This is a genomic window from Nesterenkonia suensis, from assembly GCF_054782935.1.
Genome location: NZ_BAAGRN010000001.1, coordinates 283,008 through 340,264 on the forward strand (window position 1 = coordinate 283,008; position 57,257 = coordinate 340,264).

A 57,257-nucleotide genomic window follows, 5' to 3' on the forward strand; every position below is an offset into this window, starting at 1 on the left:
CCAGGTGCACAACTTCGGCACCCCCGCCACCCTGGAGGCGGATCGCTTCATCGTCTGCGAAGTGCTCACCCCTGCGGGGAACTGGTCCTCCTACCCGCCGCACAAGCACGACGAGGAGGCCGAGGGGGAGACCGCCCTGGAGGAGATCTACTACTTCGAGATGCAGACCGCGAAGGACATGCCTGTCCCCGCACCGGAGGGAGGTGGTCCGGACGCCATGGGCTACCAGCGCGTCTACGCCTCCGATGCGCGCGAGATCGACGTGACCGCAGAGGTGCGCAGCGGCGACGTCGTCCTGGTGCCCTACGGCTGGCACGGCCCAGCCATGACCCCTCCCGGCCATGACATGTACTACCTCAACGTCATGGCCGGCCCCGGCCCGGTGCGCCAGTGGCTGATCAGCGACGACCCGCACCACGGCTGGATCCGCAAGACCTGGGAGGGTCAGGACATGGACCCCCGGCTGCCCTTCTCCGGCTGAGCCGATGCAGCAGATGCGAGAGCGGAGCGCCGGGTGAGGACCACTCTCGGGCTGATCGGCGTCGGACGCATCGGTCTCATGCACGCCCGGCACTTCCAGGCGCTCGCCGACGACGGCGTGGAGCTGCTGATCGCCGACAGCGACGCCGCCCGCGCCCGGCACGTCGCCGCGGACATCGGCTGCCGGGCGGTGTCCGACGTCGACACGCTCTTCCACGGGGTGCCTCCCGGCGACCCGCCCGACGGCGTCGTGATCGCCGTGGGCACTGCCGCCCATGCGCCGCTGATCCTGCGCGCCGCCGAGGCGGGGATCCCCGCCTTCTGCGAGAAGCCGCTGGCCGAGTCCACCCACGCGGCGCTGCCGGTGCTCGAAGCGGTGTCCCGGCTCGGCAGCACCGTGCAGATCGGCCACCAGCGTCGGCTCGACCCCGGCCACCTCGCCGCACGGGTGGCCCACCGCCGCGGCGACCTGGGCTGGCTGCACACCATCCGGGCGATCACCGCGGACATGACCCCGCCGCCGGTGGAGTTCCTGGCCACCTCCGGCGGGCTGTTCCGCGACTGCTCGGTGCACGACTTCGACAGCATCCAATGGCTCACCGGCCAGCGGATCGTGGAGGTCTATGCGCGGGGGTCAAACACCGGGGATCCGGCGATCGGGGCGGCGGGAGACGTCGACACCGCTGTGGCGCTCGCTGAGCTGGAGGATGGCACGGTCGCCACCGTCTCGGCCACCCGGTACAACGGGGCCGGTCACGACGTGCGCCTGGAGCTGCAGGGCTCCGCGGGGACCTTGCAGGTGGGGCTGGACGACTCCTACGCCGGACGGTCCGCCGAGCCCGGAGTGAGGTTCCCCGCCGGGACGCCGCATCGGAGCTTCCACGAGCGGTTCGCGGAGGCCTACCGCGCGGAGATGCGGGCCTTCGTGGAGCTGGTGCGTGGCCAGCGGGAGAACCCGTGCCCGCCGGAGGAGGCCGTGGATGCCTCCCGCGTGGCGGACGCGGCCCAGGAGTCCCTGGAGGCCGGGAGGTCCGTGCGCGTGCGGCGATGAGAGCCAGAAGCCTTCTCCCCGAACGGGCTGCAGGAGTAGGGTCCGGACCACGTGCACTTCACGACCTGTCACAGGAGGAACCTGATGCCTGACGTCCCAGAGCCGGTGGGAAGCCTCATCGCCGCGGTGAATCGTCATGACGAGGCGGCGTTCCTGGCCGCCTTCGGCGACGAGGGATTCGTGGACGATTTCGGGCGGATCTTCACCGGACCCGAGGAGATCAAGGCCTGGAGCGACGTGGAGTTCATCGGTGCCCGCGGCACGATGGAGCTCGAGTCGGTCCAGGAGGAGGGCGACACTGTCACCGTGATCGCCGACTGGCGCAGCAATCACGCCAATGGGCGTTCGGAGTTCACCTTCGACGTCGACGGTGAGAGGTTGCGCTCCATGCGCATCCGGGGAGCCCACTGAACACCGGCGGGAGGCCCGTGAGACCTTGACGTCGCCGGCACCGATCCCCGCGACGTGGGCCTGTCCCTCAGGCAGGCGGCTTCACCGGCCGACCATCCAGCTGAGACGAGTTGAGAGGGCGAGTTTCCGCCCTTATGGCCGCTATCAGGGGCCTCTTTCCGGCGGAAACTCACCCTCTCAACAGGGGTGTGGCAGGGCTGAGTCTCAGCGCATGCGCTTCGGACTCGGGACCACCGGCATACCGGCGGTGTTGCGGAAGGTCGACTCGATATCCTCCAACGACCGACCCTTGGTCTCCGGCACATGGCGCAGGGTAAAGAGCAGGGCGGTGAAGCAGATCACCGAGAACCCGGCGAAGAGCCAGCCGACGCCGACGGCCTCCAGCACCGGCGGGAATCCGAGCGCGACGACGCCGTTGGCGAACCACAGCGCCGTGGTGGCCAGGCCCATCGCCGCGGCACGCACGCCCAGCGGGAAGATCTCCCCGAGCATCACCCACACCATCGAGCCCCAGCTGGCCTGGAACATGAAGATGTAGACGGCCATGCAGGTCAGGGTGACGATGCCCACGACGCCGAAGCCGTCCGGCTCAGGCAGCAGAAGGTTGGTCAGGGCCAGGATCGCCAAACTGAGGCAGGTGCCGATGGCGCCGGCGATCAGCAGCGGCTTGCGTCCCCAGCGATCGGCGTAGGTCAGGGCCAGCCAGATGGCGAGCACGTTCATCACGCCGATGATCAGGTTGGCGGCGATGGCGGCCTGATCGGTGAAGCCGACGTTCTGCAGCGTGGTGGGTGCGTAGTAGATGATCGTGTTGATGCCCATGATCTGCTGCAGGATCGCCAGGCCCAGGCCGACGAAGAGGATCGGCTTGACCCAGGGCTGCAGCAGCGCCTTCAGGGTCTGTGCCCCGGCGGCCTTCTCCGCCTCGTTGATCACGTGGATCTCCTGCAGCTCCCGGTCGGCCTCGTCCGCGGTGCGGTCGTAGAGCAGCACTGTCAGCGCCTCCTCCTCGCGGCCCTTCTTGACCAGCCAGCGAGGTGTCTCCCAGATGAAGGCCAGACCCACGGCGAAGAGGATCGAAGGGACGATGGAGAGGCCGAGCATCCAGCGCCAGGACTCCATCGGGGCGAAGCCCAGTCCGATGATGAAGCCGACGAACTGACCGCTGACGATCGCCAGAGCGTAGAAGGCGGTGACCTTGCCGCGGATGCGGGCCGGGGCGATCTCCGAGAGGTACACCGGCAGAGTGACGGCGGCCAGGCCGGAGCCGAGACCGACTACGAAGCGGAAGATGAACAGCACTGCGGCGTCCGGTGCCAGGGCCATGCCGATCGGGGCCACGATGAACGTCACCGCGGTGACCATGAGGATCTTCCACCGGCCGTATGTGTCGGAGAGCCTGCCGCCGACCGCGGCACCGATGACGGCGCCGATGATCAGTCCGGTGACGATCCATCCTTCGGCCCAGCTGGTGAGCTCGAAGTCTCTGCGGAGGTAGACCAGCGCCGCGGAGATGACGCCGGTGTCATATCCCCAGTTGAGCCCGCCGAGAGCTCCGAAGAGGTAGATGAGGATGGCGCCCTTCTTCCGACCCGAGCCGACGACGCCGTCCGGGAGATTGGGTGTGCGTGGTGATTCCATGATCTGGCGATCCTGTCTGTGCCGGGTGAGGGTATGCCTGGGGCGCCGGGCGCAGTGCCGGGCGCCGGGAGCAGGCGGCGAGGAGGGGAGGGCCGGGTGCTGAGGCCGGTCAGCGCCGGGCGGCTTCCATGCGTTCGCGCATCTGGCGCCGTTGGTACGTCGAGACCTCATAGGCGTCCTCGTTCTCGCCGAAGACGCTGGTGACCATGACGGACTCGGCACGCTGGTCGAAGCCGTTGCGGGCGAGCTCGGAGAAGAACTGGTCCCAGTCGACGTCGCCGACGCCGATCTTGTTGTGCTGGTGCACGCGGGCCGCGCTGCCCGGGGGATTGGTGATGTAACGCAGCCCGTCGGAGCGGTGGTGATCATAGGTGTCAGCCACATGGACCACTCGGAGCCGATCCCCGACCTCGTCGAGGATGGCCGGCATCGGGTCCTCGTAGTGGAACGTGTGTGGGGCCACGTAGACGAAGCCGAGGTTCTTCGAGTTGGCGCCGCGGATGACCCGCCAGCCGGCCAGGCCCTGTTCGACGAAGTCATCGGGGTGCGGGTCGATCGCGACGTGGATGCCCTCCGACTCGATGCGCGGCAGCAGCTCCTCCAGGGAACGGTAGAAGGCGCGCTCCGACTCTTCCGCGAGCTCGGGTCGGCCGGAGAACTCCGTGTTCATCTGGTCCACGCCCAGGTCCACGGTGATCTGGATGGCGCGCTTCCAGTGCCGCACTGCGGCTTCGCGGGCATCCGGATCGGGGGAGGACCAGCGCAGCACCGGCAGCACGGAGGCCACGCCGACGCCGGTGTCGGTGCAGGCCTTGCGGAAACGGGCGACGAGGTCGTCGTCGGCCTTGGGATGGTTGAAGAACGGGATGAAGTCCGGGTGCGGGGTCAGCTGCAGCCACTGGAATCCCAGGTCCGCGGCGAGCCGCGGGAACTCCAGCAGTGAGTGGGTGCGGTGGAACGGGGTGGGGTCCAGGGCGTACTTCATGGAGGGGTCCTCGGGGCAGGTGGGGGCAGGGTCTGCGGGTCGTCGGGCTCAGGCCAGGGCGGGGGATCCTGTGGGGGCGATGTAGAAGCTGGGCTTGGGCGCCAGCTCCACCCGCTCGACCGTGCGGCTCTGCTGGGCGGCGACGCCGGCGGCGCAGCAGGCGGCGGTGGCGTATCCGTCCCAGGCGCTGGGTCCGGCGATCTCGCCGCGCAGGGTGGCGTCCACCCACTGCTGGACCTCGAGGTCGTAGGCGTCGCGGAAGCGGGTGACGAAGCCGGCGTCGACTGTGACGCCGGTGCGCCCGGCGGAGGTGATCTCGACCTCGGAGCCCTCACCGATCTTCATCAGCCCGTTCTCGAAGGTGGCCTGGGTGTGTACCTGGTAGCCGATCTGGGCGTTGACGAAGATCTCCACGGTGGCCAGCAGTCCGGACTCGGTCTGCACGGTCACCAGCTGGGGGTCCCGCACGCTGCCGGTCCGAGAAGTGGTGCGACCGATCCGCACGGAGACGTCGGTGATCTCCTCGCCGGTGAAGTAGCGCACGGCGTCGAACTCGTGGACCACGGAGTCGTGGATGATCATCTCGTCGGTGAACTCGGCCGGCGCCTCCGGGTTGCGGTGCTGGTGGTGCAGCATCAGCAGCTCGCCCAGCTCGCCGGAGGCGATCGTCTGCTTCAAACGGCGGTAGCCGGCGTCGAAGCGGCGCATGAAGCCCACCTGGATGAGCTGGCGGCCCGTGGCGACCTCGGCCTCGACCACGCGCAGGGAGGATTCGGGGTCCGGCGTCAGCGGCTTCTCGCACAGCACGGGGATCCTGGTGTCGAGGAGCTTCAGCAGCGCGTCCTCGTGGAGGAACCCCGGGGTGGCGAGGACGACGGCGTCAGCTGCCTCGGCGGTCAGCAGCTCGTCCACGCTGGAGAGCACCTGGGGGTCTCCGGCGGCGTCCCCGGCGGAGGCTGCGACGGCGGCGGCGCGCTCGCGGTCGACGTCGACGACGGCGCTGACCCGGGCGCGCAGGGTGTGGTGGGCGAGGCGTTCCACGTGGTCCGAGCCCATGCGCCCCGCGCCGATGACGGCGACGCGGAGTTCGGACTGCTGCGGTGTCGACATTGGTCTCAGTTCTCCTCGATCATGAGTTCTTCCGTGATGCCCCTCACTGTAGAACGCATCACATTGGTTTGTCCAGACATTCGGACGAATCAGGTTCTGGGGTGATGTTCCGCCACAGAGATCGTCCCTCCGTGAGAGATCGTCTGCAGATTCAGGGGCGATCTCTCACGGAGGGACGATCTTCGGGTGGTGAGCCGCGCGCCGGGTCTCAGCCGTTCGACGGGAAGTTCAGCGACGCGGTGGACTCGTCGTTCTGGTGCGGCCACCGCTGGGTGATGACCTTCCCGCGCGTGTAGAAGCGCACGCCGTCGGGGCCATAGATGTGGTGATCACCGAACAGCGAGTCCTTCCACCCGCCGAAGGAGTGCTGGGCCGCCGGCACCGGAATCGGTACGTTCACCCCGATCATCCCGACGGTGACCTGACGCTGGAACATGCGGGCCGCATGCCCGGAGCCGGTGAAGATCGCCGTGCCGTTGCCATACGGATTCGCGTTGATCACCCGGATCGCGTCCTCCAGAGTGTCCACGCGGACCACTGCCAACACCGGCCCGAAGATCTCCTGCTCATAGGCGGACATGTGCTCCTGGACGCGGTCCAGCACGGTCGGGCCCACGAAGAAGCCCTCTTCACGGCCCTCCACCACCAGGTCACGCCCGTCGACGACGACGGCGGCGCCGTCGGCCTCCGCCTCGCCGACCAGGCGCTGGACGCGCTCCTGGGAGGCCGGAGTGATCAGCGGCCCCATCTCCGAAGAGTCCTCCGTGCCGTCTCCGACCGTGATGGCCCGGGCGCGATCGCCCACCTTCTCCACGAGCGTGTCGGCGGCGTCGCCCACCGCCACGGCCACCGAGATCGCCATGCAGCGCTCGCCGGCGGAGCCGAAGGCCGCCGCCGAGAGGTGGTCCGCGGCCAGCTCCAGATCGGCGTCGGGCAGGACCACGGCGTGGTTCTTCGCCCCACCCAGGGCCTGGACCCGCTTGCCATGGCGGGTGCCGGTCTCATACACATGCTGCGCGATCGGGGTGGACCCCACGAAGGAGACCCCGTCGACCAGCTCATGGGTCAGCAGGCCCTCGACGATCTCCTTGTCACCGTGCAGCACCTGGAAGACACCGTCGGGCAGCCCGGCCTCCTTCCACAACTGAGCCAGCAGCAGAGAGGCCGACGGATCCCGCTCCGAGGGCTTGAGCACGAAGGCGTTGCCGGTGACGATCGCCACCGGAGCCATCCACAGCGGCACCATGACCGGGAAGTTGAACGGAGTGATGCCGGCGACCACGCCCAGCGGCTGCCGGAAGGAGAAGACGTCGATGCCGCCGGAGACCTGGTCCGAGTAGTCGCCCTTCAGCGTCTGCGGGGCCGCGCAGGCGAACTCCACCACCTCCAGGCCGCGGGCCACCTCTCCGGCCGCATCGGAGAGCACCTTGCCGTGCTCGGCGGTGACCAGCGCGGCGAGCTCCTGGGTGTGGGAGTGCACCAGCTCGCGGAAGCGGAACAGCACGGCCATGCGCTTGGACAGCGAGGTCTCGGCCCAGATGTCGGCGCCGCGGCGAGCAGCCTGCAGGGTCTTCTCCAGGTCGTCGCCGTCGCCCAGGTGCAGGGTGCCGGTCACCTGGCCGGTGGCGGGGTTGTAGACGTCCTGGCGACGCTCGCCGTGGCCGGCGTCGGCCGCACCGTCGATCCAGTGGGTGATCTCGGTGACGGTGTCCGCGGCCTGGGCGGGGGACGTGGTCTGTGTGGTGGTCATCAGGGGTTCCTCTCGTCGGTGTCGCGGCCGTCACCGAGCAGCTGCCGCTGCCGGGACTTGTGGCCGCGGTAGGTCTGGTAGGCGTTCTGCGTGGAGTCCAGCTCGGAGACGCCCGTGACCGGCACGTCCCACCAGGACTCGGAGTCGGGGGCGTCGAGGTAGAGGTCGGAGTCGATATGGATCAGCACCGGGCCCGAGTCCTCCGGGCGGGCCTTGGCCTCGGCGACCGCGGCGTTCAGCCGGTCGATCGCGTCCTCACCCGGTTCCACACGGATGACGTCGACGCCGAGCGACTCCGCGTTGGTGGCGATGTCGATGGGCAGCTCATGGGCGCCGTCGAACCGTCGCTGGTCCTCCAAGTACCGGTACTTCGTGCCGAAGCGCTGGGAGCCCAGGGATTCGGACAGCGAGCCGATCGAGGCGTAGCCGTGGTTCTGCAGCAGCACCACGATGAGCTTGATGCGTTCGGCCACCGCGGTGACCAGCTCGGTGTGCATCATCAGGTAGGAGCCGTCTCCCACCATGACGACGACGTCTCGGCCGTCCTCCGGGGCCTTCTCTTGGGCCTGGGCTGCGGGCTGGGCCTCGGCCAGGGCGGCGCGCTTGACCCCGAGGCCGCCGGCGATCTCGTAGCCCATGCAGGAGAAGGCGTACTCCACGTGGTAGCCGTAGGGGTCCTTGGCCCGCCAGAGCTTGTGCAGGTCTCCGGGCAGCGAGCCGGCCGCGCAGATGACGACGTCGCGCGCGTCCATGGCCTCGTTGACGGCCCCGATGATCTCCGTCTGCGCCGGCAGCGGCTGATTCCGCACGGTGAAGCACTCCTCCACGCTGGCGTCCCAGCGGGCCTTCTCGGCGCGCACCAGCTCGGCGACCTCTGCCGAGGTGTGATGGCCCACCGACTCCAGGCGCTCCCGCAGGAGGGGCAGCGTGGTGCCGGCGTCGGCGACGATCTGCACGCCGGCGCCCATCTTGTAGGCATCCAGGGAGGCGATGTTGATGTTGACGAATCGTACGCCCGGGTGTTGGAAGGCCGTCATGGAGGCGGTGGTGAAGTCCTCGTAGCGGGTGCCGATGCCGATGATGACGTCGGCGTCGCGCGCGTAGGTGTTGGAGGCAGTGGACCCGGTGGAGCCGATCGCCCCCAGGCAGAGCGGATGATCCCACTCCAGAGTGCCGACCCCGGCCTGGGTGTAGGAGACCGGGATGCCCGTCGATTCGGCGAGCCGGCGCAGCGCGTCGGTGGCGAAGGCGTAGTGCACACCCCCGCCGGCGATGATCAGCGGCTGCCGGGCTCCGCGGATGGCCTCCACGGCGGCGGCCAGGTCGACCTCCTCGGGCGCGGGACGGCGGATCCGCCACTCGCGACGGGCCAGGAACTCCTCGGGCACCAGGATGCGCTCGGCCTGCACGTCCTGCGGCAGCGAGATGGTCACCGCACCGGTCTCCGCCGGATCCATCAGCACCCGCATGCCGTGCAGCAGTGCAGAGAAGAGCTGCTCGGGGCGCTGCACACGGTCGAAGTAGCGACTGATCGGGCGGAACAGGTCCGCGCAGGTGACGTCATAGGCATGGGGGAGCTCCAGCTGCTGCAGCACCGGATCCGGGGCGCGGGTGGCGAACTCGTCAGAGGGCAGCAGCAGGGCCGGAAGGCGGTTGGTGGTGGCCAAGGCCGCCCCGGTGGCCATGTTGGTCGAGCCCGGGCCGATCGATGCGGTCACCGCGTAGGTCTGCCGGCGCCGTGTGTGGCGGGCGTAGCCGACCGCCTGGTGGACCAGGGCCTGCTCGTTGCGGCCCTGATGGTAGGGCATCAGCCCCGGTGCCAGGATCTGCGCCTGCTTCAGCGCCTGTCCGACGCCGGCGACGTTGCCGTGGCCGAAGATCCCGTGCATCCCGGGGATCGTACGGACTTCGGTGCGTTCGCCGTCGACGACGTCGACGGTCACCTGGCTGGCCAGGAATTCGACTGTGGCCTGGGCCACGGACATCTCACGGGTGGTCATCGATCCTCCTTCACGGCGCCGACAGGGGTGAGCCCGCTTCTCGGCGCAGAATCTGCGGTGCTCGGCGTGCTGTCCACCAGCAGCGAGGCGGCCTGGTCGACGGCGGCGGCGACATCGCCGTCGTCGGGGTAGAGCAGGGTGCGGCCCACGGTGAGTCCCTGGACGCCGGGCAGCGCCAGGGCGCGGTGCCAGGCCTCCAGGACCTCATCAGTGCGGCCGGAGGGGTCTCCGCCCAACAGCACCGTGGGAAGCGTGGTGGCGGCCATGACACGCTCCATGTCGTCGACCACCGGCAGCTTCATCCAGGTGCCGGCCGAGCTGGCGCCCAGCCCCTGGGCGATGGCTACCGACTGGACGACGGCGTCAGTGGAGAGGTCGTTGACCACCCGGCCGGCATCGGTCCGGGAGATGAACGGCTCCACCATGGCGATCAGTCCTTCGGCGTGCAGCTGGTCCACCGCCTGGGCGGTGTTCTCCAGCACCGAGGTGGTGGCGGCGTCGTCGAAGGCGATCCGGGTGAGCATCTTGCCGCCGTCGGCGCCGAGGGCCCGCAGGGCGGGCGCGGTGTGGCCGGTGAAGCGGTCGTCGATCTCGTTGACCAACCCGGGCAGGCCCGCCCGGTTCATCGAGCCGAAGATCAGTTTGCCGTCCAGGGCGCCCAGCAGCAGCAGATCGTCGAGCACATCCGGGGAGGCGAGTACGCCGTCGACCTTCGGGTGGGCCAGGGCGATGCGCAGTCGGTCCAGCAGCCGTCGGCGGTCCGCGATCGCCTGCGGATCCGACTTCACCGCCAGGGCGCCGCGGGCGGCGTGATCGGCGGCGATGATGAAGCTCTGCCGGCCGTGCACCGGACCCGGGTGACGGCGTCGGGACTGCGCGGCGGCGGCCACGGCCTCCGGATGTTCCAGGCGCACCCGGGTCAGCGGCTCATAGCGGCGCGGGTCCTCGTCGTCAGGCGACGTGCTCTGCGGCGGAGAGACTTCCGCGCGCAGCTGGTGGACCGGGGTCAGCGCCTCGGAGCGGCGGGACGGGTCAGGGCGACTCATGCTGAGACCTCCTGCGGGACGGTGCGTCCACGCTCGGCCAGCATGGCGGCGACCTTCTCCGGGGTGGGCATCGCCTCGGAGCAGGCGATCTCGGAGGCCACCAGGGCTCCGGCGGCGTTGGCGTAGTCGAGCACCTGTTCCAGCGGCCAGCCGGAGAGCAGGCCGTGGACCAGCGCCCCACCGAAGGAGTCGCCGGCGCCCAGGCCGTTGACGGTCTCCACCGGCAGCGGTTGGGAGATCACACGTTCCTCGGCGGTGGCGGCCATGACGCCGTCGGAGCCGCGTTTGACCACGGCGAGCTTCACCCCGGCCTCGAGCAGCCGGTCCGCCTGCTCATCGGGGGTGCCCTCGCCCACGGCGACGGCGCATTCTTCCGCGTTGCCCACGGCCACGGAGACCTGGGGCAGGATGCGAGAGACCTGTTCGCGGGCCTGCTCCATCGAGTCCCAGAACATGGGGCGATAGTCCAAGTCCAGGATGGTGTGCTGACCCTCGGTCAGCTGATCCCGCGGACGGGCCTGATGAGCGGCGATCTGCGCCTGGCGGGAGTGCTCACGGGCGAGCCCGGTGACCGTGGACCAGAAGATCGTGGCGGCGGCGACGGCGTCGGTGTCGAGTTCGTCGGCGTCGATCTCCCAGTCGGGGGCGCTGGGGGAGCGGCCGTAGAAGTAGAGCGGGAAGTCCTCCGGGGGCTGGATGGCGCAGAAGGTGACCGGTGTCTGCAGCTCCGGGACCGGGGTGACCCACTGGTCGTCGACGCCATAGCGGCGCAGCTCCTGGTGGAGGAACTCGCCGAAGGGGTCGTCTCCGGTGCGGGTGATCACCGCGGTACGCCGACCGTGCCGGGCGGCGGCGACGGCGACATTGGCCGGTGACCCGCCCAGATACTTGCCGAAGCTGGTGACATCGGCCAGGCCGACGCCGACGTCGTGGGGGTAGATGTCGACGCTGATGCGTCCCATCGTGATGAGCTCATGGGTCATCGGTGCTCCTTGGGGTGTGCGAGGAGTCCTCTGCGGTTCCTCGAGCGGTCGGGGACGGACGCGGAGTCCGTGCGGTCCAGGGGTCCTGCGAAGGGTGCTGCGGAAGCCTCAGCGGATGCGGGTGCGGGAGCCGCAGCCGCAGAGGTGCTTCCGGGTGCGGGTCGCGATCGGCAGGGGGTCGTCGAAGGATGCCACCGGGTACATGTCCTGCTCGACGATGCCGAAGAAGGAGCGTTCCAGGTGCTCCAGCTCGTCGATGACGACGGAGAGGTCCGGCAGCCCGGCGGGTGGTTCGACCATGACGCCGGCATTGTTGGCGGCAGCCCAGGTGAGATCGTCGCGTCGGACGATCTCCATGATCGCCGGGTCGATCTGCTTCAGGTGCAGGTAGCCGATGCGGTCCGGGTGGCGCCGGATGAGCTCGGCGGAGGAGGCGCCGCCGTACTCGGCGTGCCCGGTGTCCAGGCAGAGGCTCACCCGCTGCGGGTCGGTCTCCTCCAGGAAGCGGAGGATCTCGTCCATGGAGCACACATGGGAGTCCGCGTGGGAGTGGAACTGTTGGGACAGGCCGTACTGCTCGTCGAGCACCGCGCCCAGCTCGTCGTGGCCGGTGGCCAGGCGACGCCAGCCGTCGGCGTCGAGGGTCCCGGGCTCCACCGCCTCGCCGGTCACGTCGTCGCGCCACATCGCGGGGATGACCACGATGTGCTCCCCACCGACGGCGGAGGTGAGCTCGGCGACCCGGTGGATCTGGTCCCAGGTGGCCTGACGCTCCTCGGCCCCGGCGCGGTGGAAGGCGGTGAACACGGTGCCGGCGGAGACCTTCAGGTCCCGGGCGGAGAGCTCATCGGCCAGCCGCGAGGGGTCGGTGGGCAGGTAGCCGTAGGGGCCCAGTTCGATCCAGTGGTAGCCAGCCTCGGCCACCTCGTCGAGGAACCGCTCCCAGGGGGTCTGCTGCGGGTCGTCCGGGAACCACACTCCCCAGGAGTCCGGGGCCGTGCCGATGAGGATGGGCGAGCGCGTGCCGTCCTCGGCGGTGCTGGGGGTGCGGGCGGAAGTGGTGGTCACTGCGGCCTCCTCGACGTCGTCGGCTCCGGTGGGCCGACGGGCGGGTCATGACGTGGTGTGCACCACTCTGCTCTGTGGATGTTCTAATGTCAAGACATATGACCCGAAGGGGTGCGATGGAGGCGTGTTGAGCTGGTGAGTTTCCGCCGGAATGATCGCCCGCAGTGGGTCTTTCCGGCGGAAACTCACCAGCTCAGCGGGGAAGGAGGGGGGGGGCAGGGTTCAGCCGGCGAAGCCTGCGTGGGCCAGGGCCTGGCGCACCAGCTGCCCGCGGCCGCCGACGAACTCCGCCTGCACCGCCTCGCTGAGCACCTGCGCCGGTGACATCCAGGAGAGCTCGAGGGCGTCTTGGCGCGGCTGGCACTCTCCGGAGACCGGCACCACATAGGCCAGCGAGACCGCGTGCTGCCGGTCGTCCACCAGACCCGTCTCACTGGGGTAGGGGAAGTACTCCGCCACGGTGAACGGGGTCGGAGACGGCGGGATCTGCGGCAGGCACAGGGAGCCGAGGTCCTTCTCGATGTGACGGAGGAGTGCCGCACGAATGGTCTCTCGGTACATCACCCGGCCGGAGACCACAGTCCGGTAGAACTGGCCGTCGTCGTCGGCCGTGTAGAGCAGCCCGACCTCTGTGACATAGCCCAGGGAGTCCTGACGGACGGGGATCGCCTCCACGTAGACCATGGGGAGTCGGCGGCGAGCCTCATACAGGTCTGCCTCGTTCAGCCATCCCGGATTGGGATCGGGGGTGCGCACGCTCATAGTCCATTCATACCCCACCCCGAGGCTCAGTGCCTACGGACTCTCCCAGAGGAGGTGGACCGATCCTCGACGACGTCGTCGAGGATCGGTCGTCTCCGCTGCGATCCGCCGAGGCCGAAGCCGAGGCGGCGGGTCCTGGGCACCGGGAAGGGACGATGTTCAGATGATGTCGTCGACGGGACGTCCCATGGCTGCGCGTCGCTCGGCATGGTTGATCCTGTGCCGCCGGGACTCGGTGGCCAGGATGACGATGAACGCCCCCATCGCCGCACCGATGGCCACCCACAGCGAAGGGGTCTCGGAGAGCACCCGCGGGAAGATCAGCCAGAACATGCCCCACCCCAGGCCGAGAGCGATCGTCATCCGGCCCCGTTCGGTCATCGCATAGTACGCGCCGATCCAGATGCACACGACCAGGCCGATCAGGGCCCAGAGCAGTGCTGGGAAGCCAGGGATCCGCACACTCATGGCCGTCAGCAGCGCGGAGATCGAGGACATCGCCCCGACCAGGGCCCATCCGGCGAACAAGCCCACCACGGAGTCGGTCAGGCGCCGCTCCACCGCATTGCGTGCGGTATGGAGGGTGAACTGTCGGACCGCATCGACCAGAGCGAGTGCGGCGGCCAGCGCCGCCAACACGGCGACGGACAGGAGCCCGGCGTGCACCGCGGCGGTCCACACCAGCATGAGGACCGAGGCGAGGCCCACCAGCCACCCGGAGCGCCGTTGGCGTGGCGTGGAGATCTGCGTGGTGGTCCATTGGTGGACGGCATGGCCGAGCAGCCCCAGGACGATGAACGGCCACAGCCAATAGTGCCCGGCGTCGGGAGTCAGCAGTGCACGTCCTCCGGCGTACCAGCCGTCGACCAGATGGTCCAGGCCGTTGCCGCCCAGGATGGTCGGTCCGGTGAAGGCGCCCAGCATCCAGGCCGCGGAGGCGACGGCGGCCATGGCGGAGATGCTCACGAAGATCTGCCGAGCCAGGTCCAGCCCACGGGGCTCCGGATCCGGGTGTCGGGAGGGCAGGTTGTAGGGCGGGATGTAGGTGTAGAGGTCCTCTTCCTCATCGGCGAACTCATCCGGGTCGGGCTCGTCCCGGCCGGTGGCCGCCTCGATGGCCGAGGCCTTCTCCAGGATCACGGCGCGACGGCGTGCCGCGCTGGCGTCCTGCTGGCGAGCCTCCTCGGCCTGCTGCTCGCGGACCTCCCAGGGCAGTGACTGTCGAGGGTCCCGCGGCGGACCCGGAAGCGCGACGCGGCTGGTGCGGGGGTCGCCTGTCTGGGCGTCGACCGGGGGAAGCGAGATCATCGTCGATTCGGTGTCGGGCGAGATCTCCGGGGCCGGATGTGACGGCCGGGTCGCGGTCTCCTCCTGGTATGGGTCCTGGTGCGGGTCCTGGTAGGAGCTCGGATAGGAGTTCAGCTGGGAGGCGGACTCCTCGTCCGGCAGGTCGACGTCATCGGGGCTCTCGTCGTCGAGGCGGTCGGGGAGCTCCTCAGGGTCAGACGCCGCGGGCGCCTCCGCGGACGGACCCTCGTCGTCGGCCGACCCGTCCCAGGCGTCGACCTGGGGGTCGAACCGGGCGTCGACCTGGGGGTCGAACTCGGGGTCATCGGGTGCCACGCTCTCGGGCTCCGCGCTCTGGTCGGGGAAGAGCCGGTAGTCCACACGGGCGGAGATCTGCTCCCCGGGTTCTGGGCGGCGGAACGCGTCAGCGAGCCGACCGGTGGCCTCGGCGACGCGCGCGTCCAAGGTGTCGAAGAAGTCGCTGAGTGAGGTGTCCTTCTCCTCGGGGAGCGACTCCGGGGGCAGCGTCGGGGTGGGGCGGCTGAGCCGGATGCGCCCAGTGGGCGTGGGGCCCGGGTCACGCGGGGGCTCGTCGGCGGAGGGCTCGGGGCGCACATCGGATTCGGGCACAGGCTCGGTCGCCGAGTCGCCGGGGGTCTCGGGGGGCGCTTCGCCCTCCGGGGTGCCGCCGGGTGAACCCTCGCCCTGGGCCTCGCGCTCAGGCTCGCCCGCGAACTCTGCGTCCGGTTCGATCCCAGCCGCAGGCTCACTCTCTGCAGTCTCGTCCTCTGCGGCCTCGTCCCCTGCAGTCTCGTCCTCTGCGGCCTCGTCCTCCGCCGGCGTGTTCGCGTCGTGGGGCTCGTGGTGGGACTCCTGGTGAGAGTCCCCGGTCGGCGAGCTCAGGTTCTGCTGCTCATCAGCGGATTCAGCTGATTCGGTCGATTCAGTGGACTCGGCCGACTCGGCCGACTCAGTCGCGGCCTGGGGCTCGGGGGAGTCGACCTGGGGCTGTTCGTCTGCAGGGGAGGCGACCGACGTGGAGGACTCGGGGGGCCGGTCAGTCACTGGGTGTTCTCCCCTCATGCGGATTCGGGTGTGCTGTGCACCGGTGATCCAGGCGCACGGGTCTGCGGGTCAAGCAGTCCGGAGACCTCCGCCGGGGCTCAGGACGTGCTCACACGTGATCGCCGCCGTCGCGCGGAAGCCACGGCGATGATCAACCCCACCAGCGTACCTACTGCGACGGCGGCGATCGTGCTGGCCCACGGGGGAAGCCCCGTAGTTGTTCCCGTAATGTAACCTAGCCCGACCAGCCACAACGACCAGGTCACAGCTCCTGCCACGGCCAGGGGCACGAGGACCGGCCAGGTCAGGCGCATCATGCCGGCCGTCGCCATGGAGGCGCAGCGGCCTCCGGGGATCGCCCGGATCAGCAGCAGACCCACCCACGTGGACGTGTTGCCGGCCCGCAGCGACAGGCGCAGCAGCTTTCGATGGAGGAGCCGCCCCCACCTCCAGCGGTGCAGCAGCCGGATCAGCTGAAACCGGAAGAGCAGATACACCGCCACGTCGCCCACCAGACACCCGATAGTCGTGACCGTCAGGACCAGGCCCAGCGGCATCAGCCCGTCAGCGGCCATGGACCCGGAGGCGATGACCATGATCTCGGAGGGGAAGGGCGGCACGAGGGCGGTGAACGCCACGGCCACCAGCTGAACCGCGAAGTACCACCATCCCCATGCGTCCAGAAGCGCCGGATCGCCCAGACCCTGGGCCGCGCCCATCAGCTCGTCCATGAGGGCGCCTCCGGCGGGTTCGGGGCTTCGACCAGACGGCGGTCGGAGGTGAACACCCGGGCTGCGCCGCTGAGCGGATCGATGAAGCGCAGGGTGCGGGCCAGTAGCTGCAAGGGCTGGTCGAAGTCGTCCGGGGCGTCGTCGAGCAGCTCCGGGTAGAACCGATCATGCATGATGCCCAGCCCCAGCAGTGCCATGTGGATGCGCAGCTGGTGAGTCTTGCCGGTATGCGGGGTGAGCCGGAAACGCCCGACGTCGACCCCGCTCCGACCGGTGCCGGCCGTCAGCAGCTCGACCCGCGAGGAGGCGTTGGCGCCCGGGACGGGGGTGGTGCGGCGGCGTCCCTTCGCCGGTGCACGTCGGTCCTGGGGTCGACGTCCGGAGTCGGCGACCCCATAGGGCTGCAGCTCCGAGACGACGACCCCCTTGGTCTTGGTGATCCGATTGCGGATCGTCATGGGGAACCGGGCCGCCAGCTGTCCGCCGATGCGCGCTCCCTGCGGCACGGCCGCCGAGGGTTGCCCGGCGGGAAGAGCGCTGACGCACTCGTAGACCTTGCCCACCTGACGGTTCTCGAACAGCAGCTGATACGCCCCACGGGTGCGGGGGTCCTTCGAGAAGATCACCACACCGGCGGTGCCCCGATCCAGCCGGTGGATCGGGACCAGATCCGGCAGGTCGAGGCGACGGCGCAGACGGACCAGCAGAGACTCCTGCACATAGCGTCCCGCAGGGGTCGTCGGCAGGAAATGGGGTTTGTCCACGGCGAGGAGGTGCTCATCCTCGTGGAGGATCTCCTCGGTGACCGGCAGCGGCTGCTCGTCGTTCACCGACCGGTAGTACCAGAGGAACTGACACGCGCCCAGCGGTGTGGCGGTGCTCAGCGCACGGCCCTCGACGTCGACCACCTCGCCGGCCTCGAACCGTCGGGTGATCCCACCGTGGTCGACATGGCCGAACGTCTCCAGGACATAGTCGTGGATGGTGTCCCAGGGGCCGGTCAGCGGCAGCCGCAGTCGGGTGGCATTGACCCCGTCGCGCAGGGGAAGAGGAGACTTCTGGACCACCGGGTCAGCCTACCGTCTCCTCGCGGTCCGTCGATGCGGTGACCGCTGGATCGGGGTCACGAGCCCGGATGCGGTGCGTGGTCAGCCCCAGTCGGGAGCCTGCGCCTGGGCGATGTTCTCGTCCGGGGCGGTCAAAGGATGGTTGACCTGCCAGGACATGCCGAACCGGTCCTGGATCCAGGCGAAGTTCTTCGCGAACTCATAGTCGCCGGGCTCCATGAGGAAGCTTCCGCCCTGGCTGAGCTTCTCGACGACCTCGTCGAACTCAGCGGTGCTGTCCACCACCACGGCCACCGAGACCGAGGGAGTGAAGCTGAAGTCATGGGTGGCCAGGCTGTCCTGGATCATCAGCACCTGGCCGCCGACCAGGATCTGTGCCGTGGCCACCAGGCGCGGTGGGTCCGCCGGCTCCGGTTCGGCCTCCACGGTGGTGAGATCCGTGCCGGTGCGGGGCGCACGCTGTGCGTCGGTGATCAGGGCGTCGTCCGGACCGGCGCCATCCGAGGTGAGGTCCGCCTGCGCACCGGAGTCCGCACCTGGGGCCTCCGCGTCATCGTTCGGCTCCTCACCCGGGCCGTTGTCCGCCGCGTCGACCGGTACCTCATCCTCACCGGGCGCGCGGTCCTCACCGTCCGCCTCCGGCTCGCTGTCATCTCCGGCGTCAGGAGTGCGCTCCTCGGCCTCCTCCGTGAGCTCATCCTCGGGCGGCCCGGAGTCGAAGATCGCCGTCCCCTCAGGGTGGTGCTGGATCTCGATGAGCTCGGCGTCCTGGAACGTCTCCAGGTACAGGTCGATGGCCTCTTGGGCCTGACCCTGGAACATCAGGAACGGAAGGCAGAGAGTCATGCCATCAGCCTAACCGGAAAACCGCAGGCCTGACGGCGAAGAATGGAAACCTGCTCGATGCAGCGCCTGCCCGAGCCGGGTGGAGAGCACCGGAAAACCGTTCACCCGCTCCACCGCGATCCGCCCGGTGCGAGCCTGCCGCAGCCGCTCCACCAGGGCCCCGGCGGCGGCATCGATGAGCGGTTCCTGGTCGGTGAACAGCAGCATGGTGCGTCCGCCGCGTTCCATGTAGAGCACCAGCTCACCTCGGTGGAGCACGACGACGGCGCCGGCCTTGCGTCCCGGGCGGTGCCGGTTCTCCTCAAGTTCCGGCCAGTCCAGAGCCGCTCCATAGGCGTTGGCGGGGTCGGTGGCGGCGAGCACCAGCATCTCCGGGACGGACCCTTCACGTGTGGCCCGGTCCTCCAGCGCCTCCGAGGTGGCCCGCAGTGAATCGATGGTGCCCGAGGTGGTGAACTGGGCGGCCCCCAGCCGCTCCACGAAGTACCCGCGACGCACCTGTCCGGCCTCCTCGGCGGCAGCCAGCACCTTGTACACCGCGGCGAATCCTCCGGCCAGCGGCCCCTCCGCGGCGGCCGCGCTACGGGAGGTCTTCGCCCCGACAGTTGCCCCGGTCTGCTGCTCGGCGAGCACCGAACCCCGGGTGACCACCCCATATCGATCCAGCAGGATCTCGGCGCGGCCATAGGCCAGAGCCGTGCTGCTCTGCTGAGGATCCCCCGATGGGGGAGCCTCCCCGGTCCCCGGGGCGGAGGACCACCGGACTCCGGGAGGCCCGGATGCCGCGCCTCCCTGCCCGGACCGCCCCGAGACGTCGGACATCTGCCGGCGAGACTCCACGGCCCGGCGCAGCGCCATCCGCCGGGAGGTGTGCCGACTGCGGGTGGGTCGAGCCGTCGCCCGGTGCGCGGTGCGCCCACCGGTGAGCATGCCGCGAATCGCGGTGAAGCTGTCCGGGACGACCCTCCCGGTCCAGAACAGCTCCCACAGCGCCTCGGAGACCTTCTCCGCCGAGACCGCCTCGCCGACAGGCGGTTCCTGCCGGCGGGCCAGCTGATCCGTCAGGGCTTCGGCGAACCAGGCGCCGCCGTCGTCGAGGACCTGCAGCAGCTGCTCCTGCAGGGCGGTGGGCGTGTGGTCGCTGACCACCAGGAGCCCGGCCTCGGCGTCCTGGTGGGGATGCAGCGCGATCCACCCGTCATGCCCGGAGAGCGCGCCACGGCCGGCCACCACCACCTCCCCGGAGCTGACCAGCTCATCCAGCATCGCGGGCCGATAGTCCCGGATCCGGGCCGGCAGGATCAGGCTCTCCCAGGCGCTCGCCGGCGCAGCCGCTCCGGAGAGCTGAGCGATGACCTCCACCAGGGATCCCTGGCCCTCCGTCCGCGTCTGCGGGGTGACCGACTGCCACTCGGCCAGGAACTGGGCGAAGGCCTGCGGAGGCACCGGCTCCACCTGGGCGCGCAGAGCGGCCAGGGAGCGGCGGCGGATGCGGCGCAGCATCTCCACCTCACACCACTCGGACTCCCCGCGCGCGGTCGGCTCCACCTCGGGCCGGAACAGCCCGGGCACCAGGCGCGCCTCACCGGCCAGCCCCTCCAACACCTCGGCGACGACGGCGTTCCCCAGTCCCAGTGCAGACGCCGCCTCCGCCGTGGTGAAGGGACCGTGGGTGCGCGCGAACCGGGAGACCAGGTCCTGGAGCGGATCGTCCACCGGATCCAGGAAGACCTGCGGGATGCCCGGGGGCAGCGGTGTGCCGAGACCGTCGCGCAGCCGGGAGGCGTCCTCCACCGCGGCGTAGCGGTCCTCTCCGCGCCAGCGGACACGGAAGGCCCGCTGGGCGGCCACCAGGGACTCGGCGTGCTCGCGGGCGGTGCCGACGTCGAGAGCCGGAGGAGCGACGTCGTGGGCACCGGCGGAGGGATCAATGCTGTGATCGACGCTGTGATCGACGCTGTGATCGACGCCGTAATCGACGCCGTGATCGACGCTGGGGTCGGTGCTGTCCTCCGGGCGCGGACCGGCCAGCCGAGCCGCCAGCTCCTCGGCGCTGAGCGGCCCCAGCAGACGCAGCAGATCCGCGGCACCTTCAGCCCCGCGCAGCCGACGGGAGGGCGAGAGACGCTGAGCATGAGCCTCAGCGGAGGCGATGATGTCAGGGTCGAGGAAGTCCCGCAGCTCCACCCGGCCCAGCAGCTCGCCGAGCAGCTCCGGGTCCACCGAGAGCGCGGCCGCCCGGCGCTCCGCCAGCGGAGAGTCGCCCTCATAGAGGTACTGGGCGACATAACCGAAGAGGATCGACTGGGCGAAGGGAGAGGGGCGCTGCGTGGTGGCCTCCACCATCCGGATGCGGCGGCGCCCGATGCCCGCCATGACCTCCCGCAGCGCCGGCATGTCATAGACATCCTGCAGGACCTCCCGCATGGCCTCCATGATCATCGGGAAGTCCGGATGACCGGAGGCGACCTCCAGCAGCTGGGCGGAGCGCTGCCGCTGCTGCCACAACGGGGTGCGCTGGCCCGGGTTCTGCCGCGGCAGCAACAGCGCCCGAGCCGCGGCCTCCCGGAACCGGCCGGCGAAAAGGGCTGAGGAGCTGACCTGCTCGGTGACCAGCTCCTCGAGCTCGTCGGGTTCGAAACGGAACAGCTCCGCCCCGGGAGGGTCGGCGTCCATCATCGGCACCCGCAGCACGATGCCGTCGTCGGAGGCCATCGCCGAACCGTCCAACCCGTAGAGCTGATGCAGACGTTCGCCCACCGCCAGGGCCCACGGTGCGTGGACCGGCATCCCATAGGGGGAGTGCAGGACGATTCGCCAGTCGCCCAGCTCGTCCCGGGTCTGCTCGACCACCAGAGTGGTGTCCGTGGGCAGCGCGCCGGTGGCCTCCTGCTGTTCGGCGAGGTATCGGACCAGGTTCTCCCGCGCCCAGGTGTCCAGTCCCAGCGAGCTCAGACGGGCCGTGGCCACCCCGTCGTCCGCGGTGCGGATCTCCCGATGGAAACGTCCCAGCGCCTCGCCCAGCTCCGCGGGGCGGCCCAGCCCGTCACCGCGCCAGAACGGCAGAGAGGCGGGCTGCCCGAAGGCTGGGGTGACCAGCACCCGGTCGAAGGTGATCTCCTCGATCCTCCAGCTGGTCGCCCCCAGGGCGAAGACGTCTCCCACCCGGGATTCGTAGACCATCTCCTCGTCGAGCTCACCCACTCGGCGGCCCCCGGTGCGGGAGGAGCCGGACTCCTCACCGCCGGCCAGATAGACCCCGAAGAGCCCCCGGTCCGGGATGGTGCCGCCGGAGGTGACCGCCAGCCGTTGGGCGCCGGGGCGGCCGGTGATGGTGCCGGCGTCGCGGTCCCAGACGATCCGCGGACGCAGCTCCGCGAATCGGTCCGAGGGGTACTTGCCCGCCAGCAGGTCCAGAGTGGCCTCATAGGCCGAGCGCGGCAGGGAGGAGAAGGGAGCGCTGCGGCGCAGCGTCTCGAACCACTCCTCGACGTCGAGGGTGTCCAAGGCGACGGCGGCCACAGTCTGCTGGGCCAGGATGTCCAGCGGGCTGCGCGGGACGTGCAGCGCCTCGATCCGCCCGGCCAGCATGCGTTCCACCACGACGGCAATGGAGACCAGATCGCCACGGTGCTTGGGGAAGAACCAGCCCACCGAGACTTCGCCGACCTGGTGGCCGGCACGGCCGATGCGTTGCAGTCCCGAGGAGACGGCGAACGGGGCCTCCACCTGGATCACCAGATCCACCGCGCCCATGTCGATGCCCAGCTCCAACGAGGAGGTCGCCACCACGCACTGCAGCCGTCCGGACTTGAGGTCCTCCTCCACCAGCTTGCGCTGCTCCTTGGAGACTGAACCATGGTGGGAACGTGCCAGATCGGCTGAAGCCTCGGCGTCGCTGTCGGCGTCGCTGTCGTGAGGGGTCTGCCGCTCAGCCCAGATCTCGTTGAGCCGGCCGGTCAGCTTCTCCGCCAGCCGGCGGGAGTTGACGAAGATGATCGTGGAGCGCCGGGAGGCGACCAGGTCCACGATCCGGTGCTCCACATGAGGCCAGACTGAGGGCTGCAGAGGCTGGGAGCCCGGCACTGCGGCGAGCTCGGCGAGTCCGTCCGAGCCGCCCGCGCTGCCGTCGTCGAGGCTCGTGGGCTCGGGCTCCTGACCGGGCAGCGGGCCGTGCGGGTGGGCCAGATCCTCCACCGGCACGGAGACGGTGATGTCCCATTCCTTCTCCGCCGGCGGTGCGACGATCTCCACCGGCTGCCGGCCGCCCAGGAAGCGGGCCACCTCATCCCGCGGTTCCACGGTGGCGGAGAGCCCGATCCGTTGGGCTGGGGAGCCCAGCAGGTCGTCCAGCCGCTCCAGTGACACCGCCAGATGGGCGCCGCGCTTGGTGCCGGCCAGGGCGTGGACCTCGTCGACGATGACGGTGCTGACCCCCGTGAGGGTCTGCCGCGCCTGGGACGTCAGCATCAGGTACAGCGACTCCGGTGTGGTGATCAGGATGTGCGGCGGATTGCGGACCAGGTCACGGCGCTGCTTGGACGAGGAGTCCCCAGTGCGCACTCCGACGGTGATCTCCGTGGCCGGATGCCCCAGCCGACGAGCGGTGTGGCCGATGCCCACCAGCGGGCTGCGCAGGTTGCGCTCGATGTCCACCCCGAGGGCTTTCAACGGAGAGATGTAGAGGACCGTGGTGCCCTCGGCGGGCGCGGCGAAGAGCCGGTCCACTGACCAGAGGAACGCCGAGAGCGTCTTGCCTGAACCGGTAGGGGCCACCACCAGCGCATGGCGGTCCTGCGAGACGGCCTCCCAGGCGCCGGCCTGCGCGGCGGTCGGGGCGCCGAAGGAGGCGGAGAACCACTCGCGGGTGGGCGCGGTGAACGGCGCCAGGGACGGGTGGGGATCGCGGGAGGCATCCATGGACGCCACTGTAGCGAGGAGAGCTGACGTGTCCGCTGGGTCTCCCGGCCCCATGGCTCCGGACCGCGAGGAGCCGTCAGGCCTCGGGCGCATCCCAGACGAAGCCGTCCGGGTCCGTGAGCGGGCCGATGCCGCCGATGATCGCCATCCGAGGGGCCCCTGAGCTGGCAGGATCCACACCGGCGACCTTGGCCACGGTCTTCCGCCTCACCGCGGTCAGGGTCACCGCTCCGGTCTCGAACTCCACGTACCGCTTCCCATAGCTGGTCCCCACACTGAGCCCCTGTGCCGTGTAGAACGTCCGCGTCGCGGCCACGTCGTCGACGCCGAGCTGCAGGATCAGGTTCTCCAGCACGCCGGTGGTCGTGCCGGAGTCCTTCTTCGACGAGGACGCGAACGTGACGGACGTGCCGTCGACGCTGCGGACGGCACCCCCGTAGCCCCACAGGGATTTCGACGCCGGATCGGTCACCGTGGCGCCGGCGGCCTGGGCGGTCTCCATCAGGGCGTCGACGTCAGAGGGGCCGGGGGCCACCAGGGACACCGTGAAGCCCCGGAACCCGTCGGTCTCCGCGTCAGATTTCCGGACCTGGACCCGATCACTGATGCCCAGGGCCGTCCACAGGCGTTCTGAGGATGCGGGGTCCGCGGCTTCAAGGAGAAGGTGGGAGATGGTGCTCATGGACGCCGATGCTACTGCGGGAGGCAGTGGGAAGCAGAGGTCCGCGGGCCGGTCAGGACAACCGTGATGCGCCGTCGTCGCCGCCTCCGGGGTTGCATCGCCGTGGCTCCTGGAGCAGGATCGCCACATGACTGGTGCTGTGATCCAGGACGCCCCCTCACCTGCGTTGCCCGCTGATGTCCTCCGCCAGGTGCTGGCCGACAGTCTGCTGGGCAATGCTGCCGCTCTCCGCGCGCGGCTGACTCCCGTGGTGGGACTGAACACGGTGTTTCCCGCTCGGTGGAGCGCCCGGTGTCAGGAGGCGCTGACCGAGCTCGTCGACGATGTCCTGCCGTCGGACCAGCCTGGGGTTGGTCACGACATGGAGGACCAACTGTTCCTGGCCGTGCTCGCAGCTGGAGCGGCGGGTTCCTCAACCATCGTGGTCCAGGTGGTGGGCCAGGCAGATCGTACCCAGGTCAGCTGCCATGCCCTCGACGCCCCCGGTGCCAGAGAGGCGTTGCGGGAAGCCCTGGGCCGCATCGAGGCTGTCTTGAGGTGACGGCGGGCGCCGGCGCACCAACCTACGTGGGATCTGGGTGTGACTCCAGCGGCAGTCACACCCTCGCCCCGCAGCATCTCATCGGGCGTAGGGCAGCAGGTCCGCTCGGCGCACGGGCCGGTTGAACACTGGGCCGTCCGGCTCCAGCACCCGGCCGACGGCCAGCGGCCCCAGGGACACCGGGTCGAAGCCCATGGCGGAGATGAGCGCCATGACCAGGCCCCGGGCGGCGTCGTCGTCTCCGGCCACGCCGAGGGCGCGGCGCTGGTCGAGGGGCATGTCGCGTGCGGCGGCGTCGTCGAACTCGGTGTGAGCGACGTGGTTGAGCGCCTTGACCACCCGCGCGCCGGAGAAACGTCCGGCGATGGCCAGAGAGGTGGGCAGCTGCTCATCCACGGCGGCCTGCAGCCAAGGCGGCAGCAGCTCGTCGTGCCAGGTGTTGGTCGCGTCGATGAGCACGCAGCCGTCCACCAGTGTGGGGTCGAGCTCATCGAGCTCCTCCTGCGGCACTGCGAGGATGACGATGCCGCGCGGATGCTCCCGGGTACGGGTGGGCACCTCCTCGGCAGTGACGGCGGTGGCCCCGGGGGCGTAGATCTTCAGATGGTGGCGCAGGGCCTTCGGCGGTCGGGTGGAACAGATGTCCACCCCGAAGCCTGCGGCGAGAAGCGCCCGGGCGAAGGCAGTGCCCGCGCGTCCCGCGCCGAGGACGCCCACCACCGGAGGAAGCAGGGACTCGCCCTCGGGCCCGCGGTCGCCGTCGGGATCTCGGCGGTCGGCGGAGGAGCGTTCCGGGATGTGTTCTGGCGGGGTGGGGTCAGACATGGTGGTACGGCCTCCCTCCGGCGATCTCCTGGGCCCGGTAGACCTGCTCGGCGAGGATCATGCGGACCAGTTGGTGCGGGAACACCAGCTTGGAGAGCGACCAGACGAAGTCCGCGCGCGCATGCAGCTCATGGTCCACCCCGTAGGCTCCGCCGATCACCAGCACCACGGGATGACCGTGGTCGAACTGGCTCTGCAGGTGCTCCGCCAGGGCCGGCGAATCGATGTTCTTGCCCCGTTCGTCCAGCAGCACCACGTGGTCCTGCGGCTTGATGGCACCCAGAATGCGCGCCGACTCCTCGGTGCGTGCGGCGTCACCGTCGCGGGAGGAATGGGGGAGCAGCTTCCAGCTGAGATCGTAGGGCTTGCGCAACCTCTGGGTGTAGCGCTCGATGCCGTCTGTCGCCCATTTCTCGTGCTTCTTGCCGATCGCGACCACGCCGATGCCCATGGCCCATGAGCCTATGCGGGGTGCGGCAGGAGCGTCCAGGCGGGTCCGGCGACAGATCCGGACACAGAGAAGACCCCCGGGCTGGCCGACGCCGAGGGGGGACATCGCAGAAGGCCAACCCGGGGGTCCGGATCACTCGCACCTCCATGAGGCGTTCCCTACGCTACGACCTGTTCTTGAGCGCGAGCCTGAGCTGAGCTGGGGATCATCTGGACGTCGGGACTCATCCCGTGGTCCACGCGCCCGGGTGCGCCGCAGCGGGATCGAAGACACTGGGAGACTGGCTCAGGCTGGTCGACTCATCCCGCGGAAAGGTCACGAGAGCATGGACTTCGCTCCCCTGCCCCACGCCGCCCGGCGCGCAGAGATTCGTCTCATCGAACAGCCGGCCCTGTCCGGCGATGAGGTCGTCGTGGGGCTCGGGGCCGTGTGCGATCTGGAGCGGGTGCCATGTGTGGGCGATCCTGCGATCCGCTTCGACGTCGCTGAGTTCGTGGAGGTGGATGATGGTCGACGCGTGATGCTGCGGGACCTCGGATTCACGCTCTCATCCATCAGGTACACCGACGGAAGGGCGCCAGAGGAGGATCCGACGACGGGGCTGAGCCTCGAGGACGTGATCGACGAGGTCCGCGTCACCACAGGCCCCGAGGTGCGAACCGACGGGACGGTGTCCGCCGAGGAACACGACTGGGAAGAGCTGGCGCTGTTCGTCCGCGACATCGGACTGCCGGTTACGGCAGACAGCCTCAAGGCCGTCGGCTATGCGATCACCGTGACAGATCGCGTCCATGAGCTGCTGTCACGGCGAGACGACTGAAACCAGGCCGATTCCGGAGAGGCGTCCCATCGGTGTGGCCCGGAGCTGGAGCTCTCAATAGGCCTCGTTGGCACCGTGCTCGGACTGCTCGGGAGTGAATCCCTCGAACTCCAGCTGATCGATCAGGCCCTGCAGGGAGAACGACGTGTAGTCGAGATAGGACTCAGCAGACTTCACTGCCTGCTCGTACCAGTCGACGTCGACATTGTCGACGGCATATTCCGCGTCCTCAGTGCTGTAGTCCTCGAACTCCAGCTGCTCGATGAGGCCTTGGCGTGAGAACGCCGTGAAGTTCAAGTACGACTCTGCAGCCTGCCTCGCGTTGCGCTGGCTTGAGGTCTCGTCCGCCTCCGGCTCAGCATCGACGGTGTCCTCCTCGGCCTCGGCCTCGCGCTCGGCCTCGCGCTCGGCGTCGGCCGCTTCTTGCTCTTCGAGCTCGTGCTGTTCCTCGGCTTCGCGTTCAGCCTCTTCTGCCTCTTCTGCTTCTCGTTCGGCTTCCTGCTCGGCTTCCTCAGCTTCTTGCTGGGCCTCTTCGGGCAGGTGCTCTTCCTCCTCGGACGCGTCGTCCGCACCGTCGTCTGTGGTCTCCCGCTGATCTGTGCCGGCGTCGGAGGCAGCGTCCGTATCGTCGAGTTCTTCCAGATCTGCGCACGCGGTGAGCGAAATGCCGAGCAGTACGGCCATGGACAGGGTAGAGATCTTGCGATGCATGGTCCCTCATCTCATCGGAGCGAATGTCCCGGGCGGGGCATCCCCACTGCCATGGTTTCAGAAAATAGCAAACGAAAGACTCGCGATACAAACTTGTTATCAAGTTTCTATTTGGATTCAGCTATTGAAAATTATCTTCTGGTGTGTGTGGCTCGGTCTCCGCCCTACGCCCGATACACCCCTGAGTGAACCCACACCAGGCCCCTATGACGAAGGGCCTCCGAACCCGGGGGTTCGGAGGCCCTTCTGTCAATGATGCTGTGAGACATCTGTCAACGATGTCCCGATACATCACAGCGGCGGAGGCGGGGGGATTTGAACCCCCGGTCCGGGATTAACCGGACCCTTCATTAGCAGTGAAGTCCGTTCGGCCGCTCCGGCACGCCTCCTGTGCGCCTGGAACTCCACGGGGATCACCCACGGCTCGTCCAGACGCCCCACCAGAGTAGCGGGAATCCTCCTCGAAGCACAAAAGCGGCAGCGCGGCGTCCGGAGCGCGGCACAGTACCCTGGTCAGGAGAGAGCCCGAGAGTCCGTCAGTCCAGACAGGAGACCGCCGTCGATGAGCCAGGTCGAGACAGCGCAGACGGCGTCGGTGGGTCGTGAGCACGTCGTGGCCGTCGTCGGCGCCGGACCGCGGGGGACCTCCTTCCTGGAGCGGCTCCTGGCTCACCTGGACCATGTGCCGGACCCTGCCCCTCGGCTTCGGCTCGTCATCCTCGACCCTGCCTGCCACGGACCTGGGCGTGTCTGGGATCCGGGTCAGTCCCCGCTGTATCTCATGAACACCCCGGCCAGCTACCCCACAGCGGCTCCGGTGGGGGAGACTCGCCAGGAGCTGACTCCCTCGAGCGTCGCGCGGAGCTTCGCCCAGTGGCGCCGCACCCGGTGGGGAAAGCTCGACGACGCCGACTACCCGACCCGTGCGGTCTATGGGCGGTACCTCGCCGAGCTCCATGCGGAGACCCTCGCGCAGTTGACCGCCCGCGACAGGGTGCAGGTGGAGTCCCGTCGGGTGCAGGTCACACGCCTGCAGCGCCAGCCCCCCACAGATCAGCCCCTCGCCTCTGACGCGGCGCCGTTCCCCTATCGGCTCACCTGCGACGACGGCACCGTCCTCGGCGCCGACGCCGTCGTCCTCGCCCTCGGCCATGTGCCGGCTCGGCTCAGCGACTCCGGGCAGCACCTCGCCGAAGTGGCCGCCGATCTCGGGCTGCATCACTTCCCGCCGGCGATCCCCACGGATGTCGACGTGGAGCAGATCCCGGCCGGTGAGCCGGTCCTGATCCGTGGGATGGGGCTGAACTTCTTCGACCTGATGATCCAGGCCACCGCCGGCCGGGGCGGGCGGTTCCGCCATCTGCCGGAGAACCCCCCAGGCCGTCGTCTGCACTACCATCGCAGCGGGAACGAACCGCACCTGATCGCAGGGGCCCGGCGGGGAGCCCCCTACCGGGCCAAGACCACGGCCGCCGGGTTCGTCCCGGCCGGCATCCGACTCCTCCACTTCACCGATGAAGCAGTGTCGGCTGCCGAGCGCCGGCATGACGTGTTGGACTTCTCCGCGCATCTGTGGCCGCTCATCCACCGGGATGTGCTGCGCACCTACTACCGGACTCTGGCCGCCGTGTACCCGGAGCTGTTCCCTGCCGGGCCCGAGCGGTTCCTGAGCGAGTTCGATGCCCTGCTGGCCGACTCCGGCGTCGGCGAGCAGGTGCTGGCCGTCCATGGGCAGCACCTGCTCCATGAGCACGCCCCGGATGTGCTCTGGCTCGACATCCGGTCCCTGGGACGTCCTTTCGACGACGTGGTGTTCGACTCTGCGGAGCATCACCGGGAGCACATGCTCGCCTACCTGGAGGACGACGCCGCGAGTTCGGCAGCCGGCGCCGCGAGCCCGGTGAAGATGGCGATCGGCGCGCTGCACGCCGCCCGCATGGAGGTCAAGGCGCTGATCAGCGAGGGGAGGGTCTCCGCAGAGAGCCAGATCGGGGAGATCGAGGGCTGGTTCGAACCTCTGGTGGAGGGCCTGGCCAGCGGCCCGCCGCTGCAGCGTATCGAGGAGCTGGCCGCGCTGACCCGGGCCGGCGTGGTGGACTTCCTCGGCCCCGACCCTGTCTTCGACGTCGACCGGGAAGCGGGGGTCTTCACCGCCGAATCACCGTGGGTGGCCGCCGCACCGCATCAGGCCCGGTGGCTCATCGAAGCGATGATGCCCGCGAATCGGGTGCAGATGTCCCGCTCGCCGTTGGTGGCAGGTCTGTTGGCAGACGGTCTGGCCCGCCCGAAGGAGATCGTCGACGGCTCTGGGGCCGCACGGGCGGGCAAGGGCTTCGACGTCACCGAGGCTCCCCACCGCCTCATCGACGCCGACGGTGTGCCCCTGGAAGGCGTCTACGTCCTCGGACTGCAGCTGAGCTCGGTGCAGTGGGGCACCGCCATCGCCGCTGAGTCCGGAGGAGACCCCCGCTCCGGGGCCCGCACCCTCGCCGACGCCGACGCCGCGGCGGGCAGCATCCTGCAGACGGTGCTGGGGCGCTGAGTCCGCCCACGCGACGTTGCCTCCGCGGTGGGCCTTCCTCAGGCGTGATCTGGCTGATGACGGTCCAGATCACGGGGACGACCTGAGGCGTTGCTGTCACCCCAGCACGGTCGCCACACTCTCGGCGAGCCCGTCGAGGAGCAGCTGGGCCTCGTGGTCCTCGATGACCATCGGCGGCCGGATCTTCAGCACGTTGTCCTGCGGGCCGATGCGGCTGATCAGCAGGCGTCGGGACTTCATCTCCTCCACCAGGCGTGTCGTGGCCGGGGCGTCGGGGGAGCCGTCGTCGTCGACGATCTCCAGCCCGAAGAACAGTCCTGAGCCGCGGCGGGCGCTGATGCGGCCGGTGACGGCGGCGATCTCCTCCAGCTGGCGGTGGACCCGGCTCCCGAGTTCCGCCGCATGGGCCATGAGTCGCCGGTCCTCCATCTCGTCCAGGACGGCGAGCCCGGCCGCGGCCGAGACCGGGTTGCCGGCGAAGGTGTTGAAGTACATGTTCCGCCGGCCGAACTCATCGAGCAGCTCGGCAGTCGTGACGACACCGCCCAGGGGGTGGCCGTTGCCCATGGGCTTGCCCATCGTCACCAGGTCAGGTTCCAGCCCGACGGCCTGATGGCCCCACATCGCGCCGCCGAGGCGCCCAAACCCGGACTGCACCTCATCCGCGATGATCAGGCCGCCCGCGGCACGAACCTTTGTGGCGAGCATCTGTGTCCACCCGGCCGGAGGCTGGGGCATTCCCTCCGTGGAGAACAGCGGGTCCACCAGCAGGGCGGCGACGCCGTGGCCCTCCTCGTGGAGAGACGACAGCGCGTCATCGAGCTGGGCCGCGGAGCTCTCCAGGAGCAGGCGAGGATCGTCACCGGTGCTCGTGTCCGGGACGTGGAGGGTGCGCACGTGGTCGCCGAACGCCTCACCCACGGCGAGTCCTGTGGTCAGCTCTGCGAGGCTCCGGGTGTTCCCGTGGTAGCTGAAGTCGGTGACCAGCACGCCGCGGGCCCCGGTGTGCTGCGTCGCCAGACGCAGGGCGAGCTCATTGGACTCGGAGCCCGAGTTGGTGAGGAACAGACGATCCAGGTGTGCGTCGAACTCCGCCAGCATCCGCTCCGCGTACTCCACCACGCGGTCATGGAGGTAGCGGGTATGGATGTTCAGTCGTCCAGCCTGGTCGCTGATCGCCTGCTGCACCCGGGGGTTCGCGTGTCCCACATGGGGCACGTTGTTGTATCCGTCGAGGTATTGGGTGCCGTCGGCGGCGGTCAGCCACACGCCTGCACCGGAGACCAGGTGCAGCGGTTCCTGGTAGAACAGCGGGGAGTGCGGGCCCAGGGTCGAGTGTCGGCGGTGCAGCAGAGATGCTGTCGCCGCCGTCTGGCCGGCGGTCCCGTCGGCTGCGGCGGTGTCCGGGGTACTCATGGGCGGGTCCTTTCAGATGTGTGGCGTCCGGGGCGGGCCAGTCAGCGGTGTGTGGATCTGGCCACTGCCAGGTCTGTGAGCGGTCCTGAGACCTGGTCGACGATGAACTCGGCGTCCTCGTCCCCGCGACGAGCCGCGGCCCAGCCGAGGTACGTGCAGCCGCGGGCGAGGATGAGATCGTCGAGGAGCGCCAGCTGCTCCGGCGGGATCGTCCGGATCTGGGCATAGCCCTCCAGCAACGCTCGCCGCTGCCGGGCGGCGTCCGGGTGACGGTGGTGCCAGAACAGGATGGTCGCCAGATCGAAGAGATGCCAGCCGGTCGCGCAGTCGTCGAAATCGATCAGGGTCAGCCCCTCCGGGCCGGTGAGGATGTTCTCCGGAGTGAAGTCGGCATGGATCGGGCCGAACCAGTCATCACGCGGAGCCCGAGCCAGGCGCTGCTGCACCCCGGCCGTGGCCTCCGCCAGGCGTCCGGCCCCGGGATGATCGAGCGTCGCGGGGTCTCCCCAGACGGCGTCGTGCCCCCAGAAGCCTGCGGCGTCCCAGGTGGGTCGGTCATAGGCCGCCTGATCGATCTCGGCCGCGGCCAGGTGCGCGGACGCCGCGAGCCGCCCCACAGCGGTGAACATGGTCAGGTCCGGTGTGGGCCCGCCGGTCCACCCGGACTCCACGGAACCGACGGGTCGTGAGTCAGCCACCCATTCCATGATGACCACCTGGGTGAGCCCCTCCGGGGTCTCCACGGTGACCGGACCCAGCAGCGCCGACTCCGTCGCGGCCGAGCCCGTCGGGTCCGAGCGGTCCGGCACGCGGGGGATCGGGCGGACGGTCCGGACACCGTGGGTCTGCAGACGACGCGCGAAGTCCAGCTCGGCCCGGATCTGGGAGTCACGGCGGTGCCCCGGCCGGTGCAGCCGCACCGCGTAGGCGCCGTCGTGCGGGGTCTCGGCGCGGAAGACGGTGTTCTCACGGTGCTTGACGAACTGCAGCGTGCTCTCAGCGGGCAACCCATAGGCGGGCAGCGCTTGGCGGACGGCCTCCTCCGCCCAGGAGGGTGCCTGATCGTTCACAGGGGGTCTCCTTCTGCTCGGGTCGCCTCGGCTGATGTCGCCTGGGCTCATGACAGGGCGTCGAAAGCGAGCGTGGGGACGTCGACGATGTGGGCGCCGCCGTCGGCCACGAGCGTCGCGCCGGTGATGCAGGCGGACTCAGGGCCGGAGAGGAAGGCGATGGCCTGCGCGACCTCGGCGGCATCGGCGGGACGCCCCAAGGGCACATGGCGGCTGACGTGGGCATAGGCGGATTCCCGGTCCGGCAGCTCGGCGACGGCGTCGCACAGCTGGTCCATCTCCTCGTCGGCCATGGGCGTGCGAGTCCAGCCGGGGCAGATCGCGTTGACCCGGATGCCCTCTTTCCCATGGTCCCGGGCCAGCGCGCGGGTCAGCCCGATCACCGCATGCTTGCCCGTGGTGTAGCCGACCACTCCGGGCCCGGCGCGCAGACCTGCCAGTGAGGAGACCATGACGATGCTGCCTCGGCTGCGTCGGAGGTGACACAGCGCGGCCCGGGCCGTGTGGAACGCGGTGCCGACGTTGGCTCCCATGCTCGCCTCCCACGCCTCGGTGCTGGTCTCCTCGGCCGTGGCGAAACCATGACCGCCGGCGTTGGCGATCAGCGCGTCGAGGCCGCCGAGCCGCTCAGCAGCGGCATCCACGGCCGCCTGGGCAGACTCTGCCGCGGAGAGGTCGGCGGGGAACGCCACACCTCCGACCTCGTCGGCGACTTCCCGGAGAGGCTCCGGGCGGCGTCCGGTGACGGCCACCCGCCATCCGCGGTCGGCCAGCAGGCGGGCGGTGGCAGCACCGATGCCGGTGCCGCCGCCGGTGATGAGTGCGCGGCGGGTCGGGGTCGTCACGGTGGTCCTCCTCGTAGGCGTCAGGGTCGGCGGGCCGGTCCTCCGGGGGCGAGGCGAGCTCCCCGCACCGCAGCCGTGCGCGGACAGGCCGATGCCTGGATCGTGGCATGTCTCCGCCGTCCGGCTCTTGTCCACTGGTGCACAGGACTGCGCAACGCGTGCGGGGTCGACGCCGTCGGGTGATCCTGTCGCGGATCGCCAACTGCCCCGCACGCACGTGCAAGCCTCCTCCTGGCCCCGTCCGTAGGTTCACAGGCACGAGCACTGCCACGCCGTCGGCGGGACGGACCCGCCGGAATATGAGGAGGACATCGCGATGACACCACCAGCAGACACGCTGATCACAGCCGCCCGCATCGACGCCGACGCCAGCGGTGAGGTGGTCGCCGACCAGATGGCCCTGCGAAGGGGAAGGATCCTCGCGGTGGGCGAATCGGCGGCTGACCACACGGGACCGGGCACACAGGTGGTGGACATGGGCGGGCGGTGGCTCATGCCGGGGTTGGCGGATGTGCACAACCACCATGTGCTGGCCGGCCAGTCTGACCTCTTCGAGCTGACCGTCAGCCCGACGGCGGACCTCGACGAGCTGCTGAAGGCGGTGGCTGAGTACGCCGCGCAGCGGCGCCCCGCGGAGTGGATCGTGGGCGGCAGCTGGGGCAGCGTGCTGTTGGATCAGCTCAACACCTCGGAGACCCTGGCTCGCGTGGACGAGGCCTGCGGGGGACGTCCGGTGATGCTGCGGGACGACAGCAAACACAACCGGTGGGCGAGCTCGGCGGCGCTGCGGGCCGCGGGCATCACCGCTGACACCCCGGACCCCGACGGCGGACAGATCCTCCGGGACGCCACGGGCGAGCCCACCGGAGTGCTCATCGAAGCCGGAGGTCTGCTGGTGGAGGAGGCCCTGGCGGCCCAGCAGCCGATGAGCGTCGAGGCGACGGCCCAGGCGGCGGCGCGCGGTATCGAGATGCTCCACACCCACGGCATCACGGCGTTCCAGGACGCGGCGGCGTCGCTGCAGCTCATGGAGGCTCTGCATCACCTCGACGGTCAGGGCCGCCTCAAGGCCTGGACGGTGACCTCCATGCTGGCCAATGACTTCATCTTCGGCGCCGACCCGCTGGGGGAGGACATCATCCGCCACCGGGAACGGCTGCGCAGCACGCACCACCGGCCGGACTTCATCAAGATCTTCCTCGACGGCGTTCCGCCGACCCGGAGCGCCGCCTTTCTGGAGCCCTACCTGCCCGACGAGCTCCACGGCTGCGATCACCGGGGGCACACGACCATGCACCCTGCCGAGCTGCAGGGCTGGCTGCTGCGCACCGCAGAGCGGGGCATCTCCGCGAAGATCCACTGCACCGGCGACGCCTCGGTCCGCCTGGTCCTCGACGCCGTGGAGGAGGTGCGTCGGGCCGGACACGCTGGGCCTCGGTATCAGATCGCCCACGGCCAGTTCATCCACCCGGACGACGTGCCCCGGTTCGCGGAGCTTGACGTCATCGCCGACATCTCACCGGCCCTCTGGTTCCCCGGAGTGATCGTCGACGCCGTCTCCTCCGTGCTGCCCGAGGGCCGAGTGGACCGTATGCAGCCCAATCGTGAGCTTCTGGACGCTGGTGTGCTGATTGCTGGCGGCTCCGACTGGCCGGTGGCGGAGTCGCCCGACCCGTGGGCGGCGATCTACGGGCTGGTGACGCGCCAGGATCCGGCCCGCCGGGCACCCGGCACGCTGTGCCCGGACCAGGCGATCACTCTGCGTGAGGCGATGGCGGTGCACACCACGGCGGCCGTGGAAGCGATGGGGCTGAGTGCGGAGACCGGCCGCCTGAGCCCCGGGCTCTCCGCGGATTTCATCGTCCTCGACCGGAGCCCCTATGAGGTCGACGTCGAGGAGCTCCCCGAGTTCGCCGCCGCCGAGACCTGGTTCGCGGGCGAACAGGTCCACGCCCGCTGAGGATGACGCCGAGGTCTGGTCCCCATCCCCGCACAGAAAGGTCTGATCATGTCCACCACCACGCGTGGCGCCACGTCATCGCTCCGGGTCCCCTCAGCGAGTGACGGCGGTGCCCTGGTCTTCATCGCCGCCTATTCGGCGGTGCTCAACGCTCTGATGCTCATCGCCCCGGTGATCTCCGGCAAGCTTGCCGAGGACTTCGGACTGGGACCCGCGCAGACCGGGGCGATCTTCTCCGTGGAGCTGGGCTGTTTCAGCCTGGCGACGATCCCGGCCTACTTGTGGCTGCGCCGGCTGAACCTGCGCGTGGTGACGTTCTTCTGCACTGTGGTCGTGATCGTCGGAAACATCGTCTCCGGCATCGTGGACACCTATTCCGCGCTGCTGCTCGCGCGACTGGTGACTTCGCTGGCGGCGGGTTCGATCGTGGTGATCCTGCTGTCGCGTTCCGGTAAGGCTCAGAACCCGAGCAGGGCCTTCGGCGTCTTCGTGGTCTCCCAGCTGGTGATGGGTGCGCTGATCCTCGCGATCTTCCCCTCCATCTTCGCCGGCGTCGGGTCCTCAGCCGTGTACTGGAGTCTGGCGGGTCTGGCGTTGCTGTGCCTGCCGACCGCGGCGCTGTTGGACGGCGACTTCCTGCGCCGCGATCGGCAGCAGGATGCCGCGGCCGCGGGGGAACGGGCTGGCGGCCGGTCCGTGCTGCCCTTCGTGCTCGGTCTGGGAGCGGTGCTGCTGTTCTACGTCGCGCTCTCCGGGGTATGGACGTTCATGGCTGCCGTCGCCGGCGTCGCCGGGACCTCTCCGGACGCGGTGAGCCACACCCTGTCGGTGGCGACCCTGGCGGGGATCGCCTCGGCGCTGTTCGCCTCGCTGCGCGGGGACACTCCGCGCCGGCGGCTCTATCTGACCGTCGGATACCTGGGCATGGCCGTTTCGGTGCTGATGCTGGTGGGGTCCCCGGGACTGTGGCGGTTCGCCGTCGCCGCCGTGGTGTTCAAGTTCGTGTGGACGCTGATCCTTCCCTACCTGCTCGCCACACTGGCGGATCTCGGATCCGGGGGCCAGGTGATGAACACGACGAACCTGATGATCGGCTCCGGGCTGGCCCTGGGCCCGCTGATCAGCGGCTTCCTCATCGAGTCCACCGGGGGATTCGGCGCGATGCTGCTGGTGTCAGCGGCCGGGGTCTTCGTCTCCGGGCTGCTGGTGATGGTGGTGCATCCGCGGCGCGCTGAGCCCTAGGGCTGGCGCCGGACACACAGTTGCCTCCGGGGTTCGGGCCCTTATGACGACGCGAATCGCGTCATAAGGGGCCGAACCCCGGAGGCAACGTCATGCCGACACCTCAGGCGTGCTGGCTCACCGGAGACTCCTTGCGCGCCGCCGCATCCAGGATGCTCTGCCCGAAGAACTCCGCCAGCCCCACGGTGTCCGTCAGCGGCAGCACCTGGGCCACGTACTGGTCGGGACGGACCACGACGACGGCGCCGTCCCGGGAGATGCCACGCGCCTCGAAGATGTCCTCACCGTCCAGCACGGAGAAGACCTTCTCGTACTGCAGCAGCCGGTACGGGCCGACCTCCGGCAGAAAGATCCGTGGGGCGTCGGTGACCTCGAACTCGGTGTGCCGCTGCTGGTAGACGCCCTTCACGTCGAACAGCGCATCCAGGTCCGCCCCCTCCGGGGTGCCGCGCACCACTGGGGAGTCCGGCGACTCGGCCAGCCACTGGGCCCAGTCGGTCAGTGCGGAGGGCTGCCCAGCGGCGGGCCGGTCGGCGAAGGCGTAGATCCGCCACCGGCCGTCCGCCTCGGCCTGGTGGCCCAGGTGCAGCGGGTTGGTGTCGCAGACCCGCACCACACGCGCGGACTTGAACCGCTTGCCCACGGGGAAGCCCTCTGCCAGGTGCTGGTGCTGATCCGCGCCGACGATCATCGAGGGCTCATACTGTGTCATGAACCCGGCCGGGAACTCGGCGGTCTTGACGTAAAAGTCCTCGAGCTCGGAAGGGTCGTCGAACTCTTCGGGCTTCTTGGCCATCATCGTGGACCACTCGCGGTCGAAGTCGATGAGGTTCTGCGCGATGACCTGGCGCTCCGCGGAGTAGGTGCTCAGCAGCTGCTCCGGGCTGCGCCCGGTGAGCACGTGCCCCAGCTTCCAGCCGATGTTGAACCCGTCCTGCATGGAGACGTTCATGCCCTGGCCGGCCTTCGCCGAATGCGTGTGGCAGGCGTCGCCGGCGATGAACACCCGCGGGCTGCGGGAGTCGTCGTCGACGTCGTCGAACTTCTCGGTGAGCCGGTGGCCGACCTCGTAGACGCTGTGCCAGGCCACGTGCCGGACCTCGAGCGTGTAGGGGTGCAGGATCTCGTTGGCCTTCTGCTCGATCTCCTCCACCGTGGTCTCCCGGACGCGGGCCTTGCGCTCCGGGGTGACCTCTCCGAGGTCCACGTACATGCGGAACAGGTGCCCGCCCTCGCGGGGGATCAGCAGGATGCTGCCCCCGGAGTGGGACTGGATCGCGCATTTGAGGCGGATGTCGGGGAAGTCGGTGCGGGCCAGCACGTCCATCACGCCCCAGGCGTGGTTCGCCTGGTCGCCGTCGAGACTGCGGCCGATGGCCGCGCGCACCCGGCTGCGGGCGCCGTCGGCGCCGAGCACGTACTTGGCGCGCACCACCCGCTCCTCACCTGCGCGGGGGCCGGCGGTGTGCCGGACCCGCACCGCCACCGGGTGGGTCCCGGCGTCCTCCACGGTGAGGTCCAGGAACTCGATCCCGTAGTCGGGCCGCATCCGGGAGGGGGAGCGCTCCATGAACTCGGCGAAGCGGTCTAGGATGCGCGCCTGGTTGACGATCAGGTGCGGGAACTCGCTGACGTCCTGGGGGTCGTCCACCGGCTGGGCGGTGCGCACGATGTGCTCCGGGGTCGCGGTGTCCGGCTTCCAGAACGCCATCTCGGTGATGTGGTAGGCCTCGCAGGAGAGCTCCTCGGCGAAGCCGAAGGCCTGGAAGGTCTCCACGCTGCGGGCCTGGATGCCGTCGGCCTGGCCGACCTCCAGTCGTTGGGGGCGGCGTTCGATGATCCGAGTATGGACGTCGGGGAACCGGGAGAGCTGGGCGGCGGCGATCATGCCGGCCGGACCCGTACCTACGATGAGCACGTCCATCTCCTCGGGCAGCTCGTCGGGACGGTCCAGGCCGATCCCTTCGGGCGGGAGGACGCGCGGATCCGTGGACACGTAGCCATGGTGGTGAAACTGCATCGTCATGCTCCTGCGGGTGAGGACGGGATGAACTCGGCGGCGAGACGCTCGACGCCGCGGGCGGCCAGGGAGACGTCGGCGCCCACCAGGATCCAGTCGGCGCCCGCAGCCACGTAGCCCCGGGCGACGTCCGGGTCGAAGGCGTTGACGCCGACCGGCACTCCGGCGGCGCGTCCGGCGGCGAAGGACCGCTCGACGGCGGCGACGACGTCCGGGTGGGTCTGCTGGCCGAGCAGCCCCAGGGAGGCGGACAGGTCGGAGGGTCCCAGGAAGATGCCGTCGATGCCGTCCACGGCGGCGATGTCCTCGGCGTTCTCCACGCCCTCGACGGTCTCGATCTGGACGAACACCGAGACGTGCTCGGAGCCGCGGGCCAGATACTCGGGAACCCGGCTCCATCGGCCGGAGCGAGCCAGGGCGCTGCCGATCCCACGGCGGCCCGCCGGCGGATACTGCGCGGCGGCGGCGACGTCGTGGGTCTCCTGCACGGTGGAGACCATCGGCACCAGGATGTTCTGCGCTCCCAGGTCCAGCACCTGCTTGATGATCACCGGGTCGGCCGAGGGCACCCGGACGATGGGGGCGACCTCGTAGCCGGAGACGGCGTGCAGCTGGGCCAGCACGGACTCCAGCCCGTTGGGGGCGTGCTCCATGTCGATCAGTAGCACATCCAGCCCGCCGCCGGCCATGACCTCGGCCATCACCGGGGAGCCGGAGCAGACCCAGCCGCCCACCAGGGGACGGTCGGTCTCGGCCAGGCGCTCGCGCAGGGTGGGGGTCAGATGAATCGGCATGTCACGGCTCCCAGGTCTCCGTAGTCGCAGTGGACCGTGTCTCCGGCGTGGACCCACATGGGGCGGGTGAAGGAACCGGCGAGGATGATCTCTCCGGCCTCGAGGCGGTCGCCGTGCCCGGCGAGCCGGTCGGCCAGCCAGGCCACGCCGCGGGCGGGGTGGCCCAATACCGCGGCCGCGACGCCGGACTCCTCGATAGTCTCGTTGCGGTACAGCAGCGCGGAGACCCACCGCAGGTCGACGTCGTGCGGGCGCACCGGTCGGCCGCCGTGGACCATGGCGCCCATCGCGGCGTTGTCGCTGATGGTGTCCACGATGCTCCGGCCCTCCATCTCGATGCGGCTGGAGAGGATCTCGATCGCCGGCACCACGTAGTCGGTGGCGTCGAGGACGTCGAAGATCGTGGTCTCCCGGCCGGTGAGGGCCTCGCCGGCGATGTCGCGGCCGAGTACGAAGGCCAGTTCCACTTCCACGCGCACTCCGGTGAAGGAGCCGTGCTCCAGCACGGCACCGGTCTCGTGGACCATGTCCGCGAAGATGGTCCCGTAGTCGGGCTCGGTGATGCCGGTGGCGGCCTGCATGACCTTCGAGGTCAGTCCGATCTTGCGTCCTGTGGGCCGCCGACCGGCGGCGATGCCGCGGCGCCGCCACTCGTTCTGCACCGCGTAGGAGTCCTCCACGGTCATCTCCGGGTGACGGGCGGTCAGCAGCGGGACCATGGTGCGGTCCCGCTCGGCGGCGGCGAGCTCGTCGGCGATCTGGCCGATCTGGGTCTCGGTGAGCATCTGTTCCTCCCTCAGAGCTGGTGGCCCAGCTTGTACTCGCCCTGCTTCCAGGTCGGCATCGACTCTTCGCCCTCCTCGGAGCGGGTGTAGGAGAACCCGTCGGCGCCGATGGTCACCTCCATCTCGGAGTCGTCGGTGCGCTCAGCGGTGGGCACCGGGCTGCCGTCCAGATCCAGGACCGTGGAAGCATCGGTGTACCAGGAGGGGACCACCGGGTTGCCCCACCAGTCGCGGCGCTGGTTGTCATGGACGTCCCAGGTCACACGCGGGTTGTCCGGGTCGCCGGTGTAATAGTCCTGGGTGTAGATCTCGATGCGGTGCCCGTCGGGGTCGCGCAGGTAGAGGTAGAAGGCGTTGGAGACGCCGTGCCGGCCGGGTCCGCGTTCGATGTGGTCGGAGAGCCGCAGCGCGCCGAGCTTGTCACAGATGGCCAGGATGTTGTGCTTCTCATGGGTGGCGAAGGCGACGTGGTGCATCCGCGGACCGGCCCCGCCGGTCATCGCCGTGTCATGCACGGTCGGCTTGCGGCGCATCCAGGCCGCGTAGGTGGTGCCGGCGTCGTCCTGGATGTCCTCGGTGACCCGGAAGCCCAGCGACTCCATGTATCCGACCGCCCGCGGCACGTCCGGGGTGACCTGGTTGAAGTGGTCGATGCGGACCAGCGCGCCGGGGGAGTAGAGGTCATAGCGCCAGGCGAGCCGCTCCACATGCTCGACCTCGTGGAAGAACTCATAGGGGAAGCCCAGCGGGTCCTGGACCCGCACGGAGTCACCCAGGCCTTTGACGAAGCCCTCCGGATTCCGCTTCACCGGGCAGCCGAGCTCCCGGTAGAAGGCCTCCGCACGGTCCAGGTCCTCGGGGCTGCGCACCCGGTAGGAGAAGGCGGCCACGGCGGCCGTCTCACCCCTGCGGAGGATCAGGTTGTGGTGGATGAACTCCTCCATGGAGCGGAGGTAGATGGCGTCGTCGTCCTCTTCGGTGACCACCAGGTTCAGCACATCCACGTAGAAGTCGCGGGAGCGCTGCAGGTCGGTGACCACCAGCTCCATGGAGGCGCAGCGGAGCACGTCCGGCGCCGGGCTGGTGGGGATCGGAAGGGGGTTGGGGTTCGTCGTCTCTGTCATGCTGAGCGTCCTTGCTGAGATGAGGGGCGGGGGAGCGGCAGGGTCAGTCGGCCTTGCCGAAGACCGGGTTGTGGACCTCGCCGAGGTTGATGTGCACCGCCTGCTGGTCGGTGTAGAAGTCCAGGGACCGGTAGCCGCCCTCGTGGCCGAGGCCGGAGGCCTTCACCCCGCCGAAGGGGGTGCGCAGGTCCCGGACGTTGTTGGAGTTCAGCCACACCATGCCGGCCTCAACGGCCTGGGCGATGTTGTGGGACCGCTTCAGATCGTTGGTCCAGATGTAGGCGGCCAGCCCGTACTTCGTGTCGTTGGCCAGCTCCAGCGCCTCCTCCTCCGTGTCGAAGGGAGTGATGGCCACGACCGGACCGAAGATCTCCTCCTGGAAGATCCGGGCGGTGGGCGCGACGTCGGCGAAGACGGTGGGCGCCACGAAGTTGCCGGTCTCGAAGTCCTCGGGGCGGCCGCCGCCAGCGGTGAGGCGTCCCTCGGTCTTGCCGAGCTCCACATAGCTCATGACCTTCTCGAAGTGCTCCGGGTGGACCAGCGCGCCCACTTCGGTGGACTTCTCATGGGGCAGACCGACCTTCACCCGCTTCGCCTGGGCGGAGTAGCGCTCCACGAACTCGTCGTAGACGCCGCGCTGGACCAGGATGCGCGAGCCGGCGGTGCAGCGCTCGCCGTTCAGGGAGAACACGCCGAAGATGGTGGCGTTGACGGCCGCCTCGAGGTCGGCGTCGTCGAAGACGATCGCCGGGGACTTTCCACCCAGCTCCATGGACAGACCCTTCAGGTGAGGGGCCGCGTTGGCGAAGATCAGCTGACCGGTGGCGGACTCACCGGTGAAGGAGATCAGCGGCACCTCGGGGTGCTTGACCAGCGCGTCGCCGGCCTGCTCGCCGAAACCGTTGACCAGGTTGAACACGCCCTGCGGCAGCCCGGCCTCCTCGAAGATCCCGGCCCACAGGCCGGCGGAGAGCGGGGTGAACTCCGCCGGCTTGAGCACCACCGTGTTGCCGGCCGCGATGGCGGGGGCGAGCTTCCAGCTCTCCAACATGAACGGGGTGTTCCACGGGGTGATCAGACCGGCGACACCGATGGGCTTGCGGTTCACATAGTTCACCTGCCGGCCGGGCACCTTGTAGACGTCGTCGGCCTGCGCGACGATCAGATCCGCGAAGAACCGGAAGTTCTCCGCGGCCCGGCGTGCCTGTCCCAGCGCCTGGGTGATCGGCAGTCCGGAGTCGAAGGACTCCAGCTCGGCGAGCCGATCCCCGCGGGTCTCCACCAGGTCGGCGATGCGGTGCAGCACCCGGGAGCGCTCGCGGGGGAGCATCCGCGGCCAGGGGCCCTCCGTGAAGGCCCGGCGGGCGGCGGCCACGGCCCGCTCGACGTCGGCGGCCTTGCCGGAGGCGGCCTGGATATAGGTCTCGTTGGTGACCGGGTCGAGCACGTCGAAGGTGTCGCCGTCGGCGGAATCGACGAACTCGCCGTCGATGTAGTGCCGGATGCTCTGCGGCAGGTCCTCCGGCAGGCGGTGGGCGTCGGCGTCGGTGCCGGGGGTCGAGGTCTGGGTCTTGAGGGAGTTCATCGGGCGTCCTCTCACTGTGGGGTGTCAGGGGTCAGGTTCTCTGGGGCGGGCGTCTGCTCGTGGCTGCGGTAGGCCTCCACGGTGCGCCATTTGTGGCGGCGGACCGCCATCTCGATCTCCACCGGGTCCGCCTGGGCCCGGATCAGCGCCAGGATCTCCTCGTGCTCGGCCACGGACAGCGGGGCCCGTTCCGGCACGAAGCTGAAGGTGGAGCTGCGCAGCCCGGAGAGTCGGTTCCAGCCGCGGTCCACCAGGTCGGCGATGTGCGGGTTCGGGCAACGGTGCACCAGGGAGCGGTGGAACTTCTCGTTCAGCGCGGTGAACACGGTGGGTTCGAAGTGGTCCAGCAGAGCGCGCATCTGCTCATTGATGGACTCGGCCCGGGCGATGTCGGCCTCGGTGAGCCGGTCCAGGGACAGCGAGGTGGCCGCCCCCTCGAGCACGCCGAGGGTCTGCATGGTGTCGATGTACTCGCTCTGATCCACCATGGCCACCCGGGCGCCGATGTTGCGTTCGAACTCGACCAGACCCTCGGCCTCCAGACGCCGGACCGCCTCACGGACCGGGACCGTGCTGACGCCGAGCTCCTTGGCGATGGTGCCGAGCACCAGGCGGTAGCCGGGATTGAAGTCCCGGGCGATGATGCGCTCGCGGATCCAGCGGTAGGTCCGCTCGGACTTCGAGGCCTGCTCGTCGATGCGGACGGCCGTCATGAGCCGGCTTCCTCCGTGCCGGTCGCCGTTTCGGCCTCGTACCGGGCCCGCCACTGCGCGTTCATGGGGAACAGGCCGTCCACCGGGTGGCCGGCGGTGACCTGCTCAGCGACCCAGGCGTCTTCGGCCTCCTTGGCCAGGGCGGCGTCGGCGACCTCCTCGGCGATTTCCGGGGGCAGGACGATGACGCCGTCGTCGTCGCCGACGATCACATCGCCGGGCTGGACGGCGGCCCCGCCGCAGGCGACGGTGACGTCCACGTCCCAAGGGACGTGCCGGCGCCCGAGCACGGCGGGGTGCGGGCCCTGGCAGAAGACGGGCAACTCGATCTCGGCCACAGTGGTGTGGTCGCGCACGCCGCCGTCGGTGACGATGCCGGCCGCGCCGCGCGCCCGGGCGCGCAGCGCGAGGATGTCCCCCAGGGTGCCGGAACCGGTCTCGCCGCGGGCCTCGATGACGATCACCTCACCGGTGCCGACGTCGTCGAAGATCCGTTTCTGGGCGTTGTATCCGCCGCCGTGGCTGCGGAAGAGGTCCTCGCGCGCCGGGATGAAGCGCAGCGTGCGCGCGGTCCCGACCATCTTGCGGCCGGCTCGGGTGGGACGAGGGCCGTCGATGGTGACGGTGTTGTACCCGCGGCGCCGCATCTCCTGGGCCAGGCCGGCGACGGGGACCTCGTCGAGCTTCCTCCGCAGGGCGTCGGGGAGTCCTCCTGCGGGCTCCGGCAGTCCGGCGGCCGCCCGTGAGCCCCAGGCCTCCTCTCGCTGAGTGTCGTCCACGGAGGGTCCGCTGCCCAGGGCTGGGTCGAAGTCTCCGGGGCCTTCGACGATGGGAGTGCGGAGCCGTCCGCTGGAGCGCGGCGGCTGCCCGGGAGCGCCCACGACGTCGACCTCCACCTCGATGACGTCGCCGGGCTGAGCCACCGACGCGCCGGCCGGGGTGCCGGTGAGGATGATGTCCCCGGGCTCCAGGGTCAGGTGCTGGGAGAGGTCCGCGACGAGCTGGGGAAGGGGGAAGATCATGCCGGCCGAGGTGTCCTCCTGGACGAGGTCGCCGTTCTTCCAGGTGCGGATGCGCAGGGCGGAGGGGTCGACGTCGGCGGCGGGGATCAGCTCGGGGGCGAGCGAGGTGTAGCCGTCGCGTCCCTTGTTGCGGACGTTCGAGCCTTTGTCGTTGCCGCGCAGGTCGTACAGACCGAGGTCGTCGGCGGCGGTGATCCAGCCGACGTGGCTCCACGCCTCGCTGAGCCCCACACGGTGGGCTTGGCGACCGATGATCAGCGCGATCTCACCCTCGAAGCCCAGCAGCTCCGTGCCGGCGGGACGCTCCACGGAGGTGCCGTCGGGCGCCAGGGAGCTGGCGGGCTTGAAGAAATAGGAGGGGGCCGCGGGGCGGCGTCCGCGCTGCTCGGCCCGAGAGGCGTAGCTGATGTGGACGGCGATGACCTTGCCCGCGTGGACCCTCATGAGGTCCTGCGAAGTGCCGAGGGTGTCCATGGGGCTCCTTCATTGCGACGTCTAATGATATCGGGAATCGTATATCATTCGTGTCTCAGATCATAGCGTAGCTGTCATGGGGCGACAGGGGAAGGGGCTGGACGGTGGCCTGTCGGTTCCTCTCGCGCATCGCCGGACCGTGGCGCCGGAGGTGCACAGTCAGCAGCGGGGTTGCCTGCACCGTGGGGCAACTTCCCTGCAGTGACATGCAATGCCGGCGCTCTGGCGGTTGGGAGACTCATCACAGCGCTCGTCGACGAAGGCGTTCGCGGCGGTCATCACCGCCTGGCTACCGGGAGGCTCCCATGTACAACCCATCACGATCCCTCTCCATCGGCGCAGTCGGCGCCCTGGCTCTTCTCAGTGCCGGGTGTGCGGAGAACGGTGCCGCAGGTGATCAGGAAGGAGTGCAGGCCGAGGTCATCACCTTCGGTGTGGTTCCCGCCGAGACGCGGGAAGCCACTCTGAGCAGCTATGCCACCTTCATGCATCACTTCGAAGAGGAGACCGGGTTTGAGATCGAGATATTCGAAGCGACGAATGTGGCTCCCGTCATCGAGGCCACGATCGCCGGCGACCTCGACCTGGTGATGCTGGGTCCCTTTGCGCAGTCCATGGCGCGCGAGGCCGGCGCAGACATCACCACCGTGGGCGCACTGATCGACAGGCCGGGCAACGAAGAGAATCTCTCTGTCGGGTTGACGATGGAGGACGGCGGTCCGACGACTCTGCAGGAGCTTCAGGGGGAGGACGTCTGCTTCATCGATCCGGGATCCGCCAGTGGCTATCTGTACCCGGCTGCGGCTCTCCTGGAGGAGGGCATCGACCCGGAGGATGATCTCAACGGCATCTTCATCGGTGACCATACGTCGGCGGTGGAGTCCATGATGTCCGGTGAATGCGCGGCGGCGTTCACACATGGGACCAATCTGGAGTATGTCGCGCACCGTGAGGATCTGCGGGTCATCTATGACGAAGTGGTGCCCAGCCCCGGGATCTCGGTCTCCACGCTTCTCGAGGATGAGGTCCAGCAGATCGTCACAGATGCCGTGCTGGACATCACTGGAGACATGGCGCTTGATGCTGGCACGTGTGCTGAGGACCGCCTGTACGAGGACGAGGGTGACGAGTACTGCCATGCGATCGACGTCTTCTGGGGAGTGGCGCCTCAGGACGACTCGTACTGGGAGTCAGTCCGCGAGGTCTGCGAGGCTACCCGAGCCCCGGCCTGTGAGGAGTGAGTCGTCGCCATGGAGCAGCACCATATCTATCGGTCACTTGCCCTCACTGCCCGACATGCAGCAGAGAGCGTCTCTTCAGACATCGCGGAGAACTTCCTTGGCGACCTCGACGTCTCGCACAAGACGTCTTCTCTCGACCCGGTCACCGAGATCGACCGTCGGGCGGAGAGGCGGATCTCGGAGATTCTCCTGAGCGCGCAACCTGGCAGTTCGATCATCGGCGAAGAGTTCGGCCACACGGAAGGAGCGGAAGGGGCGGTGAGGTGGCACATCGACCCGTTGGACGGAACGCTCAACTACGTCAGTGGAATCCCCTACTTCTGCACATCCATCGGTGTGGAGGTCCGGGGGGAGATCGTGGCGGGCGTTGTGCACGACCCCCTGCGGCAGGAGACCTTCTGGGGATGGACGGGTGGGGCATGTCTCAATGATCAACCCCTGGCGGCGGCTTCGGATCATCCCGGGGAAGACGCGGTCAACACCATCTGGCCCTTTGTCGGGCTGACGCCCGAGTCTGAGGTCCATGCCGAGTTCATCAGGACCCTGAGAGGTCTCGGCGCTGTCCGTGGGCGGGGGTCCTATGCCCTGCAGATCGCTCATGTGGCGGCAGGTCGAGCCTCTGTGGCTCTGGAGGTCCGCGCGACGAGCCCATGGGATGTCGCTGGAGGGTTCGGTGTGGCGCAGGGGGCCGGCTGCTTCCTCTATCACTTGGAGTCGGCGCCTGACGGTTTCGGGTCGTGGGCGACGCCGACCTTCATCGTGGCGCGTGATCGTGGCGTGGGGGACATGCTGGCGGCTGAGCTGGAGCGAGTCGTCGCTCCCTGAGGTGGTGACGACCCGTGGTGCCTCATGGCCGAATCCCCGGGAAACGGCCCCTCGTGCCTGACGCACATACTCCCGCGGAGTCTCCACGTGTGGCGGGGATCTCCTTCTGAGGAGCGGTCCCTCGCTGTGCGGGGACTGTCCATGAGTCTCGTCGCCCGCTTGTGCCTCGGCGTGAGGTATGTCACACTTAGGTTCGAATCGAGCAGCTCAGTCGGGGTATCCGACTGCCGGTTTTATTGATCAACTGCTCAATAAAAGGTGTGAAGCCGTGGATCGAATGTCATGAGGCGACAGGAGGGGTCATGAGTCAGCAACGTGACGAGAGAACAGTCCTCGACCTGCCCCGGACCGGCATCGACCTGCCCTCCTGGCGGGCCGCCATCGGATCTGCCGTGGTGCCGCTGGACATCCGAGCCGAGGGCGGCGTCCCATTCCGAGGTCACCTGCGCAGCTCCAGCGTGGACGAGGTCGGGCTCTTCCGGCTCGTCACCACACCGCACAGTGTGGCCCGAACTCCCGAACTGATCTCCACCGACGACGCGCGGTTCTACAAGATCAGCCTGCAGCTGGCCGGACGCGGCATCCTGGAGCAGGACGGCCGCCGGGCGAGTCTGGGCCCTGGAGATCTCGCCATCTACGACACCCACCGGCCCTACCGCCTGCATTTCGCCGAGGCGAGCCAGGCGATGGTGATGATCTTCCCCCAGGAGATGGTCGACCTCGCGCCGGAGGAGATCGCTCAGGTCACGGCGAGCTGCTTTCCCCAGGACCGCGGATTCGGGCGCATGATCAACCCGTTCTTCATGGAACTGGGGCGGGATCTCGACCAGCTCACCAGCACCTACTCGGCACGCCTGGTGCATCTGGCGCTGGATCTGATGGTCACTATGCTCTCCCAGGAGTTGGACGAGCGTCAGGCGTCCGGGATCTCGTCGGCCCGGCACCTGGGGCGCGAGATCAGGGATCACATCCTGCGTCATCTGGGCGATGAGAGGCTGTCCCCGGCCTCGATCGCCGCGGCCCACTACATCTCGTTGCGCCACCTGTACACCATCTTCTCCGAGGAGGGTCAGACCGTCTCCGCCTGGATCCGGTCACGGCGCCTGGAGCACATCCGGCGGGACCTCGCCGACCCGTTGCAGGCCGATCGTCCGATCTCAGCGGTGGCCGGGCGGTGGGGACTCCACGACGCCGCCCATTTCTCCCGGGTGTTCAAAGCGGAGTTCGGCGAGTCGCCCAGCACCTACCGCCGACGCCACCTCGAGGAGGGACTCTCTCTGGCCGGATGAATGCCCGCCCGGACGCGGCGGTCGGCTGACGGCTGGTGTCGGATCCGCCGGGGCCTGGCTCCATGAGGCAGAATCGGGGCCATGCCCAAGAAGGTCGACCGCCGCGCCCGCCGTGAGGAGATCGTCCGCACCTACCTGAAGATCGCGGCCCGCGACGGGATGGAGGCCGCCACCACGCGCGCCCTGGCCGCCGAGCTCGGCGTCGCTGTCGGGTCCCTGTGGCACTACTTCTCCGGCTTCGACGAGGTGCTCTCCGAGGCTTTCGAGATGATCTTCAAGCGCACCGACGGGCGCATCGCCCGACGCGTCACCGATGCCGACGGGCTGGACGCCCTGTGCGCCATGCTCGAAGAGGTGCTGCCGATCGGCGGCGTCCCCCGGGATGAGGCCTATGTGGTGGTCAGCTTCTGGGGGCGTGTCGCCGCAAACCCCAGTGTGGGAAGCCTGCAGGTTGCCGTCGAGCGGCAGTGGCGTCGGCAGATGACCGGATACCTCCGGCAGGCGGTCGAGGCCGAGGAGCTGCACTCGGAGGCACCGGTGGAGGACATCGCCGACGCCCTGCTGTACCTGGTCACGGCCTCGCAGTTCGAACGAGTGCTCGGTACGGCGCTGGGCCAGGAGGCCAGGCTCTGGCAGATTCTGCGCCACCACCTGGCCCCCTGGATGACCGAGCGGGCGGCTCAGCAGTGGCAGTCGCCGTCGTCCTGGGCCGAGGCCCCCGAGGCGGACGCCTCCGGCGCGCCCGAGGCCTGACAGTGCCCGCCGGCCTCCGGCGGGACGTCCAGGGTGGGGTTGCGGTCGAAGAAGCCGTTCGGCGTCATGCGGAATCCCGCGTAGTCCACCGGCATGATCGGCCAATCCTCGGTGCAGGGGAAGTGGGTGAGGCCGAAGGTGTGCCAGAGCACCACATCCTCTCCATCGATCGCACGGTCCTGCGCCGTGTACCGAGGGAGACCGTCGTCGCCCGGGTTCAGGTTGACCAGCCGACCGGCGGGGTACAGCTCCTCGGCGTCGTACCGAGTCACCCACAGGTGATGCCCGGCGAACGTCGCGCGCCGCCTGATCGGTGAATCGTCGGCCGCCAGGAGCGTGGGGGCATCTTCCGGGTGCAGCACGTAGCCGGTGGGCTGTCCCAGTCGGTTGGTGGCCTCGGCGCTGCTGATCCGCCAGCTGCGCCCCGCCCCGCCGTCGGCGTCCCGAACCGCCTGCCGCTCGCTGGGCAGGCGGGTGATGTTCCGCGTGAATGCGTTGCCCCAGGGATTGGACTCTGAGGTCGGCTCCCGGACGACGTCGATCTCGTCGACGGCGTTCGCGGTGCCGTCGATGCTCATGTCCAGTCGGGCGCAGAACAGGTGCTGGTGGATCGGGGCGCCGAGTCCCGGGGCGATCTCGGTGGAGTACGGGTAGTCGCCACCGGGGTGGGCGTTGGTGAACACGATACCGGTGGCCTTAGACTCCAGCTCGATCTTCCCGTCCAGATACAGGTACCAGTAGAAGCCGTAGTCGTAGTTGCCCACGGTGACGAAGAACGAGATCACCAGGCGCCGCTGGCGGCGGACCTCCGAGCTGCCGGAGAAGTCGTCGGTGTGCTTCCACAGGATGCCGTAGTCCTCTTCGTGGAGGCAGATGGCGTTCGGCAACGTCTGCGGGCGGCCGAAGTCATCGGCGACGACGGCGTCCACATAGGTGATCTCGCCCTTGCAGTCGCAGCCCAGCTCCAGGGCGTTGGCGAGCCGTCCGAACTGGAACTCGCCGACGTCGTAGTAGTTCTGCCAGGCGTTGGTGGGAGAGGGGTCCCCGTAGCTGACCACCATCTCCGCCACGGAGCCGCGGTACATGATGGGCCGCTGACGTCCCTGGTCGGAGAAGCTGAGCTGGTGCAGCGTGAGCCCTTCCCGGCCGTTGAAGCCCAGGCGGACGCTCCAGTTCTCCCACTCCAGGAGGCCGTCGTCGAGGGTGAAGCTGACTCCCTCGGGCTGGGTGATGGAGATGGGCTTCAGCGAGGTGCGGAACTCGCCGCGCACGGCCGGGTCCAGGTAGTCGCCGGACTCGTCGGGCACGTGGGTCACCTCGGTCTCGACCACGCGCAGGACCTTCTGATCGGTCATGTCGATGTGAGCGACCACGCCGCCGATCGGGTGGGCCCAGATGGAGTCGGTCGGGTAGTCCTGGCGGAAGGAGAGGGCGCGCAGAATCCGGTGGCCGGTCTCGTCCTCGTAGCCGAAGACGCCGGCGGAGAGGCCGATGACGACGACCTTCTCGAGGTCGGTGACTCCACGGCGCCGCAGGGCCTCGACGTAACGTGGGTCGGCTTTGAGGATGTCGTCGGCGCCGAAGAGCTCCTCCAGGAAGATCGGGCCGGTGCCCTGCTCCGCGACGTCGACCGGCTCGTCGGAGGCGATGGTCTCGCCGTCCAGGTCGACGACGACGTCGCGGACGGTGTTCGTGGCCAGGTCGGTGACGACGAGCGAGGCCTGGCGGGGGAGTCGCCGGCCCGGTGTCCAGGCCAGGACCTCCTGCTTCTCCGGTTCACGCAGCATCAGGTAGCTCACCCGCGCGGAGTCGGGCAGCAGGCCGTTCTGCTGCAGCACCGTGCGGATCCGGGAGATCTCCTCGGCGGAGAGGGGGGTCAGCGGGTGGGCGGCATCGCCCGAGGTCTTGTCAGTCATCGAACTCCTCCTTATAGTTGAGCGCACGCTCAATATAAATATGGCACAGTTCACAGTATCCGGGGAAGGGGTGACGCTCATGGTTGCCGTCGGGTTGCGCCGCACCGCGGCGATCGTCGCAGCCCTCGCCGGCGTGCTCCATCTGCTGATGCTGGGGCACGGAGGCCTGGTGATGAGCCTGCTCATGGTCGCGATGGCCATGATCTGTCTGCCGTGCGCGGGCCATCTCTGGCGCGGCGACTCCCCGCGGGCCTGGACGATGATCGCGCTGATGAACGCCGGGATGGTGGTCCTGCACCTGGGCCTGATGAGGTCCCATGGCGCTGAGTTGGGCGATAGTGCTGAGCCCGTGCCGCATGCGCATCACCACGGGGAGGGGCTGGGACCGGCCGGACTGCATGAGCCGCTGATGCACCTCGCCCTCGGGTTCGCGACGGCGGAGATCCTGCTCGTCCTGGTGGCGGTGTGTTGGTACCTGAGGGGCCGGCATCGGGCAGTCCGCCTGACTGTTCACCACGTGGCGGAAGAGCGCTCCCCTCATAGAAGGCTGCAGGAGGAGTCAACTGCTTCTCTGCAGCTGTCGCGCACAGTGAAGTGATAAGACAGCCGATCGATGGAGGAATCACCACAATGACGACCCAGAATGTGTCTGACGGCCAGTCCCTGCTGGAGCGGATCCAGCCGGTTTCCGGGGGCCGGGAGATCCTGGACCCGGCCACCGGAGAGCTGGTCGGCCGAGCGCCAGAGGCTGATGTGGCGGACCTTGACGCCGCCGTGGCTCGGGCGAAGGCTGCTCAGTCCGGCTGGGCGGCGCGTGCTGACGAGGACCGTGCCGGACTCCTGAACGCGGCTGCTGATGCGATCGAGGCCCAGGCCGAGGAGCTGGCGGTGCTGCTGTCCCGAGAACAGGGCAAACCGCTCAATGGTCCCAATGCCCGGTTCGAGGTCGGTGCCTGTGTGGCCTGGCTGCGCGCGACCGCCTCCTTCCCGGTGGAGCCGGAGGTGCTCCTCGATGACGAGTCCGGGCATGCCGAGCTGCACCACCGCCCATTGGGGGTGGTCGGGGCGATCGGACCGTGGAACTGGCCGATGATGATCAGCATCTGGCAGATCGCCCCCTCGCTGCGGATGGGCAACACGGTGGTGATCAAGCCCTCTGGGTACACCCCGCTCTCCGTGCTGGGGCTGGTGGAGGTGCTCAACACGGTGCTTCCGGCCGATCTGCTGATCGCGGTGCCCGGGCGTGGAGACATCGGGGACCGGCTGACCCGGCACCCCGATATCGCCAAGATCATGTTCACCGGCTCGACTCCTACGGGTAAGAAGATCATCGCCGCGGCCGCCGAGACGGTGAAGCGACTGACCATGGAGCTGGGCGGCAATGACGCCGGCATCGTCCTCGATGATGCCGATCCGGCCGCGATCGCAGAAGACCTGTTCTGGGGCGCGTTCATCAACACCGGGCAGACCTGCGCAGCGATGAAGCGTCTCTACGTCCCGGATGCTCTCTACGACCAGGTCTGTGACGCTCTGGTGCAGATCGCGCAGCAGATGCCCATGGGCAACGGACTGGACGAGGGCAATGTGTTGGGCCCGGTGCAGAACCGTGCCCAGTGGGAGATCGTGGACCGGTTGGTCACCGCCGCGAAGGACTCCGGGGCGAGGATCCTCACCGGAGGAGACCCGGACCCGCAGGTCGTCGCAGGCTCCGGCGGGCATTTCTACCCGACCACCCTGGTCGCCGACATCGAGGGGGACAACCCCCTGGTGGTCGAGGAGCAGTTCGGCCCGGTGCTGCCGATCATCCGCTATACCGACCTCGATGAGGCGATCGCCGCCGCTAATGCTCTGGAGGTCGGGCTGGGCTCCTCGGTCTGGTCCTCGGACCTGGACCGGGCCCGGGCCGTGGCCGCCCGGCTGGAGGCCGGGACCACTTGGATCAACAAACACGGCGCCATCGATCCTCGGGTGCCTTTCGGCGGTGCCAAGGAATCCGGATTCGGCCTCGAGTTCGGCACTCACGGGCTGCGCGAAGTCTCCCAGCCGCACGTGATCGCCTGGTGAGCACGCCACGCTGATCCTGTGGCCCCTGTCCGGTTGGCTCCGGAGGAATGGTCGCTCTGAGCGCACTTGCGCGAGTTTTAGCGACCATGCCTCCGGAGCCAACGTGTCGTCGGGGCCCGCCGCTGAGGTGCGTTGAGCTTTGGGCGGGACCCAGCACGCCCACCTGACCTCGACGAGGACCATCGCGAACGTTGACCGGTCGCTCCGAGCTCATCGGCTCGTCCTGCTCCACACGCGGCGCGAGGCTGGTCGATGGTCGTGGAGCCGTTCGGGAACGTCCCGTTGCGGATGAGGCGAGCCGGAGCAGGGCCGTCGGAGAGTCGCTGGGTCCTGCGGCGAGCGGGTCTCGGGAGGGGGTGGGACGGCCGTCTCGCGGCCTCATCTGCCCAACTTCCCACCGGATCGTCTCTCGGAGAGGATGTCGAAGCGGGCCACGACTTTTCGCCTCGGCCGCAGCCGTCCGTCAGAAGACCCGTCTAGTGGCGGGCCTATCTCCTGGAGGGCAAGGTCCCCAGGCGCACTCCGGCCGCGACGCCGTCGGAGTGCGCCCGCAGGCACGACTGCGGGCACCGGAGGGGCATTGACGCTCGGTCCGGCAGCTCGGGAAGTCACGATGCCGAGGCCTCGGGTGGGGCTCCCCAGCGCGCCTGCCGCTCACGCGCCGCAAGAGGACTCACGGACGCGGACTTCGGTGGCGTTCTGGTCCCCGACGTCGCAGATGTCATGCGAGATGTGGAGCCGCGGGCCCCGTATGAGCGGTCCGGCGTCCACACGTCGAGAAGTCTCGGACCGGACCTGTCTCGACATTCCGGAGTCGTTGATGGGAAGCCGGAGCTCCGACCCAGTCGAGACGCAACCGATGTCGGCAGTCCGCCCAGTGTGGGCACCCCACTCCCGAGGCGGCGGTCCTCTCGGACCTTCTTGACGTGAGTGGGACATGTGCAGTGCTCGACGCAACCGCCGGTTGGCAGTGTCGCAGATCACGAAAGTGGGCGAAAAAGGTTGACACGCCAATTCGTCTCACCGTATGTTGAGCATACTGTATGACAAAGACGGCATGGGAGGCACTTTGGATCTGGAACTGAGCGGAAAGGTCGCGGTAGTCACCGGAGCGAGCGCAGGCATCGGAGCTGGCATCGCTGAAGTCCTCGCGAGCGAAGGCGTTGAGACGATCCTTGTGGCACGCCGTGAGGAGCGGATCACGGTCGTGGCTGAGCGTCTTGCTGACTTGGGCTTTCCGCGTCCCGTCGTGTTTCCGGGGAACGTGACCGATCGTGAGTTCGCGGCGTCGCTGCGGGACTTCGTCGAGGAGAAGTACGGCCACCTCGACATCCTCGTCAACAATGCTGGGGGGAGCCGCCCGGTTCCCATCGACGCCGGAGACGACGTCTGGGAGGAGTCCTACGAGCTCAACTTCACTGCTGGACGCCGGACAACGCAGGCGTTGCTCGACCTGCTCCGCGCGAGCGACCGAGGGCGGATCATCAGCATCACTGGCGTCCTGGAACCTCACGGCGTCAGCGCGGGGACTCCGGCGAAGGCCGGGGTCCACGCGTGGTCCAAAGCGATGAGCACCGCGCTGGCCAGAGACGGCATCACGGTCAACTGCATCGCGCCCGGGACCATCGAGTCAGAGCAGATGGACAACCGGCTCTTCCCCGAAGCAGACGCACGAGCGGCATTCGTCGAGGACAACGTCCCCGTTGGGCGGTTCGGGAAGCCTCGGGAGATGGGCTATATGGCTGCGTTCATCGCGTCGAGCCGAGCCGACTACGTCACAGGCGAAGTCATTCGCGTTGATGGAGGGCTCAGGAAGTACCCGTTCTAGAAACCCAGGAAGGTTGCATCATGACAACGGAGACCAATGTGCACCGCACAATGTCGACTTTCAGATCACGCCGTTGTGGCGTAGTCGCGGCGTCCGCAGCAGGCGCTCTCGTTCTCGCCGGATGCTCTGGTCCCGAGGAAGGAAGCGCGACCGGAGCGACAGGGGAGTTCTCGTACTCCTACGCGGTGACGAATGCGGACGTCGTGCCTCCCTACAGAGCTCTCGCCGATGCTTACATGGAAGAGAATCCGGGCGTAGACATCACTCTTCATGAAGTGTCGAACGAGTCCTATGGCCAGACCATCACGACTCAGCTCAATGCCGGCAACGCCCCAGACGTCTTCCAGACCGCGCCCGGTCATGGTCGAGTCTATAGCGTGGTTCCTCTCGTCGAGGCGGAGCTGATCGCTCCCCTCGGCGATGACGCGGCCACTACTGTACCCAGTGGTTCTGAGTCGCAGTTCCAGATCGACGGCGATACGTTCGGCGTGGCCTTCGGTCTCACATTCGTGGGCGCAGTGCTCAACTCGACGACCGCGGAGTCAGCCGGTTTCGACTATCCGGCAGACTGGGACGGCCTGCTTTCCGCCTGCGAGGACGTCGCCGATGACGGGCGGTCTGTCTTCGTCCTCGCAGGCGCCGCTCCTCCGAACACTGGCCTCTTGGCGTTGGGCATCGCGGCAACCCGCGTCTATGCGGAGAATCCCCAGTGGGACGAGGACCGGGCCGAAGGCACAACCACATTCTCCGACTCGCAGGGCTGGAAGGACACGCTGCACGCGATCGAAGATCTGAACGAAGCTCGTTGCCTGCAGGGGGGAGTCGAGGGTGCTGGATTCGACGTCCTTGCCAGCAACTTGCAGCAGGACGCGTCTTTCGCCGCGATCGCGCCGAGTGGTGCCGCGGCTGACTTCGGACAGAACGCTCCTGACCATGAATTCACCGTTCAGCCGCTGCCGCCGGCGCCGGGCGGCGATCCCTTCGGAATCGTCGGTGCCGACTACGCACTGTCTCTGAACGCCGATGCGGAGACCAATGAGGCAGCCATCGACTTCCTCGAATGGACTACCGGTGATGAAGGGCAGAGGATCTTCGCCGAGGCTGAAGGATCATTGCCGTTTGGCGATGACCTCTCGGATACGATCTATGCCTCAGTTGAGGAGATCGTGAACCAGGAGGACTTCGTGCCGCGGCCCAGCTCGAACTGGAGTAACCCCGCTGTGTTCGAAGCGCTGGGCGTCGGGGTCCAGGGTCTGCTGACGGGGCAGAAAGACGTCGACGAAGTTCTGCGTGACATGGACGCAGCATGGGAGTGAGCCCTTCTCATGGCGCAGCACGGTGTCGGGCAGACACTTCCAGCCGCACCTCCGAGGATAGGACGATCCAGGAACGCGAGAATGCTATGACTACGTCGATCGACCCCTCCACAAAGGGACTGGAGCCCCGAAGGAAGAGCACACGAAGGCGTCGGCGGAACGCGCGATCCAGACATGGTGGGACTCTCCAGTTCGGGCACTGGTGGTGGGCGTTGCCCGGGATCGTTCTTGCCCTGGGCGTGCACTTTGTGGCGACATCGATCGGTGGAGCCTTCGCATTCACTAATTGGAGTGGAATCGGAGGATTCGATTGGATCGGACTAGAGAACTTCATTAGGATATTCCATGACCCGACAACTTCTGGGTCTCTGTTTAATACGCTTTTTCTTGCCATATCGTCGGTGATTCTAGTTAATATTATAGGGCTCGCTATCGCGGTGTCATTGAATAGAATCATAAAAACACGATATGCACTTCGAGTGTTATTCTTTATGCCTGTTGTTCTCAGTCCGCTTGCAGTCTCATATATATGGAAGTTTATTTTCGACTTCAATGGACCAGTAAATGCGATTCTCGCCGCGATCGGTCTGCCAGGATGGGCCAGGCCGTGGCTGGCAGATCCTTCGTTCGCGATCTGGGCGGTGCTCGTGGTGCTCGTGTGGCAGGGGACAGGCGTCGCGATGGTCATCTATCTCGCGGGGCTCGCCTCAGTCCCCCAAGAGATCGAAGAGGCGGCTGCAATAGACGGCGCGAATCTGTTCCGGCGATTCTGGCACGTGGTGCTGCCAGCCATTCGTCCCGCGGTGGCGATCGCAACGACGCTGGGGATCATCACCGGTCTTCGGACATTCGACGAGATCATGGCGCTTACTGGAGGTGGCCCTGCGGGAGCCACCGAGACGCTCGCCACGCAGGTGTATAAGCAGGCGTTCTCGCTCGGCAACTTCGGCTACGGCGCAGCGCTGGCGCTGATCCTGGCGTGCGTCATCCTAGTCTTCGCGGTGATGCAGCAGCGACTCACAGCCGACAGATCAGGGGGAGCATGACATGTTCAGGTATACCAAGCTGAGCGCGTTGCGTGAAGTGCTTCTGTGGTTGCTCGCCGGCGCCTTCCTGGTGCCGTTCTACTTTCTCATTGTGATGGCACTGAAGTCGGACCACGAGGTCTACGGGTCCTCTCCTCTCGCGTTGCCGTCGCAG

General features: G+C 68.7%; 47 protein-coding genes and 1 tRNA gene (2 of these 48 cut by a window edge). 18 read left to right on the forward strand and 30 right to left on the reverse strand.

What is annotated here, in order from left to right; translation table 11 throughout:
* The 3 genes from iolB to ACYVKI_RS01220 all read left to right on the forward strand — a co-directional run.
* A protein-coding gene (gene iolB, locus ACYVKI_RS01210; RefSeq protein ID WP_460688525.1) for a 5-deoxy-glucuronate isomerase crosses the window boundary here: on the forward strand, positions 1–481 show its 3' portion. Its footprint begins 452 nt before the window's first position; only the last 481 of its 933 coding nucleotides appear in the window; its start codon lies beyond the left edge, outside the window; the stop codon is at positions 479–481.
* Positions 482–514: 33 nt separating this feature from the next.
* Positions 515–1,531, forward strand: a complete 1,017-nt coding sequence (locus ACYVKI_RS01215) for a Gfo/Idh/MocA family oxidoreductase (RefSeq protein ID WP_460688526.1) — start codon at positions 515–517, stop codon at positions 1,529–1,531.
* 84 nt (positions 1,532–1,615) lie between these two features.
* Entirely contained in the window at positions 1,616–1,942 is a 327-nt protein-coding gene (locus ACYVKI_RS01220) for a nuclear transport factor 2 family protein (RefSeq protein ID WP_460688527.1), read from the forward strand.
* 204 nt (positions 1,943–2,146) lie between these two features.
* On the opposite strand, the gene ACYVKI_RS01225 is transcribed toward ACYVKI_RS01220, so the two are convergent.
* The 15 genes from ACYVKI_RS01225 to ACYVKI_RS01295 all read right to left on the reverse strand — a co-directional run bounded on the left by ACYVKI_RS01225 (position 2,147) and on the right by ACYVKI_RS01295 (position 23,885).
* On the reverse strand, positions 2,147–3,583 hold the full coding sequence (locus ACYVKI_RS01225) for a sugar porter family MFS transporter (RefSeq protein ID WP_460688528.1): 1,437 nt from the start codon (positions 3,581–3,583) through the stop codon (positions 2,147–2,149).
* A 109-nt stretch (positions 3,584–3,692) separates the two neighbouring features.
* Positions 3,693–4,568 carry a sugar phosphate isomerase/epimerase family protein gene (locus ACYVKI_RS01230; RefSeq protein WP_460688529.1) on the reverse strand — a complete coding sequence of 292 codons (876 nt, stop codon included), beginning with the start codon at positions 4,566–4,568 and terminating at the stop codon, positions 3,693–3,695.
* A gap of 48 nt (positions 4,569–4,616) precedes the next feature.
* Positions 4,617–5,678: a Gfo/Idh/MocA family protein gene (locus ACYVKI_RS01235; RefSeq protein ID WP_460688530.1), complete on the reverse strand. Its 1,062-nt coding sequence runs from the start codon at positions 5,676–5,678 to the stop codon at positions 4,617–4,619.
* A gap of 208 nt (positions 5,679–5,886) precedes the next feature.
* A complete protein-coding gene (locus ACYVKI_RS01240; protein WP_460688531.1) occupies positions 5,887–7,428 on the reverse strand; it encodes a CoA-acylating methylmalonate-semialdehyde dehydrogenase in 1,542 nt (513 codons plus the stop codon).
* Entirely contained in the window at positions 7,428–9,428 is a 2,001-nt protein-coding gene (gene iolD / locus ACYVKI_RS01245; protein ID WP_460688532.1) for a 3D-(3,5/4)-trihydroxycyclohexane-1,2-dione acylhydrolase (decyclizing), read from the reverse strand. The genes ACYVKI_RS01240 and iolD overlap by 1 nt, the downstream gene beginning before the upstream one ends.
* Positions 9,425–10,474 carry a Cgl0159 family (beta/alpha)8-fold protein gene (locus tag ACYVKI_RS01250; protein ID WP_460688533.1) on the reverse strand — a complete coding sequence of 350 codons (1,050 nt, stop codon included), beginning with the start codon at positions 10,472–10,474 and terminating at the stop codon, positions 9,425–9,427. Before ACYVKI_RS01250 ends, iolD begins: the two co-directional genes overlap by 4 nt.
* A complete protein-coding gene (iolC, locus tag ACYVKI_RS01255) occupies positions 10,471–11,457 on the reverse strand; it encodes a 5-dehydro-2-deoxygluconokinase (RefSeq protein WP_460688534.1) in 987 nt (328 codons plus the stop codon). Before iolC ends, ACYVKI_RS01250 begins: the two co-directional genes overlap by 4 nt.
* Before the next feature lie 108 nt (positions 11,458–11,565).
* Positions 11,566–12,525, reverse strand: a complete 960-nt coding sequence (locus tag ACYVKI_RS01260) for a sugar phosphate isomerase/epimerase family protein (RefSeq protein ID WP_460688535.1) — start codon at positions 12,523–12,525, stop codon at positions 11,566–11,568.
* A 222-nt stretch (positions 12,526–12,747) separates the two neighbouring features.
* Positions 12,748–13,287: an NUDIX hydrolase family protein gene (locus tag ACYVKI_RS01265; protein ID WP_460688536.1), complete on the reverse strand. Its 540-nt coding sequence runs from the start codon at positions 13,285–13,287 to the stop codon at positions 12,748–12,750.
* Positions 13,288–13,446: 159 nt separating this feature from the next.
* A complete protein-coding gene (locus tag ACYVKI_RS01270) occupies positions 13,447–15,639 on the reverse strand; it encodes an MFS transporter (protein WP_460688537.1) in 2,193 nt (730 codons plus the stop codon).
* Positions 15,640–15,737: 98 nt separating this feature from the next.
* Positions 15,738–16,370 carry a DedA family protein gene (locus tag ACYVKI_RS01275; protein WP_460688538.1) on the reverse strand — a complete coding sequence of 211 codons (633 nt, stop codon included), beginning with the start codon at positions 16,368–16,370 and terminating at the stop codon, positions 15,738–15,740.
* Positions 16,358–17,437 carry a pseudouridine synthase gene (locus tag ACYVKI_RS01280; RefSeq protein ID WP_460688539.1) on the reverse strand — a complete coding sequence of 360 codons (1,080 nt, stop codon included), beginning with the start codon at positions 17,435–17,437 and terminating at the stop codon, positions 16,358–16,360. The genes ACYVKI_RS01275 and ACYVKI_RS01280 overlap by 13 nt, the downstream gene beginning before the upstream one ends.
* An 81-nt stretch (positions 17,438–17,518) precedes the next feature.
* Positions 17,519–18,283, reverse strand: coding sequence for a VOC family protein (locus tag ACYVKI_RS01285; protein WP_460688540.1), 765 nt, complete (start codon positions 18,281–18,283; stop codon positions 17,519–17,521).
* A gap of 9 nt (positions 18,284–18,292) precedes the next feature.
* A complete protein-coding gene (locus tag ACYVKI_RS01290; RefSeq protein WP_460688541.1) occupies positions 18,293–23,203 on the reverse strand; it encodes a DEAD/DEAH box helicase in 4,911 nt (1,636 codons plus the stop codon).
* Positions 23,204–23,279: 76 nt separating this feature from the next.
* Positions 23,280–23,885, reverse strand: a complete 606-nt coding sequence (locus ACYVKI_RS01295) for a glyoxalase (RefSeq protein ID WP_460688542.1) — start codon at positions 23,883–23,885, stop codon at positions 23,280–23,282.
* A gap of 127 nt (positions 23,886–24,012) precedes the next feature.
* Between ACYVKI_RS01295 and ACYVKI_RS01300 the strand changes: the two genes are divergently transcribed.
* A complete protein-coding gene (locus ACYVKI_RS01300; protein ID WP_460688543.1) occupies positions 24,013–24,426 on the forward strand; it encodes a hypothetical protein in 414 nt (137 codons plus the stop codon).
* Between the two features lie 78 nt (positions 24,427–24,504).
* Here the strand turns inward: ACYVKI_RS01300 and ACYVKI_RS01305 are convergent, their stop codons facing one another.
* A complete protein-coding gene (locus ACYVKI_RS01305) occupies positions 24,505–25,251 on the reverse strand; it encodes an NADPH-dependent F420 reductase (RefSeq protein ID WP_460688544.1) in 747 nt (248 codons plus the stop codon).
* Positions 25,244–25,702 (reverse strand): 23S rRNA (pseudouridine(1915)-N(3))-methyltransferase RlmH, encoded by a 459-nt coding sequence (locus ACYVKI_RS01310; protein ID WP_460688545.1) that lies wholly within the window; start codon positions 25,700–25,702, stop codon positions 25,244–25,246. Before ACYVKI_RS01310 ends, ACYVKI_RS01305 begins: the two co-directional genes overlap by 8 nt.
* Before the next feature lie 325 nt (positions 25,703–26,027).
* Between ACYVKI_RS01310 and ACYVKI_RS01315 the strand changes: the two genes are divergently transcribed.
* Entirely contained in the window at positions 26,028–26,522 is a 495-nt protein-coding gene (locus tag ACYVKI_RS01315) for a hypothetical protein (RefSeq protein ID WP_460688546.1), read from the forward strand.
* A 54-nt stretch (positions 26,523–26,576) separates the two neighbouring features.
* On the opposite strand, the gene ACYVKI_RS01320 is transcribed toward ACYVKI_RS01315, so the two are convergent.
* A complete protein-coding gene (locus ACYVKI_RS01320) occupies positions 26,577–27,233 on the reverse strand; it encodes an Ltp family lipoprotein (protein ID WP_460688547.1) in 657 nt (218 codons plus the stop codon).
* A gap of 300 nt (positions 27,234–27,533) precedes the next feature.
* Positions 27,534–27,622 (reverse strand) — tRNA-Ser (locus tag ACYVKI_RS01325).
* 173 nt (positions 27,623–27,795) lie between these two features.
* On the opposite strand from ACYVKI_RS01325, the gene ACYVKI_RS01330 reads away from it, so the two are divergent.
* The gene (locus ACYVKI_RS01330; RefSeq protein WP_460688548.1) at positions 27,796–29,775 is read left to right on the forward strand and encodes an FAD/NAD(P)-binding protein; all 1,980 of its coding nucleotides are present in this window, start codon (positions 27,796–27,798) and stop codon (positions 29,773–29,775) included.
* A gap of 96 nt (positions 29,776–29,871) precedes the next feature.
* On the opposite strand, the gene ACYVKI_RS01335 is transcribed toward ACYVKI_RS01330, so the two are convergent.
* From ACYVKI_RS01335 to ACYVKI_RS01345, 3 genes are read right to left on the reverse strand one after another with little or no spacing between them, the layout of a single operon-like run.
* The gene (locus tag ACYVKI_RS01335) at positions 29,872–31,191 is read right to left on the reverse strand and encodes an aspartate aminotransferase family protein (protein ID WP_460688549.1); all 1,320 of its coding nucleotides are present in this window, start codon (positions 31,189–31,191) and stop codon (positions 29,872–29,874) included.
* A 41-nt stretch (positions 31,192–31,232) separates the two neighbouring features.
* Positions 31,233–32,261, reverse strand: a complete 1,029-nt coding sequence (locus ACYVKI_RS01340) for a phosphotransferase enzyme family protein (RefSeq protein WP_460688550.1) — start codon at positions 32,259–32,261, stop codon at positions 31,233–31,235.
* A 47-nt stretch (positions 32,262–32,308) separates the two neighbouring features.
* Entirely contained in the window at positions 32,309–33,106 is a 798-nt protein-coding gene (locus tag ACYVKI_RS01345) for an SDR family NAD(P)-dependent oxidoreductase (RefSeq protein WP_460688551.1), read from the reverse strand.
* 316 nt (positions 33,107–33,422) lie between these two features.
* Here ACYVKI_RS01345 and ACYVKI_RS01350 point away from each other — a divergent pair, with 316 nt between their 5' ends.
* On the forward strand, positions 33,423–35,066 hold the full coding sequence (locus ACYVKI_RS01350) for an amidohydrolase (protein ID WP_460688552.1): 1,644 nt from the start codon (positions 33,423–33,425) through the stop codon (positions 35,064–35,066).
* A 48-nt stretch (positions 35,067–35,114) separates the two neighbouring features.
* Positions 35,115–36,308, forward strand: coding sequence for an MFS transporter (locus ACYVKI_RS01355; RefSeq protein ID WP_460688553.1), 1,194 nt, complete (start codon positions 35,115–35,117; stop codon positions 36,306–36,308).
* A 103-nt stretch (positions 36,309–36,411) separates the two neighbouring features.
* On the opposite strand, the gene ACYVKI_RS01360 is transcribed toward ACYVKI_RS01355, so the two are convergent.
* Genes ACYVKI_RS01360 through ACYVKI_RS01390 form a run of 7 tightly spaced genes read right to left on the reverse strand, consistent with a single transcriptional unit; the run spans position 36,412 to position 44,825 of the window.
* Positions 36,412–38,328, reverse strand: a complete 1,917-nt coding sequence (locus tag ACYVKI_RS01360) for an FAD-binding monooxygenase (protein ID WP_460688554.1) — start codon at positions 38,326–38,328, stop codon at positions 36,412–36,414.
* Between the two features lie 2 nt (positions 38,329–38,330).
* Positions 38,331–39,122: an HpcH/HpaI aldolase family protein gene (locus tag ACYVKI_RS01365; RefSeq protein WP_460688555.1), complete on the reverse strand. Its 792-nt coding sequence runs from the start codon at positions 39,120–39,122 to the stop codon at positions 38,331–38,333.
* Positions 39,107–39,907: a fumarylacetoacetate hydrolase family protein gene (locus tag ACYVKI_RS01370; protein WP_460688556.1), complete on the reverse strand. Its 801-nt coding sequence runs from the start codon at positions 39,905–39,907 to the stop codon at positions 39,107–39,109. The genes ACYVKI_RS01365 and ACYVKI_RS01370 overlap by 16 nt, the downstream gene beginning before the upstream one ends.
* Before the next feature lie 11 nt (positions 39,908–39,918).
* Positions 39,919–41,031 (reverse strand): 3,4-dihydroxyphenylacetate 2,3-dioxygenase, encoded by a 1,113-nt coding sequence (gene hpaD / locus ACYVKI_RS01375; RefSeq protein ID WP_460688557.1) that lies wholly within the window; start codon positions 41,029–41,031, stop codon positions 39,919–39,921.
* Positions 41,032–41,074: 43 nt separating this feature from the next.
* Positions 41,075–42,616, reverse strand: coding sequence for a 5-carboxymethyl-2-hydroxymuconate semialdehyde dehydrogenase (gene hpaE, locus ACYVKI_RS01380; protein WP_460688558.1), 1,542 nt, complete (start codon positions 42,614–42,616; stop codon positions 41,075–41,077).
* A gap of 11 nt (positions 42,617–42,627) precedes the next feature.
* Positions 42,628–43,329 carry a GntR family transcriptional regulator gene (locus tag ACYVKI_RS01385; RefSeq protein WP_460688559.1) on the reverse strand — a complete coding sequence of 234 codons (702 nt, stop codon included), beginning with the start codon at positions 43,327–43,329 and terminating at the stop codon, positions 42,628–42,630.
* A complete protein-coding gene (locus ACYVKI_RS01390) occupies positions 43,326–44,825 on the reverse strand; it encodes a fumarylacetoacetate hydrolase family protein (protein WP_460688560.1) in 1,500 nt (499 codons plus the stop codon). Before ACYVKI_RS01390 ends, ACYVKI_RS01385 begins: the two co-directional genes overlap by 4 nt.
* A gap of 305 nt (positions 44,826–45,130) precedes the next feature.
* Here ACYVKI_RS01390 and ACYVKI_RS01395 point away from each other — a divergent pair, with 305 nt between their 5' ends.
* From ACYVKI_RS01395 to ACYVKI_RS01410, 4 genes are all read left to right on the forward strand, one after another.
* The gene (locus tag ACYVKI_RS01395; RefSeq protein WP_460688561.1) at positions 45,131–46,066 is read left to right on the forward strand and encodes a phosphate/phosphite/phosphonate ABC transporter substrate-binding protein; all 936 of its coding nucleotides are present in this window, start codon (positions 45,131–45,133) and stop codon (positions 46,064–46,066) included.
* Positions 46,067–46,075: 9 nt separating this feature from the next.
* Positions 46,076–46,891: an inositol monophosphatase family protein gene (locus ACYVKI_RS01400; protein ID WP_460688562.1), complete on the forward strand. Its 816-nt coding sequence runs from the start codon at positions 46,076–46,078 to the stop codon at positions 46,889–46,891.
* Between the two features lie 302 nt (positions 46,892–47,193).
* A complete protein-coding gene (locus ACYVKI_RS01405; RefSeq protein WP_460688563.1) occupies positions 47,194–48,180 on the forward strand; it encodes an AraC-like ligand-binding domain-containing protein in 987 nt (328 codons plus the stop codon).
* Positions 48,181–48,261: 81 nt separating this feature from the next.
* On the forward strand, positions 48,262–48,933 hold the full coding sequence (locus tag ACYVKI_RS01410; protein WP_460688564.1) for a TetR/AcrR family transcriptional regulator: 672 nt from the start codon (positions 48,262–48,264) through the stop codon (positions 48,931–48,933).
* On the opposite strand, the gene ACYVKI_RS01415 is transcribed toward ACYVKI_RS01410, so the two are convergent.
* Complete coding sequence (locus tag ACYVKI_RS01415; RefSeq protein WP_460688565.1) at positions 48,861–50,849, reverse strand: primary-amine oxidase; 1,989 nt, start codon at positions 50,847–50,849, stop codon at positions 48,861–48,863. The two genes, ACYVKI_RS01410 and ACYVKI_RS01415, sit on opposite strands and share 73 nt — an antisense overlap.
* 40 nt (positions 50,850–50,889) lie before the next feature.
* On the opposite strand from ACYVKI_RS01415, the gene ACYVKI_RS01420 reads away from it, so the two are divergent.
* The 6 genes from ACYVKI_RS01420 to ACYVKI_RS01445 form a co-directional block, all read left to right on the forward strand.
* A complete protein-coding gene (locus tag ACYVKI_RS01420) occupies positions 50,890–51,447 on the forward strand; it encodes a hypothetical protein (protein ID WP_460688566.1) in 558 nt (185 codons plus the stop codon).
* A 32-nt stretch (positions 51,448–51,479) separates the two neighbouring features.
* A complete protein-coding gene (locus ACYVKI_RS01425; protein WP_460688567.1) occupies positions 51,480–52,913 on the forward strand; it encodes an aldehyde dehydrogenase family protein in 1,434 nt (477 codons plus the stop codon).
* Positions 52,914–53,940: 1,027 nt separating this feature from the next.
* Positions 53,941–54,741, forward strand: coding sequence for an SDR family NAD(P)-dependent oxidoreductase (locus tag ACYVKI_RS01430; RefSeq protein ID WP_460688568.1), 801 nt, complete (start codon positions 53,941–53,943; stop codon positions 54,739–54,741).
* Positions 54,742–54,791: 50 nt separating this feature from the next.
* A complete protein-coding gene (locus tag ACYVKI_RS01435) occupies positions 54,792–56,057 on the forward strand; it encodes an ABC transporter substrate-binding protein (RefSeq protein WP_460689374.1) in 1,266 nt (421 codons plus the stop codon).
* A gap of 86 nt (positions 56,058–56,143) precedes the next feature.
* Positions 56,144–57,103: a carbohydrate ABC transporter permease gene (locus tag ACYVKI_RS01440; protein ID WP_460688569.1), complete on the forward strand. Its 960-nt coding sequence runs from the start codon at positions 56,144–56,146 to the stop codon at positions 57,101–57,103.
* Position 57,104: 1 nt separating this feature from the next.
* Positions 57,105–57,257, forward strand: partial view of a carbohydrate ABC transporter permease gene (locus tag ACYVKI_RS01445; RefSeq protein ID WP_460688570.1) — the beginning only. Its footprint extends 684 nt past the window's final position; only the first 153 of its 837 coding nucleotides appear in the window; the start codon lies at positions 57,105–57,107; its stop codon lies beyond the right edge, outside the window.

Excerpts from the sequence above, each read along its gene's own strand:
- ACYVKI_RS01220 (WP_460688527.1), top strand. The coding sequence starts at position 1,616 with ATGCCTGACGTCCCAGAGCCGGTGGGAAGCCTCATCGCCGCGGTGAAT.
- ACYVKI_RS01225 (WP_460688528.1), bottom strand. The coding sequence starts at position 3,583 with ATGGAATCACCACGCACACCCAATCTCCCGGACGGCGTCGTCGGCTCG.
- ACYVKI_RS01230 (WP_460688529.1), bottom strand. The coding sequence starts at position 4,568 with ATGAAGTACGCCCTGGACCCCACCCCGTTCCACCGCACCCACTCACTG.
- ACYVKI_RS01235 (WP_460688530.1), bottom strand. The coding sequence starts at position 5,678 with ATGTCGACACCGCAGCAGTCCGAACTCCGCGTCGCCGTCATCGGCGCG.
- ACYVKI_RS01240 (WP_460688531.1), bottom strand. The coding sequence starts at position 7,428 with ATGACCACCACACAGACCACGTCCCCCGCCCAGGCCGCGGACACCGTC.
- iolD (WP_460688532.1), bottom strand. The coding sequence starts at position 9,428 with ATGACCACCCGTGAGATGTCCGTGGCCCAGGCCACAGTCGAATTCCTG.
- ACYVKI_RS01250 (WP_460688533.1), bottom strand. The coding sequence starts at position 10,474 with ATGAGTCGCCCTGACCCGTCCCGCCGCTCCGAGGCGCTGACCCCGGTC.
- iolC (WP_460688534.1), bottom strand. The coding sequence starts at position 11,457 with ATGACCCATGAGCTCATCACGATGGGACGCATCAGCGTCGACATCTAC.
- ACYVKI_RS01265 (WP_460688536.1), bottom strand. The coding sequence starts at position 13,287 with ATGAGCGTGCGCACCCCCGATCCCAATCCGGGATGGCTGAACGAGGCA.
- ACYVKI_RS01275 (WP_460688538.1), bottom strand. The coding sequence starts at position 16,370 with ATGGACGAGCTGATGGGCGCGGCCCAGGGTCTGGGCGATCCGGCGCTT.
- ACYVKI_RS01285 (WP_460688540.1), bottom strand. The coding sequence starts at position 18,283 with ATGACTCTCTGCCTTCCGTTCCTGATGTTCCAGGGTCAGGCCCAAGAG.
- ACYVKI_RS01290 (WP_460688541.1), bottom strand. The coding sequence starts at position 23,203 with ATGGATGCCTCCCGCGATCCCCACCCGTCCCTGGCGCCGTTCACCGCG.
- ACYVKI_RS01295 (WP_460688542.1), bottom strand. The coding sequence starts at position 23,885 with ATGAGCACCATCTCCCACCTTCTCCTTGAAGCCGCGGACCCCGCATCC.
- ACYVKI_RS01300 (WP_460688543.1), top strand. The coding sequence starts at position 24,013 with ATGACTGGTGCTGTGATCCAGGACGCCCCCTCACCTGCGTTGCCCGCT.
- ACYVKI_RS01305 (WP_460688544.1), bottom strand. The coding sequence starts at position 25,251 with ATGTCTGACCCCACCCCGCCAGAACACATCCCGGAACGCTCCTCCGCC.
- ACYVKI_RS01310 (WP_460688545.1), bottom strand. The coding sequence starts at position 25,702 with ATGGGCATCGGCGTGGTCGCGATCGGCAAGAAGCACGAGAAATGGGCG.
- ACYVKI_RS01315 (WP_460688546.1), top strand. The coding sequence starts at position 26,028 with ATGGACTTCGCTCCCCTGCCCCACGCCGCCCGGCGCGCAGAGATTCGT.
- ACYVKI_RS01320 (WP_460688547.1), bottom strand. The coding sequence starts at position 27,233 with ATGCATCGCAAGATCTCTACCCTGTCCATGGCCGTACTGCTCGGCATT.
- ACYVKI_RS01330 (WP_460688548.1), top strand. The coding sequence starts at position 27,796 with ATGAGCCAGGTCGAGACAGCGCAGACGGCGTCGGTGGGTCGTGAGCAC.
- ACYVKI_RS01335 (WP_460688549.1), bottom strand. The coding sequence starts at position 31,191 with ATGAGTACCCCGGACACCGCCGCAGCCGACGGGACCGCCGGCCAGACG.
- ACYVKI_RS01350 (WP_460688552.1), top strand. The coding sequence starts at position 33,423 with ATGACACCACCAGCAGACACGCTGATCACAGCCGCCCGCATCGACGCC.
- ACYVKI_RS01355 (WP_460688553.1), top strand. The coding sequence starts at position 35,115 with ATGTCCACCACCACGCGTGGCGCCACGTCATCGCTCCGGGTCCCCTCA.
- ACYVKI_RS01360 (WP_460688554.1), bottom strand. The coding sequence starts at position 38,328 with ATGCAGTTTCACCACCATGGCTACGTGTCCACGGATCCGCGCGTCCTC.
- ACYVKI_RS01365 (WP_460688555.1), bottom strand. The coding sequence starts at position 39,122 with ATGCCGATTCATCTGACCCCCACCCTGCGCGAGCGCCTGGCCGAGACC.
- ACYVKI_RS01370 (WP_460688556.1), bottom strand. The coding sequence starts at position 39,907 with ATGCTCACCGAGACCCAGATCGGCCAGATCGCCGACGAGCTCGCCGCC.
- hpaD (WP_460688557.1), bottom strand. The coding sequence starts at position 41,031 with ATGACAGAGACGACGAACCCCAACCCCCTTCCGATCCCCACCAGCCCG.
- hpaE (WP_460688558.1), bottom strand. The coding sequence starts at position 42,616 with ATGAACTCCCTCAAGACCCAGACCTCGACCCCCGGCACCGACGCCGAC.
- ACYVKI_RS01385 (WP_460688559.1), bottom strand. The coding sequence starts at position 43,329 with ATGACGGCCGTCCGCATCGACGAGCAGGCCTCGAAGTCCGAGCGGACC.
- ACYVKI_RS01390 (WP_460688560.1), bottom strand. The coding sequence starts at position 44,825 with ATGGACACCCTCGGCACTTCGCAGGACCTCATGAGGGTCCACGCGGGC.
- ACYVKI_RS01395 (WP_460688561.1), top strand. The coding sequence starts at position 45,131 with ATGTACAACCCATCACGATCCCTCTCCATCGGCGCAGTCGGCGCCCTG.
- ACYVKI_RS01400 (WP_460688562.1), top strand. The coding sequence starts at position 46,076 with ATGGAGCAGCACCATATCTATCGGTCACTTGCCCTCACTGCCCGACAT.
- ACYVKI_RS01405 (WP_460688563.1), top strand. The coding sequence starts at position 47,194 with ATGAGTCAGCAACGTGACGAGAGAACAGTCCTCGACCTGCCCCGGACC.
- ACYVKI_RS01410 (WP_460688564.1), top strand. The coding sequence starts at position 48,262 with ATGCCCAAGAAGGTCGACCGCCGCGCCCGCCGTGAGGAGATCGTCCGC.
- ACYVKI_RS01415 (WP_460688565.1), bottom strand. The coding sequence starts at position 50,849 with ATGACTGACAAGACCTCGGGCGATGCCGCCCACCCGCTGACCCCCCTC.
- ACYVKI_RS01420 (WP_460688566.1), top strand. The coding sequence starts at position 50,890 with ATGGCACAGTTCACAGTATCCGGGGAAGGGGTGACGCTCATGGTTGCC.
- ACYVKI_RS01425 (WP_460688567.1), top strand. The coding sequence starts at position 51,480 with ATGACGACCCAGAATGTGTCTGACGGCCAGTCCCTGCTGGAGCGGATC.
- ACYVKI_RS01430 (WP_460688568.1), top strand. The coding sequence starts at position 53,941 with ATGTTGAGCATACTGTATGACAAAGACGGCATGGGAGGCACTTTGGAT.
- ACYVKI_RS01435 (WP_460689374.1), top strand. The coding sequence starts at position 54,792 with ATGTCGACTTTCAGATCACGCCGTTGTGGCGTAGTCGCGGCGTCCGCA.
- ACYVKI_RS01440 (WP_460688569.1), top strand. The coding sequence starts at position 56,144 with ATGACTACGTCGATCGACCCCTCCACAAAGGGACTGGAGCCCCGAAGG.